General features: G+C 61.1%; 56 protein-coding genes (2 of these 56 cut by a window edge). 15 read left to right on the top strand and 41 right to left on the bottom strand.

The window, feature by feature from the left end; genetic code table 11:
- Both AC4CWF_RS05285 and AC4CWF_RS05280 read left to right on the top strand, forming a co-directional pair.
- Positions 1–2,298: the 3' portion of an efflux RND transporter permease subunit gene (locus AC4CWF_RS05285; RefSeq protein WP_491284086.1), read on the top strand. The gene continues 1,032 nt to the left of window position 1, outside the view; the window shows 2,298 of its 3,330 coding nt (coding positions 1,033–3,330); the start codon falls outside the window, past its left edge; its stop codon occupies positions 2,296–2,298.
- A 155-nt stretch (positions 2,299–2,453) separates the two neighbouring features.
- Positions 2,454–3,140, top strand: coding sequence for a Crp/Fnr family transcriptional regulator (locus AC4CWF_RS05280; RefSeq protein ID WP_491284085.1), 687 nt, complete (start codon positions 2,454–2,456; stop codon positions 3,138–3,140).
- Positions 3,141–3,178: 38 nt separating this feature from the next.
- Here the strand turns inward: AC4CWF_RS05280 and aidB are convergent, their stop codons facing one another.
- From aidB to AC4CWF_RS05175, 21 genes are all read right to left on the bottom strand, one after another.
- Complete coding sequence (aidB, locus tag AC4CWF_RS05275) at positions 3,179–3,997, bottom strand: AidB family quorum-quenching N-acyl homoserine lactonase (RefSeq protein ID WP_491284084.1); 819 nt, start codon at positions 3,995–3,997, stop codon at positions 3,179–3,181.
- On the bottom strand, positions 3,990–4,610 hold the full coding sequence (gene ureG, locus AC4CWF_RS05270; protein ID WP_491284083.1) for an urease accessory protein UreG: 621 nt from the start codon (positions 4,608–4,610) through the stop codon (positions 3,990–3,992). Before ureG ends, aidB begins: the two co-directional genes overlap by 8 nt.
- 70 nt (positions 4,611–4,680) lie before the next feature.
- On the bottom strand, positions 4,681–5,364 hold the full coding sequence (locus AC4CWF_RS05265; protein WP_491284082.1) for an urease accessory protein UreF: 684 nt from the start codon (positions 5,362–5,364) through the stop codon (positions 4,681–4,683).
- Positions 5,365–5,370: 6 nt separating this feature from the next.
- Positions 5,371–5,871, bottom strand: a complete 501-nt coding sequence (ureE, locus tag AC4CWF_RS05260; RefSeq protein ID WP_491284081.1) for an urease accessory protein UreE — start codon at positions 5,869–5,871, stop codon at positions 5,371–5,373.
- A gap of 286 nt (positions 5,872–6,157) precedes the next feature.
- Positions 6,158–6,697, bottom strand: coding sequence for a peroxiredoxin (locus AC4CWF_RS05255; RefSeq protein ID WP_491284080.1), 540 nt, complete (start codon positions 6,695–6,697; stop codon positions 6,158–6,160).
- 147 nt (positions 6,698–6,844) lie between these two features.
- Positions 6,845–7,534 (bottom strand): TIGR02117 family protein, encoded by a 690-nt coding sequence (locus tag AC4CWF_RS05250; protein WP_491284079.1) that lies wholly within the window; start codon positions 7,532–7,534, stop codon positions 6,845–6,847.
- 57 nt (positions 7,535–7,591) lie between these two features.
- On the bottom strand, positions 7,592–7,834 hold the full coding sequence (locus tag AC4CWF_RS05245) for a hypothetical protein (RefSeq protein WP_491284078.1): 243 nt from the start codon (positions 7,832–7,834) through the stop codon (positions 7,592–7,594).
- Between the two features lie 56 nt (positions 7,835–7,890).
- Positions 7,891–8,334 carry a GNAT family N-acetyltransferase gene (locus AC4CWF_RS05240; protein WP_491284077.1) on the bottom strand — a complete coding sequence of 148 codons (444 nt, stop codon included), beginning with the start codon at positions 8,332–8,334 and terminating at the stop codon, positions 7,891–7,893.
- A gap of 12 nt (positions 8,335–8,346) precedes the next feature.
- Positions 8,347–10,059, bottom strand: coding sequence for an urease subunit alpha (gene ureC / locus AC4CWF_RS05235; protein ID WP_491284076.1), 1,713 nt, complete (start codon positions 10,057–10,059; stop codon positions 8,347–8,349).
- A 62-nt stretch (positions 10,060–10,121) separates the two neighbouring features.
- Positions 10,122–10,547 (bottom strand): lysozyme inhibitor LprI family protein, encoded by a 426-nt coding sequence (locus AC4CWF_RS05230; protein WP_491284075.1) that lies wholly within the window; start codon positions 10,545–10,547, stop codon positions 10,122–10,124.
- Positions 10,548–10,555: 8 nt separating this feature from the next.
- A complete protein-coding gene (locus AC4CWF_RS05225) occupies positions 10,556–10,861 on the bottom strand; it encodes an urease subunit beta (RefSeq protein WP_491284074.1) in 306 nt (101 codons plus the stop codon).
- A gap of 28 nt (positions 10,862–10,889) precedes the next feature.
- The gene (locus AC4CWF_RS05220) at positions 10,890–11,144 is read right to left on the bottom strand and encodes a DUF1272 domain-containing protein (RefSeq protein ID WP_491284073.1); all 255 of its coding nucleotides are present in this window, start codon (positions 11,142–11,144) and stop codon (positions 10,890–10,892) included.
- 4 nt (positions 11,145–11,148) lie between these two features.
- Entirely contained in the window at positions 11,149–11,451 is a 303-nt protein-coding gene (locus AC4CWF_RS05215; protein WP_210104295.1) for an urease subunit gamma, read from the bottom strand.
- Between the two features lie 20 nt (positions 11,452–11,471).
- Positions 11,472–12,296, bottom strand: a complete 825-nt coding sequence (locus AC4CWF_RS05210) for an urease accessory protein UreD (RefSeq protein ID WP_491284072.1) — start codon at positions 12,294–12,296, stop codon at positions 11,472–11,474.
- Positions 12,233–13,444 (bottom strand): CE1 family esterase, encoded by a 1,212-nt coding sequence (locus tag AC4CWF_RS05205; RefSeq protein WP_491284071.1) that lies wholly within the window; start codon positions 13,442–13,444, stop codon positions 12,233–12,235. The genes AC4CWF_RS05210 and AC4CWF_RS05205 overlap by 64 nt, the downstream gene beginning before the upstream one ends.
- A 130-nt stretch (positions 13,445–13,574) precedes the next feature.
- Positions 13,575–14,270, bottom strand: coding sequence for an urea ABC transporter ATP-binding subunit UrtE (urtE, locus tag AC4CWF_RS05200; protein ID WP_491284070.1), 696 nt, complete (start codon positions 14,268–14,270; stop codon positions 13,575–13,577).
- A gap of 196 nt (positions 14,271–14,466) precedes the next feature.
- Entirely contained in the window at positions 14,467–15,231 is a 765-nt protein-coding gene (gene urtD / locus AC4CWF_RS05195) for an urea ABC transporter ATP-binding protein UrtD (protein ID WP_491284069.1), read from the bottom strand.
- 4 nt (positions 15,232–15,235) lie between these two features.
- A complete protein-coding gene (gene urtC, locus AC4CWF_RS05190) occupies positions 15,236–16,405 on the bottom strand; it encodes an urea ABC transporter permease subunit UrtC (RefSeq protein WP_491284068.1) in 1,170 nt (389 codons plus the stop codon).
- On the bottom strand, positions 16,402–18,015 hold the full coding sequence (urtB, locus tag AC4CWF_RS05185; RefSeq protein ID WP_491284067.1) for an urea ABC transporter permease subunit UrtB: 1,614 nt from the start codon (positions 18,013–18,015) through the stop codon (positions 16,402–16,404). The genes urtC and urtB overlap by 4 nt, the downstream gene beginning before the upstream one ends.
- A 141-nt stretch (positions 18,016–18,156) precedes the next feature.
- A complete protein-coding gene (gene urtA, locus AC4CWF_RS05180; RefSeq protein ID WP_491284066.1) occupies positions 18,157–19,446 on the bottom strand; it encodes an urea ABC transporter substrate-binding protein in 1,290 nt (429 codons plus the stop codon).
- 243 nt (positions 19,447–19,689) lie between these two features.
- Positions 19,690–20,652, bottom strand: coding sequence for a GlxA family transcriptional regulator (locus tag AC4CWF_RS05175; RefSeq protein WP_491284065.1), 963 nt, complete (start codon positions 20,650–20,652; stop codon positions 19,690–19,692).
- A gap of 340 nt (positions 20,653–20,992) precedes the next feature.
- Here AC4CWF_RS05175 and AC4CWF_RS05170 point away from each other — a divergent pair, with 340 nt between their 5' ends.
- Positions 20,993–21,589 carry a LysE family translocator gene (locus tag AC4CWF_RS05170; RefSeq protein WP_491284064.1) on the top strand — a complete coding sequence of 199 codons (597 nt, stop codon included), beginning with the start codon at positions 20,993–20,995 and terminating at the stop codon, positions 21,587–21,589.
- 160 nt (positions 21,590–21,749) lie between these two features.
- Here AC4CWF_RS05170 and olsC read toward each other — a convergent pair whose 3' ends face one another.
- Complete coding sequence (olsC, locus tag AC4CWF_RS05165) at positions 21,750–22,571, bottom strand: ornithine lipid ester-linked acyl 2-hydroxylase OlsC (RefSeq protein ID WP_491284063.1); 822 nt, start codon at positions 22,569–22,571, stop codon at positions 21,750–21,752.
- A 216-nt stretch (positions 22,572–22,787) separates the two neighbouring features.
- On the opposite strand from olsC, the gene AC4CWF_RS05160 reads away from it, so the two are divergent.
- Together AC4CWF_RS05160 and AC4CWF_RS05155 are read left to right on the top strand one after the other, a co-directional pair.
- Positions 22,788–26,174: a hybrid sensor histidine kinase/response regulator gene (locus AC4CWF_RS05160; protein WP_491284062.1), complete on the top strand. Its 3,387-nt coding sequence runs from the start codon at positions 22,788–22,790 to the stop codon at positions 26,172–26,174.
- Complete coding sequence (locus AC4CWF_RS05155) at positions 26,167–27,096, top strand: response regulator (RefSeq protein WP_491284061.1); 930 nt, start codon at positions 26,167–26,169, stop codon at positions 27,094–27,096. The genes AC4CWF_RS05160 and AC4CWF_RS05155 overlap by 8 nt, the downstream gene beginning before the upstream one ends.
- Positions 27,097–27,127: 31 nt before the next feature.
- On the opposite strand, the gene AC4CWF_RS05150 is transcribed toward AC4CWF_RS05155, so the two are convergent.
- Positions 27,128–28,501 (bottom strand): DUF7986 domain-containing protein, encoded by a 1,374-nt coding sequence (locus tag AC4CWF_RS05150; RefSeq protein ID WP_491284060.1) that lies wholly within the window; start codon positions 28,499–28,501, stop codon positions 27,128–27,130.
- Positions 28,502–28,753: 252 nt separating this feature from the next.
- Here AC4CWF_RS05150 and AC4CWF_RS05145 point away from each other — a divergent pair, with 252 nt between their 5' ends.
- Positions 28,754–29,287 (top strand): AAA family ATPase, encoded by a 534-nt coding sequence (locus AC4CWF_RS05145; RefSeq protein WP_491284059.1) that lies wholly within the window; start codon positions 28,754–28,756, stop codon positions 29,285–29,287.
- 96 nt (positions 29,288–29,383) lie between these two features.
- Here AC4CWF_RS05145 and AC4CWF_RS05140 read toward each other — a convergent pair whose 3' ends face one another.
- The 8 genes from AC4CWF_RS05140 to AC4CWF_RS05105 form a co-directional block, all read right to left on the bottom strand.
- Complete coding sequence (locus AC4CWF_RS05140) at positions 29,384–30,499, bottom strand: branched-chain amino acid ABC transporter substrate-binding protein (protein ID WP_491284058.1); 1,116 nt, start codon at positions 30,497–30,499, stop codon at positions 29,384–29,386.
- 118 nt (positions 30,500–30,617) lie between these two features.
- Positions 30,618–30,971 carry a DUF6867 family protein gene (locus tag AC4CWF_RS05135; protein ID WP_491284057.1) on the bottom strand — a complete coding sequence of 118 codons (354 nt, stop codon included), beginning with the start codon at positions 30,969–30,971 and terminating at the stop codon, positions 30,618–30,620.
- A gap of 78 nt (positions 30,972–31,049) precedes the next feature.
- Complete coding sequence (locus AC4CWF_RS05130) at positions 31,050–31,793, bottom strand: ABC transporter ATP-binding protein (protein ID WP_491284056.1); 744 nt, start codon at positions 31,791–31,793, stop codon at positions 31,050–31,052.
- Positions 31,793–32,662 (bottom strand): ABC transporter ATP-binding protein, encoded by an 870-nt coding sequence (locus tag AC4CWF_RS05125; protein WP_491284055.1) that lies wholly within the window; start codon positions 32,660–32,662, stop codon positions 31,793–31,795. The genes AC4CWF_RS05130 and AC4CWF_RS05125 overlap by 1 nt, the downstream gene beginning before the upstream one ends.
- Positions 32,662–34,059 carry a high-affinity branched-chain amino acid ABC transporter permease LivM gene (gene livM, locus AC4CWF_RS05120; protein ID WP_491284054.1) on the bottom strand — a complete coding sequence of 466 codons (1,398 nt, stop codon included), beginning with the start codon at positions 34,057–34,059 and terminating at the stop codon, positions 32,662–32,664. Before livM ends, AC4CWF_RS05125 begins: the two co-directional genes overlap by 1 nt.
- Before the next feature lie 4 nt (positions 34,060–34,063).
- Positions 34,064–34,966 (bottom strand): branched-chain amino acid ABC transporter permease, encoded by a 903-nt coding sequence (locus AC4CWF_RS05115; RefSeq protein ID WP_491284053.1) that lies wholly within the window; start codon positions 34,964–34,966, stop codon positions 34,064–34,066.
- 218 nt (positions 34,967–35,184) lie between these two features.
- On the bottom strand, positions 35,185–37,611 hold the full coding sequence (locus tag AC4CWF_RS05110; RefSeq protein WP_491284052.1) for a GcvT family protein: 2,427 nt from the start codon (positions 37,609–37,611) through the stop codon (positions 35,185–35,187).
- Positions 37,612–37,783: 172 nt separating this feature from the next.
- Entirely contained in the window at positions 37,784–38,419 is a 636-nt protein-coding gene (locus AC4CWF_RS05105; protein WP_491284051.1) for a TetR/AcrR family transcriptional regulator, read from the bottom strand.
- Between the two features lie 91 nt (positions 38,420–38,510).
- Here AC4CWF_RS05105 and AC4CWF_RS05100 point away from each other — a divergent pair, with 91 nt between their 5' ends.
- Entirely contained in the window at positions 38,511–39,713 is a 1,203-nt protein-coding gene (locus tag AC4CWF_RS05100) for a multidrug effflux MFS transporter (protein ID WP_491284050.1), read from the top strand.
- A 7-nt stretch (positions 39,714–39,720) separates the two neighbouring features.
- On the opposite strand, the gene AC4CWF_RS05095 is transcribed toward AC4CWF_RS05100, so the two are convergent.
- The 4 genes from AC4CWF_RS05095 to AC4CWF_RS05080 are packed head-to-tail and all read right to left on the bottom strand — an operon-like array spanning position 39,721 to position 44,855.
- The gene (locus AC4CWF_RS05095) at positions 39,721–40,266 is read right to left on the bottom strand and encodes a sarcosine oxidase subunit gamma (protein WP_491284049.1); all 546 of its coding nucleotides are present in this window, start codon (positions 40,264–40,266) and stop codon (positions 39,721–39,723) included.
- A 14-nt stretch (positions 40,267–40,280) separates the two neighbouring features.
- Positions 40,281–43,250, bottom strand: coding sequence for a sarcosine oxidase subunit alpha family protein (locus AC4CWF_RS05090; protein ID WP_491284048.1), 2,970 nt, complete (start codon positions 43,248–43,250; stop codon positions 40,281–40,283).
- Positions 43,247–43,564: a sarcosine oxidase subunit delta gene (locus AC4CWF_RS05085; protein ID WP_491284047.1), complete on the bottom strand. Its 318-nt coding sequence runs from the start codon at positions 43,562–43,564 to the stop codon at positions 43,247–43,249. The genes AC4CWF_RS05090 and AC4CWF_RS05085 overlap by 4 nt, the downstream gene beginning before the upstream one ends.
- 37 nt (positions 43,565–43,601) lie before the next feature.
- Positions 43,602–44,855, bottom strand: a complete 1,254-nt coding sequence (locus tag AC4CWF_RS05080; RefSeq protein WP_491284046.1) for a sarcosine oxidase subunit beta family protein — start codon at positions 44,853–44,855, stop codon at positions 43,602–43,604.
- Between the two features lie 271 nt (positions 44,856–45,126).
- Here AC4CWF_RS05080 and AC4CWF_RS05075 point away from each other — a divergent pair, with 271 nt between their 5' ends.
- The gene (locus AC4CWF_RS05075) at positions 45,127–46,158 is read left to right on the top strand and encodes a DUF2793 domain-containing protein (protein WP_491284045.1); all 1,032 of its coding nucleotides are present in this window, start codon (positions 45,127–45,129) and stop codon (positions 46,156–46,158) included.
- A gap of 312 nt (positions 46,159–46,470) precedes the next feature.
- Positions 46,471–46,746: a CtrA inhibitor SciP gene (sciP, locus tag AC4CWF_RS05070; protein WP_018327815.1), complete on the top strand. Its 276-nt coding sequence runs from the start codon at positions 46,471–46,473 to the stop codon at positions 46,744–46,746.
- Between the two features lie 66 nt (positions 46,747–46,812).
- On the opposite strand, the gene AC4CWF_RS05065 is transcribed toward sciP, so the two are convergent.
- Complete coding sequence (locus AC4CWF_RS05065; protein WP_491284044.1) at positions 46,813–47,295, bottom strand: paraquat-inducible protein A; 483 nt, start codon at positions 47,293–47,295, stop codon at positions 46,813–46,815.
- A gap of 140 nt (positions 47,296–47,435) precedes the next feature.
- On the opposite strand from AC4CWF_RS05065, the gene AC4CWF_RS05060 reads away from it, so the two are divergent.
- Complete coding sequence (locus tag AC4CWF_RS05060) at positions 47,436–47,717, top strand: GNAT family N-acetyltransferase (RefSeq protein ID WP_491284043.1); 282 nt, start codon at positions 47,436–47,438, stop codon at positions 47,715–47,717.
- 88 nt (positions 47,718–47,805) lie between these two features.
- Here AC4CWF_RS05060 and AC4CWF_RS05055 read toward each other — a convergent pair whose 3' ends face one another.
- Entirely contained in the window at positions 47,806–48,156 is a 351-nt protein-coding gene (locus tag AC4CWF_RS05055; RefSeq protein ID WP_491284042.1) for a flagellar export protein FliJ, read from the bottom strand.
- Positions 48,157–48,595: 439 nt separating this feature from the next.
- On the opposite strand from AC4CWF_RS05055, the gene ctrA reads away from it, so the two are divergent.
- Complete coding sequence (gene ctrA / locus AC4CWF_RS05050; protein WP_210104264.1) at positions 48,596–49,297, top strand: response regulator transcription factor CtrA; 702 nt, start codon at positions 48,596–48,598, stop codon at positions 49,295–49,297.
- Between the two features lie 169 nt (positions 49,298–49,466).
- Here ctrA and AC4CWF_RS05045 read toward each other — a convergent pair whose 3' ends face one another.
- Positions 49,467–49,829: a response regulator gene (locus AC4CWF_RS05045; protein WP_491284041.1), complete on the bottom strand. Its 363-nt coding sequence runs from the start codon at positions 49,827–49,829 to the stop codon at positions 49,467–49,469.
- A gap of 115 nt (positions 49,830–49,944) precedes the next feature.
- Positions 49,945–50,592: a histidine phosphotransferase ChpT gene (gene chpT / locus AC4CWF_RS05040; RefSeq protein WP_491284040.1), complete on the bottom strand. Its 648-nt coding sequence runs from the start codon at positions 50,590–50,592 to the stop codon at positions 49,945–49,947.
- A gap of 200 nt (positions 50,593–50,792) precedes the next feature.
- On the opposite strand from chpT, the gene AC4CWF_RS05035 reads away from it, so the two are divergent.
- Both AC4CWF_RS05035 and AC4CWF_RS05030 read left to right on the top strand, forming a co-directional pair.
- Entirely contained in the window at positions 50,793–51,374 is a 582-nt protein-coding gene (locus tag AC4CWF_RS05035; protein ID WP_491284039.1) for a DUF1134 domain-containing protein, read from the top strand.
- Between the two features lie 142 nt (positions 51,375–51,516).
- A complete protein-coding gene (locus AC4CWF_RS05030) occupies positions 51,517–52,740 on the top strand; it encodes a hypothetical protein (RefSeq protein ID WP_491284038.1) in 1,224 nt (407 codons plus the stop codon).
- Between the two features lie 27 nt (positions 52,741–52,767).
- On the opposite strand, the gene AC4CWF_RS05025 is transcribed toward AC4CWF_RS05030, so the two are convergent.
- Positions 52,768–53,613, bottom strand: coding sequence for a TrmH family RNA methyltransferase (locus AC4CWF_RS05025; RefSeq protein WP_491284037.1), 846 nt, complete (start codon positions 53,611–53,613; stop codon positions 52,768–52,770).
- Positions 53,614–53,615: 2 nt separating this feature from the next.
- Complete coding sequence (locus AC4CWF_RS05020) at positions 53,616–54,002, bottom strand: hypothetical protein (protein ID WP_491284036.1); 387 nt, start codon at positions 54,000–54,002, stop codon at positions 53,616–53,618.
- A 42-nt stretch (positions 54,003–54,044) separates the two neighbouring features.
- On the opposite strand from AC4CWF_RS05020, the gene AC4CWF_RS05015 reads away from it, so the two are divergent.
- Together AC4CWF_RS05015 and AC4CWF_RS05010 are read left to right on the top strand one after the other, a co-directional pair.
- A complete protein-coding gene (locus tag AC4CWF_RS05015; RefSeq protein ID WP_491284035.1) occupies positions 54,045–55,070 on the top strand; it encodes an RluA family pseudouridine synthase in 1,026 nt (341 codons plus the stop codon).
- Positions 55,071–55,355: 285 nt separating this feature from the next.
- Positions 55,356–56,071, top strand: partial view of a class I SAM-dependent methyltransferase gene (locus AC4CWF_RS05010; protein WP_491285221.1) — the 5' portion only. It continues 70 nt past the right edge of the window; 716 of the gene's 786 nt are visible here — the first part of the coding sequence; the start codon lies at positions 55,356–55,358; the stop codon falls past the right edge of the window.

The following is a 56,071-nucleotide window of genomic DNA, read 5'->3' as shown; positions in this document are numbered from 1 at the left end:
ATTGTGGTCATGCTGTTCCTGCGCAATTGGCGCGCCACGCTGATTTCCGCCGTCGCCCTGCCGCTTTCGGCCATCCCAACCTTCTGGGTGATGGACCTCATGGGTTTTTCGCTGAACCTCGTGAGCTTTCTCGCGCTGACGCTTGCAACCGGCATTCTCGTCGATGATGCCATCGTCGAGGTGGAAAATATCGCCCGACATATCAAAATGGGCAAGACGCCCTATCGGGCAGCGCTGGAAGCGGCCGACGAAATCGGCCTTGCGGTGATTGCCACCAGCTTCACCATCATTGCCGTTTTCGTGCCCGTCTCCTTCATGCCGGGCATTCCCGGCCAGTATTTCATCCAGTTCGGCCTGACGGTTGCCTTCTCCGTTCTTTTCTCGCTGCTTGTGGCGCGTCTCATCACACCGCTGATGGCCGCCTACCTGATGCGGGCGGAAGACGCGATGGACGACCATCACGACAATGACGGCCGCCTGATGAAGGCCTATACGCGGCTCGTATCCGGCACCACCAGGCGCTGGTACATGCGGTATGCGACGCTCGTCGGCGCGATTGCCTTCCTGATCGGCTCCATCATGCTGCTGATGCAGGTGCCCGGCAGTTTTCTGCCGCCGGAAGATGCTTCCCGCATCGTGCTCTCGGTAGAACTGCCGCCGAACGCGACGCTGGAGGAAACCTCTGCCACATCGACGGTGATCTACGACACGATCAAGGGTCTCGACGGCGTTGAAAGCGTCTTCGTGCTCGGCGGCGCCTCGCCGAAGGGCGATCTGGAACGGCGCCGCGCCACCGTGCGCGTCATTCTCGGCACTATCGAGCATTCGCTGGTGAAGACGCTGGTCAACAAGGGGCTGGGCTCGCTGCCGTTCATCGGCACACATTTGCCGAAACTGCCCGAAAATGGCCGCACCCGGCCACAGTGGGAGATTGAGAAGGAGCTGTTTGCCAAGGTGCGCGGCATTCCGGACGTGCGCATCACCAAGCTCAACGACCGCGGCGAACGGGAACTGTCCTTCAACTTCCTCGCCAGCAACAACGAGGATCTGAACGCGGCCGTCGACAAGCTGGAAAGCCGTCTGCGTGCCTCGCCGATCCTCGCCAATGTTTCATCCGAAGGCGCACTGCCGCGCCCCGAACTGCAAATCCGCCCGCGCAAGGATGAGGCCGCACGCCTTGGCATCACCCCGCAGCAGATTTCCGAGACGGTGCGCGTCGCAACCATCGGCGATATCGATTCGGCGCTGCCAAAGATCTCGCTGGATGATCGGCTGATCCCCATCCGGGTGCAGGCCTCGCTTGATCTGAGGCGCGACCTTCAGGCCATCCGCGCGCTGCGCATTGCAACGGCAAACGGCACAAGCGTTCCGCTGTCGAGCGTTGCGGATGTCGATTATTCGGAAGGCCCAAGCTCCATCAAGCGCCATTCGCGCCAGCGTGTCGTTGCCATCGGCTCTGACGTGCCGCAGGGCACGGCGCTCGATACGGCAACGGCCGAGTTCAAGCGCATCGTTGAGGAAACCAACCTGCCGGCAACAGTGCGGCTGGCTGAAAGCGGCGATGCCAAGGTGCAGGGCGAAATGGTGCAGGGCTTTGCCAATGCCATGCTGCTCGGCCTGCTTCTGGTTCTCGTGGTGCTGATCCTGTTGTTCAAGGACGTGATCCAGCCCTTCACCATTCTCTTCTCGCTGCCGCTTGCCATCGGCGGCGTGGCGGTGGGCCTCATCGTCACCAACAATGCACTCTCCATGCCGGTGCTGATCGGCATCCTGATGCTGATGGGTATCGTCACGAAAAACGCCATCCTGCTCGTCGATTTTGCCATCGAAATGAAACGGCACGGCATGCAGCGCGTCGACGCCATGGTGGAAGCTGGCCGCAAGCGGGCACGCCCCATCATCATGACCTCGATTGCCATGTCGGCGGGCATGCTGCCTTCAGCACTTGGTGTGGGCGAAGGCGGCTCCTTCCGCTCGCCGATGGCGATTGCCGTGATCGGCGGCATCATCGTCTCCACGGTCTTGAGCCTTCTTGTGGTGCCGGCCTTCTTCCTGATCATGGACGACCTGTCGCGCCTGCTCGGCCGCATCTTCGGCCGTTTCGTCGGCAAGAAGGAAAAAGAGGAGACGGTTCTCTCCGCCGAGGAATTGAGCGAGGCCAGCCGACGCAACGAGGCGCGCCTTGCGGCCCTCGAAAACCGCCTTGCCGGTGAACAGCGCAAGGACGCAGGTTCCGGCCGGACGGACACGCCGGCTGCCAACAACGTGCTGCGCCTGCCGCCGCTTGCGGCCGAATAAAGCATGGGCTTTGGCGGCAAAGCCGCCCTGCCCGTTGAAACAGTGCCTGAAACAAAGCCCGGTTTGATCGATGTCAAATCGGGCTTTTCCACGCAATGCTAGAAAATCCCCCGGATGCACGCAAAACCGTACCGGACATGCGAAGGGGGCATGACATGTTGGACAAGAGCCACAAAGCCAATATCCGTGAACGCGGTCTTCTGACGAAGACACCTTTCCTCAGCGCGCTCTCAGGCGCGGCGCTGGCAAGGCTTCTGGATTCGGCGCATGTTTACAGCATGGCCGCCCGGTCCAACGTGTTTCGCGAGGGCGAACCGGCGCTGGCCTTCTACTGCGTGCTCTCAGGTTATGTCAGGCTTTACCGTGTCAGCCGCGATGGACGCCAGGCCGATATCCGCATCTGCGCCCCCGGCGATGTGTTTGCCGAATGCCTGATCTTCGGCGGCGAAAAGTACCGTTTCAGCGCCCAGGCGGCCGAAAACATCAGTATTGCCCGGTTTGACATCCAGGACGTGCGCGAACTGGCCGTGCAGGATACGCAGGTCGCAAAGGCCATCATGACCGCACTTTCCACCCACCTGCTCTCCACCATGGACTGCGTGGTAAACGACCGCCTGCACACGGCGCCGCAGCGGGTGGCCGATTACCTGATCAACCGCTGCGGGGCGGCAACAGGTGCTGCCTCCATCCGCCTGCCCTTCCAGAAAAATCTGCTGGCCGGCATGCTGGGTCTTGCACCGGAAGCGCTGTCGCGCGCCTTTTCGTCGCTGCGCCGCATCGGGGTGACCGTGCGCGGACGGGTGATCCAGATTGGCGATGTCTCGGCTTTGAAGGATGTGTGAGGTTTCCCGGCCGACGGACATAGGCCGGCCGGGTTCGGTCAGGCCGGCGTAAACCGCCAGACGTCACCGGACTTTGCAACACGCACGAAGCCGGAAACGTGCCCGCCGGATGCCACCCAATGCTCCCGGCTGGCGCGCGAGAAAATCGACCGGCGGCTCGCGGCACCCATGGCTGCATCAGCATCATAGATGAAGCAGAAGTCGGGATCGTTGAGCTGCAAGGTGGGCGCGTGCACCAGATCACCCCAGAGCAGAAGCTGCTCGCCCTCCGTGCCGATGAGATAACCGAATTGGCCGGGCGTATGGCCCGGCATGGCGATGGCCTCGATCTCCGGCAGAACGGGGCCTTCTTCCAACGGCCTCACCCGCCCGCCATAACTTTCCAGCAGGCGCGGAGCGATATCGAAGCCGCCACGCCGATAGGCGGGCACCGTCTCCTTCAGGGCAGCATTGCCGAAGAAGTCGAGATCGGGTTTCGGCGCATAGATGTCCGCGTTCGGAAAATAGGGCCCGACATCGTCAAACAGCCCCAGCACATGGTCGCCGTGTAGATGCGTGACAAGCACGCGGACCACATCCTGCGGCTCAACGCCCGCCGCCGCCAGCGCTGCCCGGCCAAGGCCGAGTTGCGGTCCCCAGAACGGACCCGTGCCAGCATCGACCAGGGTGACGCCGTCAGGTCCCCTGAGTAGAAACAGGTTGACGTCCATATCCACCGTCGGTGCGCCCCAGGAGGCAACTGCCGCATCGCGCGCCGCGTCGCTGCTGGCATGGGCAAGGTGCTCGATCGGCGCCTTGTAGACGCCGTCGATCAGCGCCGTCACCTCGTAGGAACCGAAACGCCTCGTCTCAGGCATGCTGCAATCCGCCATGGGTTTCGAGAAACCGCACGAGGTGATCAACGCCTTCGCCGCGCTTCAGATCGGTGAAGACAAAGGGCATGCCGGCGCGCTGTTTGCTGGCGTCGCGGTCCATCACGTCGAGATCGGCGCCGACATAAGGGGCCAGATCCTTCTTGTTGATGACCAGCATATCCGAGCGGGTAATGCCCGGCCCGCCCTTGCGGGGGATTTCCTCGCCCTGGCAGGTGGAGATGACGTAGATGGTGATATCGGCCAGATCCGGCGAGAAGGTCGCGGCCAGATTGTCACCGCCTGATTCGATGAAGATCAGGTCGAGATCCGGAAATCTTTCGTTCAGCCCGGCAATGGCCTGCAGGTTGATCGTGGCATCCTCGCGGATCGCCGTGTGCGGGCAGCCGCCGGTTTCGACGCCGACAATGCGATCCGAGGAAAGCGCCTGCATACGCACCAGCGCTTCCGCATCTTCCTTGGTGTAGATATCGTTGGTGACGACGGCGACCGAATATTTGTCGCGCATCGCCTTGCAGAGCTTTTCCGTGAGCGCCGTTTTGCCCGAGCCGACCGGCCCGCCGATGCCAACCCGCAAGGGTCCATTCGCCGATTTCATCTGATGTCGTTCCCTTCAATTTCAAAAGCCAGAATAACGGCAGGCGCGCTGTGTGCAAGCAAGCTCAGCGTCACGAGCGGAAAAGTCGCGAGGCCTGCGTCTCATGCCGGAGCGAGGCGATATCGGCCTGCACGGTTGCCGTGCCGAGATCATCGAGCGTGGCCTTTTCCGCCTTTTCGGCAATGCCTGCCATCTCCCCTTCAAGGGCCGCAAGGATGGCCACTCCCTGGTGTTGGCCGGTGACGCCAAGGCGAATGCCTGCCGAAACGCCTTGCGAAAGGCCTGCATGGAGAAAGGCGGCCAGTGCGGGCACGCAAGCGATACCGTGGGCTGCCGAGACAGCACCGACCGCCACCGGATAAGGACAATCCCGCGGTAGCGTTTCAAACACCGGATGCGGCCAGGCAGTGGCGGCGGCGAGGAAGGCACGGCCGAGCGACAGTGTTTCCAGATGCCGTTCCGCAGAACCGGCAAGCGCCAGTCCCAGTTCGGACAGCTCTGAAAGAGTCTGCTCCGCGTGATCGGCCTCCACACAGGCGCGGTGGCTTGCTGAAAACAGCACCGCATCGTTCCACCAGGTGCCGTGGCACAGAAGCGTTTCGAGCCACAGATGCAGGCCCGTCGCGTCCACCACCAGCCCATCGTGAACCGCCCGTTCCAGCCCGCCGGAATAGGCAAAACCGCCGACGGGAAAAGCCGGCGACAGCCATGCCATCAGCCGCAGCAGCGCCTGCGTTTCCAGTGGCGCCTGCATCAGCGGTTAGTCATGTTTGTGATCGTGGCCATGGTCATGGTCGTGATGATCATGCCCATGGTGGTCATGGCTTCCATGCGCATGATAAGCGCCGCGGGCCGGTTGAAAAGCTTCCTCCACATCCAGCACCGTGGCGCCAAGCCCTTGCAGCATGGAGCGGATGACGTGATCGCGCAGGATCAGAATGCGATCCTCTTCAATCTGCGCCGCCAGATGCCGGTTGCCGAGATGCCAGGCGAGTTCGATGAGGTGTAGCCGGTTTTTGGCGCGTATCTCGAACAGCTTTTCGGCCGCCGACTTCACTTCCACCGTGTCACCATTATCCAGCACCAGCCGGTCGCCATCGTGAAACAGCACGGCATCCTTGAGGTCGAGCATCACCATGTCGCCGTTCGACAGATGCAGAAGCTTGCGGCGCAGGTGGCGCAGATCGTGCGGGAGCGTGACGGTGTCGACGGGCGGATCGGTAATTTCGCCGGCCGGGCGATAAGAATGGACATGCTGCATGAAAATCTTCCTGTGATGGTGGCCGGCATCATTGCCAAGGCTTGTGCCCATGACAAGCGGGATTTTGCATGGAATGGATTTTGACGCTGAGGTCGCGCAAGTGGCCCCCTCATCCGCCTGCCGGCACCTTCTCCCCGGTGGGGAGAAGGGATATCTGGCCGACGCTTCGTTCTTGCTCACAGGCGTGGGAGCCTCAACGGCTGCGGTTCACCCCTTCTCCCCCACGGGGAGAAGGTGGCGGCAGCCGGATGAGGGGGCGGCTGGCACAAGCCCCCCCCAAAAAACCTCAGGCCGCGATCTTGCGGCGAAGGTTTTCCAAAATGTTCTGCGGCGAGGAAACGCCGTAGGGGTCGCTGTCGCAATTGTCGGAAAAGCCGGCTTCCTCGAACCACTGCTCGACCACGCCATCATTGATGATAGCTGCGTAACGCCAGGAGCGCATGCCGAAACCGAGATTGTCCTTGGCAACCAGCATGCCCATCTTACGGGTGAACTCACCGGAACCGTCGGGGATAAGCTGCACGTTTTCAAGGGCCTGCGTCTTGCCCCAGGCATTCATCACGAAGGCGTCGTTGACCGAAATGCAGTAGATGGAATCGATGCCTTCCGCCTGGAATTCGCCATGCAGCTTTTCAAAATCCGGCAGCTGGAAGGTCGAGCAGGTCGGCGTGAAGGCGCCCGGCAGCGAAAACAGCACGACGCGTTTTCCGGCAAAATAATCGCCCGACGTCTTGTCCTGCCAACGGAAGGGATTGGGGCCACCGATCTCTTCGTCGCGCACGCGCGTGCGGAAGGTAACATCGGGTACCTTGCGGCCAATCAACATAATTCGTCTCCTGTCTAAGTCATGGTGCCCCGGCTTTTGCGATCAATCGCAGGGCAAAACTGAAGGCGACAGGGTAACGGATTTTTGCGTGCAGCGCAGCATGGAAGGCCGATTTCAACAGCCGGGCATGGCGGCTATGCGCCAAGCTCATGGCTGGTTGGGTACCGGACCATGAAGATCAAGCGACGAATCCAGCAATTGCGGCAGGGGCGTCCAGATACCAGTGCGCAACCCGCTGGCGCGCAGCATCGCCGCAGTCCAGGTGTTGCAGCCGACAAGTGCATTGAAGCGGCCGTTGGCTTCGAAGAACATGTCGTTGTCGCCATAGCCCGCCTCCTGGATGGCGCGCGGCCGGCCGCCTTCCATAGCAAAGCTCGCCTTGATCGCCTGCACCATCTGCCGATAGCCGGCCTCGGACAGCGAGAGGGTGCGCACCTGCGGCAGGCCGCGGGGGATGTCTGCGGTCAGATCCACATGCATGACGGAGCGATCTACCGTCAGTGCCCGAAACACCGGCATCGGCTTCAGGTCACCCCAGGTGGGCGTCTCGATATAAAACGACCGCCCGCCCCAGCCGAGCACCAGATAAACCGCATCCGGGCGGCCGATGGCAAAGCCCTCGGTAGCCAAGTCCGCGAATTGCGCGCGCAGACCGTCATCGAGACGCAGGGCGATATCGGTATGGATGGGATTGTGCAGGAGGAGGATTTCGCGGGTTGGCGATTGGCTGTCGCCCACGGATGGAGAGGAGAACGGACGTGGCACGAGCATGCCGAGGATCAGCACAATGATGGGCATCAGCGCAAGGATCAACAGCCGCCGGACGAACCTGGTCATGTCGCTCTTCATGTCCGGCTGTTTCGGCGCACCAAAGTTCCCGGCATGAACACAAGATCAATCGGCAAGATCAAGCCGGTGTTCGATCCGTTGCACCTTGTCGGCCAGCCGGACCAGCCTCAGGCCCATCTCTGCCACGCCTTCGGCATCCGCTCCCCGGTCCCGTCGAAGGACGGCAAGCCCTACCTCGATGCGCGTCAGACGACTGCCTTGCTCATGCAGGATTTCACGCATGTCGCACATGCCAGCGCGGACAGCACGCAGATGATCATGGACAAGAGTGTTGATATCGTCAGCCATGGCATCACCCTGACACGTCGGAGCATTCAGTCTACACCAAATGCCGGCACCCGCAATCAGAGCGGCTTTCGAAAGTAGACCACCCGTTTTGTTTCCGCAAAACCCCAGGCGGCATGGGCCTGGTGGGAGGAGATATTGTCGATTTCAGCGTCCGAGCAAAGCTCCGCATAACCCTCTTCCCGAAGCACCGCAGAGATATGCGACAGAAGCGCGCCGCCCGTTCCGGACCGGCGCGCCTCCGGCTCAACCCATATGCCCTCGAGAAAAGGCACAGGTGTGGCGGTGCAGCCATTGGCGTATTCGCGGATGGACAGTTCGGCAAACCCCTGCGCGCGCCCATCCTCTGCAAGCGCGAGATAGGCGCGGTGATGGTCCTTGCCAAGCTGGTCCGTCACATCGGCCTTGTGGCCGTCGAAATCCAGGCTGCTCCACAGGCACGCACGCATGCGGGCCCATTCATCGATATCGCCCATCTGCATCCTGCGGATTTCTATGGGCATCACGCGCCTTGCTCAGAACAGGAAATACCGCTGCGCCATCGGCAGAACCGTCGCCGGCTCACAGGTCAAAAGCTCGCCATCGGCGCGCACTTCGTAGGTTTCCGGGTCCACCTCGATATGCGGCGTCAGGTCGTTGTGGATCATCGACTTCTTGGAAATGCCGCCGCGGGTGTTTTTGACCGCCACCAGTTGTTTTGCAACGCCGAGGCGGTTTGCAAGACCGGCATCGAGCGAGGCCTGGGACACGAAGGTGACGGAGGAATTGGTGCGGGCCTTGCCGAAGGCGCCGAACATCGGGCGGTAATGCACCGGCTGCGGCGTCGGGATGGAGGCATTGGGATCGCCCATCGGGGCTGCTGCAATCATGCCGCCGAGCAGAACCATGTCGGGTTTCACGCCAAAAAAGGCCGGGCTCCACATCACGAGGTCGGCACGTTTGCCCACTTCCACCGAGCCGATCTCGTGGGAAAGACCGTGGGCGATGGCGGGGTTGATGGTATATTTGGCGATGTAGCGCTTGACCCGGAAATTGTCGTTTTCGCCGGTTTCCTGCGCCAGACGGCCGCGCTGGCGCTTCATCTTGTCGGCCGTCTGCCAGGTGCGGATCGCCACTTCGCCAACGCGGCCCATGGCCTGGCTGTCCGACGAAATGATCGAAAACGCGCCGATATCGTGCAAAATGTCTTCGGCCGCGATGGTTTCCTTGCGGATACGGCTTTCGGCGAATGCAATGTCCTCAGGGATCGACGGCGACAGGTGATGGCAGACCATCAGCATGTCGAGATGCTCAGCAAGCGTATTGATCGTGTAGGGCCGCGTCGGGTTTGTCGACGACGGGATGACGTTCATCTGGCCGCAGATCTTGATGATGTCAGGCGCGTGCCCGCCGCCGGCGCCTTCGGTGTGGAAGGCGTGGATGGTGCGGCCTTTGATGGCGCCGATCGTGTCTTCCACAAAACCGCTTTCGTTCAGCGTATCGGTGTGGATCATCACCTGCACGTCGTATGCATCGGCAACCGAGAGGCAGCAATCGATGGCGCCGGGGGTCGTGCCCCAGTCCTCGTGCAGCTTAAGCGAGGTCGCGCCACCCAGCACCATTTCTTCGAGCGCACCGGGAAGCGAGGCATTGCCCTTGCCGGCAAAGGCAAGGTTCATCGGGAAGGCATCGGCCGCCTCGATCATGCGGGCGAGATGCCAGGGGCCGGGCGTGCAGGTGGTGGCAAGCGTGCCGTGGGCGGGACCGGTGCCGCCGCCGAGCATGCAGGTGAGGCCCGACATCAGCGCCTCCTCGATCTGCTGCGGGCAGATGAAGTGGATATGCGCATCCATGCCGCCGGCAGTGATGATCTTGCCTTCGGCGGCAATCGCTTCCGTGCCGGGACCGACGATGATGTTGACGCCCGGCTGCGTATCCGGGTTGCCGGCCTTGCCGATGGCGACGATCCGCCCGTCCTTCAGGCCGATATCGGCCTTGATGATGCCGGAATGGTCGATGATCACGGCATTGGTGATGACGGTATCAACGGCACCATCGGCCCGCGTCACCTGGCTCTGGCCCATGCCGTCACGGATCACCTTGCCGCCACCGAATTTTACCTCTTCGCCATAGGTGGTGAAATCCTTCTCCACCTCGATGAACAGTTCGGTATCGGCAAGGCGCACCTTGTCGCCGATGGTCGGGCCAAACATGGAGGCATAGGCGGCGCGGGACATCTTGTAAGGCATGGTTTTTCTGGCTCCAGAACGTGTCTGCTGGCAGGCGGCGCCCCTCGCGCCGGTCCGCCCCGTTATTGTTGGCCGATTGTTTCGGCGAGTGTTTTCAGTTCTTCGGTGCGGACCTTGGTCAGTTCCGCTTTGCACGACAGGGCGAGCATCGGTTCCAGCGTGCCGCCACGGGCGGAAAAACCTTCCGATTCGCACTGCCCGTCGCGGTAATCGATCCAGGCGCGCTGGCCCTTGAGAAGTGCCTTTTCGGCGCCGCGCTGATCGGCAGACAATTCCTTGTCCCAATCGACCATGACCTGGCGGGTAATCTTCCACTGGGCGTTGAGATCGGCATCGGCGGCGGTAAAATCGCGCCCGGCGCAGATGTTCATATCCGCCTGCGTCTCGGCCTTGTCGCAATCCACCTTCGGCGCGTCCTCGGCGAGGACCGCACCCGCAAAAAGGGCGCCGCCAAGGCCAAGCCAGCACGACAGGAGAAGGCGGGGCATGGCCTGCATCACAGCTTGCCCATGACCTGCTGGCGGAAACCATAGACCTCGCGCTTGCCCGACAGCGGGATCAGCGTCACCTCGCGCGTCTGGCCGGGTTCGAAACGGACGGCCGTGCCGGCCGGGATATCCAGCCGCATGCCGCGCGCCTGGTCACGCGCAAACGAGAGTCCGGCATTGGTCTCAAAAAAGTGGTAATGGCTTCCCACCTGCACCGGACGGTCGCCGGTGTTCGACACTTCGATGGTGACCGTCGGCTGGCCGGCATTGAGGATGATATCGCCCTCTGCGGCAAAAATTTCTCCGGGTATCATGATGCTGTCCCTCTCATAAGGCAGACGTTTACGCCGCTTTGACCGGCTGGCAGCCTTCAGGCTTCAGCACGCGTTTCGTGGAGGCCGGATTGTTGATGAGCTTTCCCGCCGGCCGCACCGGCCGGCGCACCAGTTCCCCACCGCAATTGGGGCATATCCCCGACAGCGTGTTCGTGGCGCAATCGGCGCAATAGGTGCATTCGAAGCTGCACATCATGGCCTCGCGGCTGTCAGGTGCCAGATCCCGGTCGCAGCATTCGCAGTTGGGGCGAAGTTCCAGCATGGGTCTACCGGATCGGTTCGTGGACGGTCACCAGCTTGGTGCCATCAGGAAAAGTTGCTTCCACCTGGATATCGTGGATCATCTCGGCAATCCCCTCCATCACCTGGTCACGGGTGATGACGTGGGCGCCAGCCTCCATCAGGTCTGCCACGGCGCGGCCGTCGCGCGCGCCTTCCACGACGAAATCGGTGATGAGCGCGATCGCTTCGGGATGGTTCAGCTTCACGCCGCGCTCCAGCCGGCGTCGGGCAACCATTGCCGCCATCGAAATCAGGAGCTTGTCTTTTTCTCTTGGGCTGAGGTTCATGGGTTCCCCGATTTTTATGCTCAGATGTTCCAGACTTTCGGCACTGGCGCGCCGTTTCGCAAGAGCGAAATGACAGGAACGAGAATTTTTCTCAAGGCAAAGCCATCAGCGGCGGCAATGCGCACCACAAGCTTGTCCTGCCAATGGCTTGCGCCGGAATATCCGGCTTCCAGACTATCGCGCAGGCGTGGCAAAAATGCCTCGGCCTGTGGGCCGGAATAAAACACGGTGGCAAAGGCGACACGGCCGGAGAGCACTGCCGGTCTTTGCCCGAGCGCCTTGATTTCGCCGGAGAGACGCACGTCCTCGGCATGGATCAGCCGGCCTTCGCGGCGAATGCGCCAGCGATCGCGAAACAGGCCGTTATCGGCGCTTTCGCCCATGGCGGTGCGCCCAAGAATGATGGCTTCGACGGCAAGAAATTCCGCATCATGAGCAAGATCCACTTCCAGCTCACGCGTCAGCGAGGCGCGGTCGAAGAGGATGCTTTCCTGCGGCAGCCAGGCAACGCGTGCGCCCTCGCCCGCCTCGATGCGGCTTGACAGAAGGGCGGTATCGGCGGCCGCCTTGTAGATCTTTTCATTGGCCTGGGTGGTCACTGTCACATCCGTGCCGGGACCGGCGCGCAAGGACCACGACAGGCGGTCGCCGCCGGTCAGGCCGCCGGAGCTGTTGATGAGGACAGCCTCCAGCGCGGGGGTAAAACTTTCCGGCAGGCGGATTTTAGCGCAGCCGTCCTGATAAAGCTCGGCGAGCCGCGAGCGACCCGCCAGCTGTTTTGTTACAAGGCGCCCTTCGCCCCGAGCCCGCTGCGGCGCTGGTCTGTTGGCTGGCTGTTGCTGCACGTCATTCCCTCGGCCGACATTCCCTCGGCATTGCCCGAAACGGAAGCCGCATCGCCGGCGCAGACCGCAACAGCCTTTGCCTTGCCAATCGGCTGGGCGGCGGTTGCGACAACATCGGTCATATTGGCCTTGGCAAAGAAGTCCCACATCCGCGACGCCGGATCAACATTTGGATCAAAGCTTTGCTTCTTGCCCGCAGAAACCTTGACGACACCAGCCTGGCTTTCAGCCGCCGCGGCAATCACATTGGCCTTGGCGCTGGGTCGCGGCCAGTCGTGGCTGCCCTCGGCAAATTCATAGGTTGCGATGCGGGCGCCGCTCATGCAGGTGTCAAACAGGCTGAACGTGACACCATCGATGCTGGCGGAAGTGCCGTTGCCCTTGCAGCCATCCAGTTCCGCCCAGCGCTGCAGCGCGGTCTTGAACCCATATTGCCAATAGGGCTTTCCGCCGCCGGCATAGGGGTTTGCCTCATCCTTCACGCCGGCAAAGGCCATGATGGAGACGGGCCGCGCCGGCTTGCAGCTGGCCGGATCAGGAGCCCACTTGCCATCGCGACGCTCGACCGGCAAGCCCACACGCAGGGAATTCACAAAACCGGCCGCTGGAAAATCATCGGCGCCGGAGCAGATATAGGCCGACAGCATACGCCCGCCGCCGGAATAACCCGAGGCATAGATGCGGGTGGGGTCAACGCAGTAATCCTGCTTCACCGTCTCGATGGCGGATTTGATATAGGCGATCTCATCCAGCCCGCCGGCTTGCGTCGTCACACCCGGAACATTCCAGGCATGGGTGCCGGGCGGCTTGCCATCCAGGCTGCCCTGCGGGGCAAGCACGATAAAACCTTCGCGTTCGGCCACCTTGTCCCAGGAACTGCGGCGCATCTGGGCGCGCGGATAGCTGTTGCTGCCATGGAAATCGAACACCACGGCGAGCTTGTCGGTGCCGTTATAGGCCGAGGGCACGTAGGACACGGCCTGGCGCTCAACACCACCGACGGTAAGGCTGATGTCATGATATCCCGCATCCACCGCCACGCCGCAACCGGCACTGGCAGCCGTTGCGGCCATGAAAAATGCCCCTGCAGCCGCAAGGCCACCAAGAGCACGGGAAAGGAAGATGCCGGAGCGAAGTCCAGATGCCATCAAGCGCCTCGTCAAACGGGAGTGCGTGAAAACGGAGTGTGTATTGGATTAAACCGCGCTCTGGTTAACATATTAGAAATCACTCGGAAACTCCCTAGGAGTGGAAGAGCAGCTATGCGATAAAATAGCATCACACGGTCAGGTGGCGCCTTGCTTCTGCCGTATCCAGCGTTTCTGCCGCCCCTTCATGGACGATTTCGCCACGATCCATGATGTAGACATGGTCTGCAAGCTCGCGGCAGAAGTCGAGATACTGTTCCACAAGAAGGATAGCCATGCCCGTGCTGTCGCGCAGGTAACGGATGGCGCGGCCGATATCCTTGATGATCGATGGCTGGATGCCCTCCGTCGGCTCGTCCAGCACCAGGATTTTTGGCCTCGTGACCATGGCGCGACCAATCGCCAGCTGCTGCTGCTGGCCCCCTGACAAATCGCCGCCACGGCGCGACAGCATGGAATTCAGCACCGGAAACAGCGCGAAAATATCGTCAGGGATAAACTTTTCCTTGCGGCCAAGCGGCGCAAATCCGGTTTCGAGGTTCTCCTTCACCGTCAGCAGCGGAAAGATTTCCCGCCCCTGCGGCACATAACCGATGCCATGCTTGGCGCGGGCATAAGGGGCAAGCCCGTTGAGGGTCGCACCATTGAAGGCAATCGAACCGGCGCTGACGGCCTGCTGACCGGTGATGGCGCGCAGCAGCGAACTTTTTCCAACGCCGTTTCGCCCGAGCACACAGGTGATCTTGCCCATCGGCGCGGTGATGGAAACGCCCCGCAGTGCCTGGGCGGCGCCGTAATGCAGGTTGATGTTGTCGACTGTCAGCATGGGGGCCTCCGTGAATTCAGTACAGGATAAAACCCCCTCTGGCCTGCCGGCCATCTCCCCCACACGGGGGGAGAAAACTCGCGGCACCGCCTTGCCATACGGGAGAAAGGTCGAGCTGGGTTAAGCCCTCCCCCTTGTGGGGAGGGTGGGGAGGGTGGGGAGGGGATTTTCGGGGATGCGCAGGTTTGCATAAACCTCACCGCCCCAGATAATTCTCGATGACCTTCGGATCGCTCGACACAAAATCAATTGACCCTTCCGCCAGCACCGACCCTTCGGCGAGACACGTCACCTTCACGCCGAGATCACGGATAAAACCCATATCGTGCTCCACCACCACGACCGAGCGGGTCTTGGCGATTTCGCGCAGGAGAATGGCGGTTTCAGCGGTTTCGGCGTCGGTCATGCCGGCGACGGGTTCATCGACCAGCAGCAGCTTCGGCTCCTGCGCCAGAAGCATGCCGATTTCCAGCCACTGCTTCTGGCCGTGGCTGAGATTGGCGGCCAGTTCGTCGCGGCGGTGCGTCAGGCGGATCGTCGTCATGATCTCCTCGATGCGCGCCTTGTCTTCTGGCGTCAGGCGGTAGAACAGCGTGGCGAAAACGCCGCGCTTGCGGTTCAGCGCCAGTTCCAGATTGTCCCAGACGGTATGGCTTTCAAACACCGTCGGTTTCTGGAACTTGCGGCCGATGCCGAGCTGGGCAATGTCGGCCTCGTCCTTGCGGGTGAGGTCGATCGTGTCTTCGAACAGAACCCGGCCGCTGTCGGGCCGCGTCTTGCCAGTGATGATGTCCATCATCGTTGTCTTGCCCGCGCCGTTCGGGCCGATGATGGCGCGCAATTCGCCCGGCTCCACCACGAAGGATAGAGAATTCAGCGCCTTGAAACCGTCAAAGGAGACGGAAACGCCATCGAGATAGAGGAGCGATTGCGGGCGGGTTTCGCTGACGATCTGGTTCATGGGATCACTCCGCCGCCTGGATGGGATTTGCTGCCGGTGTTTCGGTGCGGCCCTTTTCGGCCTCCACTGCCGCCTTCATCGCTTTGCGACCGGACGTCCGCGCCTGGATGGTGCCGACGATGCCCTTTGGCAAAAACAGCGTGACGCCGATGAAAAGGGCACCGAGCGCATAAAGCCAGGCTTCCGGGAAGGCACCGGTGAAGAAGCTCTTGCCGCCGTTGACAAGGATCGCGCCGATGATCGGGCCAATCAGCGTGCCGCGCCCGCCAACAGCCGTCCATACCACCACTTCGATGGAATTGGCCGGCGCAAATTCGCCCGGATTGATGATGCCGACCTGCGGCACGAAGAGCGCCCCGGCAATGCCCGCCATCATCGCCGAGACGACGAAGGTGAACAGCTTGATATTTTCGACGCGAAACCCGAGGAAACGCACCCGGCTTTCTGCATCGCGCACGCCCACCAGCACCTTGCCGAACTTCGAGCGCACGATGCCGGAGGAAATGATGAGGCAGAGCGACAGCATGATCGCCGAGAGCGCAAACAGAACAGCGCGCGTGCCATCCGCCTGCACGGAAAAGCCGAGGATTTCCTTATAGTCTGTGAGACCGTTATTGCCGCCAAAGCCCATGTCGTTGCGGAAGAAGGCGAGAAGCAGCGCATAGGTCATCGCCTGGGTGATGATCGACAGATAGACGCCGTTGACGCGGGAGCGGAAGGCAAACCAGCCGAAGATGAAGGCGAGCAGGCCCGGCACGACAAGCACCATCAGCATGGCAAACCAGAACATGTCCATGCCATGCCAGAACCACGGCAGTTCCTTCCAGTTGAGGAAGACCATGAAATCCGGCAGTTCCGGATTGCCATAGACGCCACGCGAACCGATCTGGCGCATCAGGTACATGCCCATGGCATAACCGCCGAGCGCAAAAAAGGCGCCGTGGCCGAGCGAGAGAATGCCGCAATAACCCCAGACGAGATCGAGCGCGAGCGCCAGAAGCGCGTAGCAGAGATATTTGCCCATCAGCGAGACGGCGTAAGTGGGAATATGCAGCGCACTGTCGGGTGGGGTCAGCAGATTGGCGGCTGGCACCAGCACGGCGACCGCCAGAAGCACGGCGACGGCAACAACGATACGGCCTTCGAGGGCACGCAGGATAAAGCTCGTGATCATGCTTCGATCGCCCTTCCCTTGAGTGCGAAGAGACCGCGCGGCCGCTTCTGGATGAAAAGGATGATGAGGACGAGCACCAGGATCTTGCCAAGCACGGCACCGACCGAGGGCTCCAGGAACTTGTTGAGGACACCGAGTGACAGCGCGCCGACGAGCGTTCCCCAGAGATTGCCGACGCCGCCAAAGACCACGACCATAAAACTGTCGATGATGTAGGACTGGCCAAGGTTCGGCGAGACGTTATCGATCTGGGAGAGCGCCACGCCGGCTATGCCGGCAATGCCGGAGCCGAGCGCGAAGGTGAAGGCATCGACCCAGGCAGTGCGGATGCCCATGGAGGAGGCCATGCGGCGGTTCTGGGTGACGGCGCGCATCTGCAGGCCGAAGGCGGAACGCTTCATCAAAAGCAGCAGGCCGAAGAAGATCGACAGCGAGAAGGCAACGATCCACAGCCGGTTCCAGGTGATCGACAGGCCACCCAGCGGAAACGAGCCGGACATCCAGGAGGGATTGCCCACCTCGCGGTTGGTCGGGCCAAAGATGGTGCGGATCAACTGCTGCAGGATGAGGGAAATGCCCCAGGTGGCCAGCAGCGTTTCCAGCGGCCGGCCATAAAGGAAGCGGATGACACCGCGTTCGATGACAAGGCCGATGGCACCGGTAATGAGGAAAGCGACAGGCACGGCAATCGCCAGCGACCAGTCGAACAGATGCGGCGCAGATGTGCGGATCACCTCCTGCACCATGAAAGTGGCGTAAGCGCCGATCATCACCATCTCGCCATGGGCCATGTTGATGATGCCCATCACGCCGAAGGTGATGGCAAGGCCGATGGCCGCCAGCAGCAGCACGGAACCGAGCGAAATACCGTACCAGATGTTCTGGCCCATATCCCAGAAGGCGAGCGTGCTTTCGATCTTGCCGATCGCACGATCGACATCCGGCTTCAGGGCCGGATCGAGCGCGCCAGAGGCGGTCATCAGGATGCTGACGGCGCCGCGACCGCCAAGGCTTGCGACGGTTTCGATGGCGGCGCGTTTCTCTTCAAGCGAACGGTCAGACGACAGAACGGAGGCGGCGCGCGCCTCTTCCATGCGCGCCTTCACTTCGCGGTCGGTTTCCTTGGCAAGGGCTGCCTCGACCAGATCGAGGTTTTCGGCGCTGGGCGAACGCAGCACCGCATCGGCAGCTTCCAGGCGCACATTGCGGTCGGGGCTGAGAAGCGTGAGGCCACCGAGAGCCGAGCGGATGACGCGGCGAAGACTGTTATTGATCTTCAACTTGTTCATGGCGCCCTTCGGCGCCTCGCCGGCGGTCTCTCCCGACAGCGGATCGATCAGCGCCAGATTGGCGCCGGAGGCCTTGGTGATGAACACGGCGCCATCAGATTTGCGGGCATAAAGATCGCCTTCGCTGAACGCTTCAAGCGCCGGCACGACACGCGGATCGCCGCTGGCCGCCAGCTGGCCGATCAACACTTCCGCCTGCTTGAAATCCGCCTTGCCCAGCTCGTTGAACAGTGTTTTCGGGTCGCTCTGGGCGGCGGCAGTAAAAGACACCGCGCACACGGCAAGCACCGTCAAAATTAACCGAAAAAATTGATGTAACATCAGATCGCCCCCTCTCGTCGCGCAGCACCCCGGGCCGAAAAGGCATCTGCCGGGGGCCGGCAACGTTCTAACTCCCTCCCCCCGGCGGACGGGGAGAGGGACGCGCTCAAGGTGTCAGGCACTGGACCGGAAGCAGGCCGATCAGCTGCCCTTGCCACCGCACTTGCCCGTTGCAACGTTGAAGTTGCCGCAGGACATGGGCTTGCGCCAATCGGAGATCAGGTTCTTCGAATCCGGCAGGTAATCCGACCATTCGTCGCCAACCACAGACGGCGTCTGTTGGACGATTTCGAACTGACCGTTGGACTGGATTTCGCCGATCAGGACCGGCTTGGTGATGTGGTGGTTCGGCATGACGGTGGAGGTGCCGCCCGAGAGGTTCGGCACGGAAACGCCGATGATGCTGTCGAGAACTTTGTCCGTATCGGTGGTGCCAGCGGCTTCCACAGCCTTTACCCAGGCGTTGAAGCCGATATAGGCGGCTTCCATCGGGTCGTTGGTGACGCGCTTGTCGTTCTTGGTGAACGCATGCCATTCCTTGATGAACTCGGCATTGACGGGTGCATCGACGGACTGGAAGTAGTTCCAGGCGGCGAGATGGCCGACCAGCGGCGTGGTGTCGAGACCGGCCAGTTCCTCTTCGCCGACCGAGAAGGCAACAACCGGAATGTCTTCCGCCTTGATGCCCTGGTTTGCCAGTTCCTTGTAGAAGGGAACGTTGGCGTCACCGTTGATGGTGGAGACAACGGCGGTTTTCTTGCCGGCCGAGCCGAACTTCTTGATGTCGGTCACGATCGTCTGCCAGTCGGAATGACCGAACGGCGTGTAGTTGATCATGATGTCCTCTTCCTTGACGCCCTTCGACATCAGGTAGGCCTTCAGGATCTTGTTGGTCGTCTGCGGATAGACGTAGTCGGTGCCGGCGAGAACCCAGCGCTGCACGCCTTCGTTTTCAGCCAGATAATCGACGGCCGGGATGGCCTGCTGGTTCGGCGCGGCACCGGTGTAGAAGATGTTGCGTGAGGATTCTTCACCCTCGTACTGCACCGGATAGAAGAGGATGGAGTTCAGCTCTTCGAAAACCGGCAGGACGGATTTGCGCGAGGACGAGGTCCAGCAACCGAAGACGGCGGCAACCTTGTCCTGGGAGATCAGCTGGCGGGCCTTTTCGGCAAACAGCGGCCAGTCGGAGGCCGGGTCGACAACGACGGCTTCGAGCTTCTTGCCGAGAACGCCGCCCTTCTTGTTCTGCTCGGCAACGAGCATCAGCATGACGTCTTTCAGCGTCGTTTCCGAGATCGCCATCGTGCCCGACAGCGAATGGAGAACGCCGATCTTGATGGTGTCGTCTGCGGCAAAGGCGCCGTGGAAGGACGTGGTGGACATGATGGCAGCGAGCATCGCGCCGGAAAGCCTGGCTTTGAAATTCATGGTTCGAACCCCTCTTCTTGTTCGGTGGCAACGGGCCTTGGAACCGGCCGTTGATCGTTGCTTCAGGAACTATGGTTCGCTGCAGTGCAAAACCACATACGTCATATGACGTAAGGCAGGGGGCGAAACGGGAAGATCACTGCAGGCTGCCGCACAGCAGCGCTTGATCCGCCAAGTCTGGCTCGCGGCATCGTATCCGCTCTTTAGCCGTTCCCGGCGTTTCGATGCTCCCGCGGGACTTAATCAGCCGTGGGCCCGCACGTCCCGCACGCCGCGGCCGAGCCTGCGGCGCAACAGGGTCCGCAACGTCGCGCCATCGGCATACCCGACCAAGCCGGCGATCTCATCAGGGCTTTTGTCGCTGGTTTTCAGCAGATGCACGGCACGCTCGACGCGCAGATCCTGAAAATAGGAAAGCGGTGTCTTGCCAAGCACCTGCTGCAAACGGCGCGCCAGCGTGCGCTTGCCGGCGCCGACGGCATCGGCCGCATCGTCGAGCGAAAAACCTTCAGACAGCCGGCCCCGCGCCCAGCGCTCGAACTTCTCGACCACAGGATCGGCATGCGCGAGATGATCCGCAATGACATAGGCCGATTGCGCCGGCCGGCTGTCGACAATGAGGTAACGTGCCACGAGGTTTGCCAGTTCCGGGCTCGCCTGGCGCACCAGCCAGAGCGCCATGTCCACATGGCCAAGGGCCGCGCCGGCCGTGACCAGCGCACCGGACTTCACCACCATCCGCCCATCCTCCAGCCGAACCGACGGATAACGCTGGCGAAAGAGCGGCGCAAGCCACCAGGTGGTCGTTGCCCTTTCCCGATCAAGCAGTCCGGATTCGGCAAGCACGAAGGTTCCGATGCAGGCAGCGGCAAGATTGATGCCGCCGGCCCTTGCTTCTCTGAGTGCGGCAGCCGCATCCTGGACATCCGGCCGCGCCAGCGCCGGCACAAGCAGGTCTGGCATCTTGTAGCCAATCGCCGGAACCACAAGCCAGTCGCATCCCGCCGGAGCCGGCATGGCCGAGACCGGAACGCCAAACCCTTGCGCCGTTTTCACCTCGCGTCGCATACCGACGACCGAGACCTCGAAAGGCGGCACGTCGAGCGCGTGCATCATGGCAAGTTCATTGGCGGTGGTGAGGACATCGAGGATGGACGAGAGACCGGTGTCGAAGACGCCATCAAGGGCCAGCACCTGCACTTTCATGGCAATATTCCTATCAAGACTGTCAATATTGACAATAGCAGCCGGCGGCAGCCTCCGCCATGATCACGACATCGCAACAGGAATGCGTATGGCCATGATGTGACGACGATCGGCGATCAACCGTGGCGAAGGTCGCGGGCAAGCCACCGTGAAGACGATACCGATACAGCCTGCCTCATCCATCCGCACAACACGTCGCATCGGCTGCCATAGGCCGCCCGTCCCGCGCCACGCGCAATCCTTGGATGTCGATTGGTTCTGCTCTGCGCTTCTGTTTCCTGTTCCGACCCAATCTTGAACGCCGCCGGGAGGCCGCCTCCCCGCAGGGGAGTGCCACGTCATGCCATATGAGACTGTTCTTGCCGTCGCCCTTTTTGCCCTGGTCGGCTCGGTGTCGCCCGGGCCAAGCAATTTCATGCTGCTTGCCTCAGGAACCAATTTCGGCTTCTGGCGCACGGTGCCGCAGATCCTCGGCATTACCGTGGGTTTTTCCACCGTGCTTCTGGCCGTTGGTTTCGGGCTCGGCGCCCTGATCACGGCCTGGCCGCCGATCGGTCTGGCGCTGAAGATCGCCAGTGGCGCCTATCTCCTCTATCTCGCCTGGCGGATCGGCATGTCCCGGACAATCTCGAACGGCGATATGGACGCTGCCCGACCGCTGACCCTACTGGAATCGGCGGCATTCCAATGGGTAAACCCGAAGGCCTGGATTGCTGCGGTGACCGCCATGGCGGCCTATGCCAAGGCCGACAGTCCCTTTGCGTCGATCTTGTTGATCACGGTCGTAATCGCCATTGTCAACCTGCCGAGCGTCGCGGTCTGGGCAGGCTTCGGCGTGGCGCTTCGCCAGTTCCTCACACAGCCGTCACGATTGAAATGGTTCAATATCGCCATGGGCCTGCTGCTCGTTGCGACCCTCTGGCCGCTTCTGCGATAACATCCGAAACTGGATCGCGCGCTCGGGACCGATGACACCGGATCGGCGACAACGGTGGTCATGGTGCTGGCCACCGTGCAGATGCGAAGTGCCTTTGTGGCGGCGCTTTCACAAGCGCCTGTCCACAGTGCATCTTGCGCAAACGAGGTGATGCGGCTCGTCAGTTCGGCCGGTTCCTCAGCTTCTCCGCCTCGGCGTAAAACTTCTTCTCCCATTCCTTGTGGTTATCCAGCCCCTCGCGGATGAACGGGGTGAAGACGGCCATGTGCATCAGCAGCCAGTTGACCACCCGAGCGGGAAATTTCAGCGGTTTGACGAAATCGACGAACAGCACCACGCGGGTCTTGTCCGTGTGGTTCCAGGCCTCGTGTTCATAGGCATCGTCAAAGATCAGCACCTTGCCCTCTTCCCAGTGGCAGATCTCGTCGCGCACGCGGATGGCAAGCTTTTCGCGCGGTTCCGGTACGATCAAGCCGAGATGCAGGCGCAGCACGCCGTTATAGGGGCCGCGATGGGCCGGAAGATGTTTTCCCGGCTCGAAGATCGAAAACATCACCGTGGTGAGGCCGGGGATCTTCTGCATGGCCTCCCAGGTTTTCGGGCAGGCAGTGATGTTCTGTTCCGATTTCACGCCGAAGCCGAGGAGAAAAAACGTCTTCCAGCGGTTGTCGGTGGAAATCGTCTTCACGTCGGCGGAAATATCCTGAAAGGACGGCAGTTCATCCTGGCGCAGCAGAATGCGATCCAGCTCGGCGCGAATGGCCGGTGCCGCCTTCTCGATCTCCGCGGCCCAGGGAAAGGTCGCGGTGTCATAGACCGGCGGGTTGCCGAGTCTGGCATATCTAAAATTCAACCGCTCGGCCCAGGCGACGATGCCCATGAAAAAGCGGGTGATGCGGCTGGGGCGATCCATCGGCTGGAGGCCCTGGGTTCCAAACGTCTGTTCGGCATGCGATGCGGCGGAATCGAGCGCTGTTGTCATGGGATGGCCATCGAACACGGTTGACGGGACCTGCCGGGCAGTCTTGGAAATTCACCCTTCAGGGCATTCTGCACGCCGGGGCAAAAAGGCGCGTGTCCCATCCGTTACAAGGACCTGTGGCAGACTTGTGGCAGCGGCGTTTGCGCTTGCAAAAGCAGGCTGAACGCATAAAAGTGCCTAAACACTCGCCATGCCCAAAAGGACGCCAGAGCACGCATGACCGCGCGGCAACGCATCATTCCCGTCCGGCGCGAATATAACCGCTGGGTCGCCGACCAGACGCTGGAAGATTACGCGCTGCGCTTTACCGCCAAGAGCGCACGGCGCTTCTCCTCCACCCGCATTGCCCAGACCGCCATCGGTGCGATTTCCTTTCTGGCGCTGGAAGCCATCGGCGGTGCCATCACGCTGTCCTACGGCACAACGAATGCCTTTTTTGCCATTCTGGTCGCCGCCGCCGTCATGCTGGTGGTCGGCCTGCCGATCAGCCGTTATGCCATCCGCCACGGCGTCGATATCGATCTTCTGACGCGCGGCGCAAGTTTTGGTTATATCGGCTCCACCATCACCTCGCTGATCTATGCCAGCTTCACCTTCATGCTGTTTGCGATCGAAGCCTCGATCATGACCGGCGCGCTGGAGCTTGCGCTCGGCATACCGCCTGCCATCGGCTACATTATCAGCGCTGCCGTGGTGATCCCGCTCGTCATCTACGGCGTGCAGCTGATCTCGCGTTTCCAGCTGATCACCCAGCCGTTCTGGATCGTGCTCAACATCCTGCCCTTCATCTTCATCGCCACCATGGACTGGGAAAAGTTCGATCTGTGGCGGGCTTTTGCCGGCATCAACCATTCGAATGCGCAGGTGGACGGGGCCGCCCCGTTCAACCTTCTGGAATTCGGTGCCGCCTCCGCGGTGATCTTGGCACTGATGCCGCAGATCGGCGAGCAGGTGGATTTTTTGCGCTTCCTGCCGGCGGAGGGCCAGCAGAAATGGCGCCACCGGCTGGCGATCTTTCTCGCCGGCCCCGGCTGGGTGGTGGTCGGCGTGCCAAAACTTCTGGCCGGCTCGTTTCTGGCGGTGCTGACGCTTTCCACCGGCGTGCCGGTGCGCGAGGCCGGCGATCCCGCCCATATGTATCTGACCGCCTTCGGTTACATGATCCCCAACGAGACGGCCGCCCTTCTCCTGATGGCCGCCTTCGTGGTGGTGTCGCAGCTGAAGATCAACGTGATGAACGCCTATGCGGGTTCGCTTGCCTGGTCGAACTTCTTTTCGCGCCTCACCCACAGCCATCCGGGCCGCGTTGTCTGGCTGATCTTCAACGTCGCGATCGCGCTTTTGTTGATGGAGCTTGGCATCTACCGGCTGCTGGAGGCGACGCTTGGCATTTTCTCCATCATCGCCATGGCCTGGCTTTGCACGATTTCCGCCGATCTCTTCGTCAACAAGCCGCTCGGCCTTTCGCCGCCTGGCATCGAGTTCAAGCGGGCGCATCTGTATGACCTGAACCCGGTCGGGCTCGGCGCCATGCTGGGTTCAACCGCGATTGCGCTTTCGGCGCATTTCGGCCTGTTTGGACCGCTTGCCGCCTCGCTCTCCACCTTCCTCACGCTGTCAGCCTTCCTGCTTTCGCCGCTGATTGCCTGGGGCACGCGCGGGCGCTTCTATCTCGCCCGCAAGCCGCGCCATGCGTGGAAAAACCTCACCGCCATCACCTGCTCGATCTGCGAACACCCTTTCGAGCCGGAGGACATGGCGTGGTGTCCCGCCTATGCGGCGCCGATCTGTTCGCTCTGCTGCTCGCTCGACAGCCGCTGCCATGACATGTGCAAGCCGAAAGCCCAGATGAAGGCGCAGATCGGCAGCGTGGCGCGCTCCTTCCTCTCCGATCACATCGTCGAGAGGCTGATGACGCGGCTTGGCCGCTACGCCATGACCGCCATCCTCTCGATCTCGCTGATCGGCGGCATCATGGCGATGATTTCCTATCAGGTGAGCGAGGCGACACCGGCCAATGCCGAGGTGGTCTACGGCACCATCCTCATCGTCTTTTTTGTCTTCGCCATCATCGCCGGCATCGTCTCCTGGTTTTATGTTCTGGCCCATGACAGCCGGGTGGTGGCAGAAGAAGAATCTTCCCGCCAGAACACGCTGCTGCTGAAGGAAATCGCCGCCCACAAGAAAACCGATGCGGCCCTGCAGAAGGCCAAGGAGACGGCGGAAGCCGCCAACCGCGCCAAAAGCCGTTATGTCGTCGGCCTCAGCCACGAGCTGCGCACGCCGCTCAACGCCGTGATGGGTTATGCGCAGATTCTTGAGCGCGACGAGAGCATCCCTGCCCCGCGCCAATCCGCCATCAAGGTGATCAAGCGCTCGGCCGATCACCTCTCCGGCCTCATCGACGGGCTGCTCGATATTTCCAAGATCGAGGCCGGCCGGTTGCAGGTCTATTCGAACGAGATCAACATCCAGGATTTTCTCGACCAGATCGTCGAGATGTTTCGCCCGCAGGCGCAGGCGAAGGGCCTGACCTTCACCCATATCCGTGCCCGCAGCCTGCCGCACTATGTGCGAAGCGACGAAAAACGGTTGCGCCAGATCCTCGTCAACCTGCTCTCCAACGCCATCAAGTTTACCGATCAGGGCACCGTCACCTTCGATGTCGCCTATCGCAGCCAGGTCGCTACCTTTACCGTGTCCGATACCGGGCGCGGCATTGCCGAAAAGGACCTGCCGCGCATCTACGAGCCGTTCCAGCGGGGCGAAGCGGAAAACATTCGGCCGATGCCGGGGCTTGGCCTTGGCCTCACCATCACGCAGCTTCTCACCAACACGCTGGGCGGCGAGATTTCCGTCAAAAGCCAAAAAGACGAAGGTTCAACCTTTCGCGTCCGCCTGATGCTCTCGGCCATCGACCGGCCAAGCACGATGCCCGCGCCGGAAAAGAAGATCGTCTCCTATACCGGCCCGCGCCGCACGCTGGTTGTGGTTGACGATAACGAGGACCACCGCGACCTGATGCGCGAAGTGCTCTCCCCGCTGGATTTCGTCGTGCTGACGGCCAATGGCGCCACCGAATGCCTCACACTGATCGAAGGCGTGAAGCCGGATCTCTTCCTTGTCGATATCCTGATGCCCGGCATGAACGGCTGGCAGCTGGTGGAGCGGTTGCGTGAAAGCGGCCAGACGGCGCCAATCCTGATGCTGTCGGCCAATATCGGCGATGGCGCGAGCACCATCCGCGACGGCGATGGCCATAGCGATACGATTGCAAAACCCGTCGATATCCGCCAGCTCTCCGACAAGCTGGCCCTGCATCTTGGCCTCACCTGGATTTACGAAGGCGACGTTGAACCAGAACCGCCGCCGCCGGTTCCGGTGCTCAAAAGCCCCGGCGAAACGCATCTGCAGGACCTCATCCAGCTCGGCGAAATCGGCTATGTCCGCGGCATCGAGGCAAAACTGGCCGATCTCGACAAACTGCCGGAAAACCAGCCCTTTACCACCGCGGCCGGGGCCTATATCCAGTCCTTCGATCTGGCGGGATATCTCAGCTTCCTCAACCGGTTCCGCGAGGAAAGGGTCGCCGACGATGCCTGACATTAAGAGCGAGCAGCCCCGCGACATCGTGCTTCTGGTGGATGACAGCCCCGAGGCGCTGGGTTTTCTCACCGAAGCGCTGGAGCAATCCGGCTTTTCCGTGCTGATTGCCACATCCGGCCAGTCGGCGCTCAACATTGTCGAGCGCATCACACCGGACCTTATCCTTCTCGATGCCGTGATGCCGGCCATGGACGGTTTTGCCACCTGCCGGCGGCTGAAAGCCAATCCGGCCGTCTCGCAGGTGCCGGTGATCTTCATGACGGGGCTGACCGAAACCGAACACGTGGTCAATGCGCTCGATTGCGGCGGCGTCGATTATCTGACCAAGCCGATCAATATCGACGAATTGCGCGCCCGTATCCGCGTGCATCTGTCGAACGCCCGCTCCGCCCAGAGCGCGCGTGTGGCGCTGGATGCTGCCGGCCGCCACCTGCTGGCGGTGAAGGGCAATGGCCAGCTGCACTGGTCAACGCCGCAGGCAACGCGCCTCATCAACGCAGCAACCGGCAGCGATGACGGGCTTGATATCGTCGTGCAGCATATTGCAGCCTGGATGGGCGGCCGTGAAAAACCGGGCTTTTCCCGCGATGCCTCGTTTGCCTTCACGAAGGCCGGCGAAGCCAGCCTGCAATTTGCCTTCCTCGGCGCGATCGGGGCCGACGAATATCTGTTTCGTGTGACCGGCCAGAACAACCGCGCCGACGATGCGGTGCTGCGCGAGCATTTTCCGCTGACGACACGCGAATCCGAAGTGCTGCTATGGATCGCCAAGGGCAAGTCCAACAAGGATATCGGCGATATCCTCGGGCTCTCGGCGCGCACCGTGAACAAACATCTGGAGCAGATTTATGTAAAGCTCGGCGTTGAAAATCGGGCGTCTGCGGCAGTAAAGGCCGCCCATGTGCTGCACGAGGTATAGGCGGTAAAATGAAGCACCTGGCCGGCAGGCGCTATTTGCGAAGATCGAAAACGCCAAGCTCGCGCCACATCCACCCGAAATCATAGCTCGACATCGGATCGGCGGCGTCAGGGCGCTGGCCTGACTGGTTTTCGAGATATTTCAGCCAGTCCGCCACCTTCTGCCGACCGGCCGAGGAGCGCACCGCCTGCCGGGGCGTCTTGTCGCCGAGCATGCCGACGGGCTGGTCGAGCGTTTCGCGGTACTGCCGGTCCATGAATCCGTGGACGATCTGCTCTGCTATTTCGGGCGGGATCCCCTCCATCGGGTCATCCCCCTCCCGCACCGGCGGGTCAGCCATCATCTGCTCGACAGTGCGGATTTCGGTGAGTGGCGCGCGCACCAGATCCCCGAGCGATTGCTCAACAAGCGTAACCGCCTTTTCCGCACGTGTGGCGGAATTGGTGGAGACATGCAGGAAGCGCCCCTTCAGTTCGAAATTTCCAAGTACACGCAAGCCGTTATCCATGATCGTATCGAGGGTCATGTCCGCCGCGCTCTTGCCTTTGCCTTTGCCTTTGCCCTTTCCTTTGCCTTTGGGCTTCTCTTCCAGCCAGTTCCAGAACTTGGCATTCTCCTGGGAAAGGCCGGGAACGGCACCCAGCCGCGCCGCAATATCCTTCTGCGTTGTCCCTGTTGCCAGCGGGAACCGCGCCTCGTGGAACAGAAGCGGTTCACCGTCACCATTCTGAAGGTCCGGCACGTCCATCACCTGCTCAAGGCCGTCCGACAGCCATGTCATCGAGAACATCGGCGCAAGGACTTGCAGGTCTTCATCCCTCACCGGCGCCCGCTTTTTCGATGTCTTGCCGCCGAGCACATCATGGATGTCGCCGATCAGCGTCTCAGCATTTTGCTGCTTGAACGGCAGCAAACCTCCGGCAAACACCATTCGGCCCATGACCGGCACGATGCGTGCGGCAATCCTGTCCCATTGCTGCAGCGTCTTTGTGGCGGTGCCTTCGTGAACGAGCACCGGTTCGCCGCCGCGAATGAGGTCGCGGGCAAGAAGCGAGGTTCCGGGCACGACATCGCTCACCTCGTACATGCTCATCACCGAAGTGCGCAGGGCCTTCATATAGGCCTTTGCCTGGGCGCCCTCTTTCCAGCCGCGGCGTTTCAGATATTCATCGACGATGTTGACGCCTTCGACGTCGAAGTCCTGGGTCAGAAAGTCCTCGAAAACCGCTCCCCAAAGCGTCATCGCCCAGTCTTCACCGATGATATCGACGACATCATCGAATTCCAGGTCGCTGGCATCGAGAATGATGCCCACATGCTCATCGAAAACCTCATCGAAACATTCCTGCCACGGGTCACGCATCAGGAATTTCATCAAGCCGTTGAGTTCATGGCTGGATGGCATGGCGTGTCTCCCGGTTGTGACGATCTCTGGCCTCGGCAGGGCATCGAAACGTGCTACGGTTCTTTGGGAAAAGATTTCGGGCCATCGACGCGATCCGGCAAGATGCATTGTGAAATTTCAAACGCATTTTTCAGCGATGGGTCCCCTCTGCCGTCCAGCAACGGCTTCCCCTTTCTCCGACAACGACTGTTTGGCCTTTCGCGCGCCGTTCAGCGCAGCCCCCTTCTCTTCCTCACCGGAAAGGCAAAAACCATGAACCGTTTCGTCATTCTTTCCGGTTGTTCCGGTGGCGGGAAATCCAGCCTGCTTGAGGAATTGCGCCGCCGCGGTCATGCGGTCGTTGAAGAACCTGGGCGGCGCATCGTGGCGGAGGAGCTTGCAGGGGATGGCGCTGCACTGCCGTGGAACGACCTTCAGGCCTTTGCGGAGCGCGCCATCACGCTCTCGCTCGCGGATCGGGCAGCGATGGCCGGCCAAACCGGCTGGGTGTTCTTTGATCGCGGGCTGGTGGATGCGGCGTCAGCCCTTGCCCACGCGACGGGCGATGGTCGGACAATGCACGACCTCTGCCGAAAGCATCGTTACCACGGCCGGGTTTTCCTCACGCCGCCCTGGCCCGAAATCTACGTGACCGATGGGGAACGTCAGCACGGGTTTGAAGAGGCGGTGGCGGAATATGAGCGGCTGTGCGCCGTCTATCCCACGCTCGGCTATGAGCCCGTGATCCTGCCCAAAACCACGGTTTCGCAGCGCGCTGATTTCGTGCTCGCCCATCTGGCGAACTGATCCGGCGCATCGCCAGCCGCGGCCGGACACGAAAAAGCCCGGCGCGAGCCGGGCTTTCCGTTGATAGTGGCAGCGGTTTCCCGCCCGCCAAAAATCTTACATCTGGAAGTAGCTGTACTTGCCGTCAGCGCCCTTCTTCCACTCGTACATGACATAGTCAGGACGGGTGATGTCGCCCTTGGCGTCGAAGCCGATGTCGCCGATGGCGGTCTTGAACGGACCCTTGGCCTTCATCGCTTCAGCAACCTTCATCGGATCATTGCTGCCGGCAGCCTTGGCGGCGTCAGCAAAAATCTGCAGGGCAGCGTAGGAATAGAGCGTGTAGGCTTCCGGCTCGAAGTTTGCAGCGCGGAACTTGGCCACGATGTCCTTGGCGTTCGGGTTCGTGCGCGGATCCGGCGGGAAGGTCATCAGCGTGCCGTTGACGGCGTCGCCGGCGATCGAAGCCAGTTCGTTGGAGGTGATGCCATCGCCCGACATGAGCGGAGCCTTGAGGCCCTGGTCCGCCATCTGGCGCATCAGGAGACCGGCTTCCGTGTGCAGGCCGCCGAAATAAACGATGCCGACGCCGGCTTCCTTCATCTTGGACACGAGGGCGGAGAAGTCCTTGTCGCCGACGGTGATGCCTTCGTAGATGACTTCCTTGATGCCAAGCTTGTTCATGGCCTTCTTGGTTTCATCGGCAAGACCCTGACCATAAGTGGTCTTGTCATGCACGACGGCAACCTTGGCGGTCTTGAACTTTGAAGCGATATATTCGCCGGCAACAGCACCCTGCTGGTCGTCACGACCGCAGGTGCGGAAGGTGTTCCACAGGCCACGCTCGGTGAACTTCGGGTTGGTCGAGGCCGGTGTGATCTGCACGATGCCGTTTTCGGCATAGACTTCAGAGGCCGGGATCGAAACCGACGAGTTGAAGTGACCGACGACGAACTTCACGCCATCGGCTACAAACTTGTTGGCAACCGAAACGCCCTGCTTCGGGTCCGACACGTCGTCGCCGAGCACGATCTTGATCTTTTCGCCGTTGATGCCACCGGCAGCATTGATGTCGGCTGCGGCCTGTTCGGCACCCTTCTGGAGCTGTGCGCCGAAGGCTGCGTTCGGACCCGTCAGCGGGCCACCGATGCCGACGAGGACATCGGCCCAGGCCGAACCACTGAATGCCATGACGGCTGTCAGTGCCACGGCCGAAAGAAGAGACTTCTTCATTGTGTTACTCCCAGTTTTTGAGCGGGTTTGAATTAAAACCTGCGCGAGACCCACCACACTCTCGCGCCGGAAACGTGTTCCCTGTTTATCGCAGTCTGAAGCCGAAAGCCTCAGCCTGTCAATTCTTCTTATGCCACGAAAAAGCAGAGCTTTTTTCGTAAAGCCAGTAGTAGTTTTCCACCATCTGGCGGGTGCGGCGATGACGGAAACCTGCTGTTGCCACGATCAGCAGCAGCACGACATCGAGCGCGTAGAAGCCGATGCTGAGGAAAGGTCCCTGGAACAGCGAGAAATGCAGGAACCGCAACAGCACGCCGAGCAGAAGCACGTAACCGATCACCATCGGATAATCCTTCCAGCTTTCGGCAACCGCCTTGCCGGTGCGCCAGGCCGTCCAAAGGCCGATCATCAGCACGATGAACCGCAGGACGTAACGGGCGCCGGTATCGCTTTCGAAAAAAAGTCCCTGCATCTCAAGCTCTCCCTGACGCTTGGCGGAAAGACGACATGGCGGGGCTTGTTGCCCTGGCCCGGATGGAGATGTGCGCGATCAATGCCGTCCACCTTCCAGATAGGCGGCCCGCACTTCCGGGTTGGCCAGCAGTTCCCGGCCCGATCCGCTCATGGTCACCTTGCCGTTCACCATCACATAGGCGCGGTGCGACAGTTTCAGCGCCGCAAAGGCGTTCTGCTCGACGAGGAAGACGGTCAGCCCCTCCTTCTCGTTCAGCACCTTGATCGCCTCGAAGATTTGCTTGACGATCAAGGGTGCAAGACCGAGCGACGGCTCGTCCAGCAACAGAAGTTTCGGGCGGGCCATCAGCGCGCGGCCGATGGAAAGCATCTGCTGCTCGCCACCCGACAACGTTCCGCCGCGCTGGGACTGTCTTTCCTTGAGGCGCGGGAAGAGCGTAAAAATCTTCTCCACGTCCTCGTTGAAATATTTCAGCTGGTCGAGACCAGCGCCCATCTGCAGGTTCTCATAGACCGTCATGCGCGGAAAAATGCGCCGTCCCTCAGGAGACTGGGCAATGCGCTGGCGGGCGATCAGATGCGTCGGCGTCTTGGTGATGTCCTGCCCGTCGAAGACGACGGTGCCGGTGCGCGCCTGCGGACTGCCGCAGATCGTCATCATCAGCGTCGACTTGCCGGCGCCGTTGGCGCCGATCAGGCTGACAATTTCACCCTTGTTGACTTCGATATCGACACCGGAGAGCGCACGGATATTGCCGTAATAGGTTTCGACGCCGCTGACCTTCAGGAGAGGTTCGGCTTTGATCGTGTTGACGGCCATCACAGCGTGCCCCCGTCGAGTTCTTCGGCAATGACTTCTTCCACCTCGTCGTCCTCGACGCCGAGATAGGCGGCAATCACCTTCGGATCATTCTTCACGTGATCCGGGTTGCCGTCAGAAATCTTCTGCCCGTATTCCAGCACCACCACATGGTCGGAAATTTCCATCACCACCGACATGTCGTGTTCGATGAGCAGGATGGAGGTTCCGGTCTCGTCGCGGATACCGTTCAAAAGCGTGTTGAGCGCCAGCGATTCGCGCGGGTTAAGGCCGGCAGCCGGCTCATCCAGGCATAAAAGCTCCGGGCCGGTACACATGGCGCGGGCAATTTCCAGACGGCGCTGGGCACCGTAAGGAAGGTCGCCCGCCGGATCGTCGGCGCGGTCGGTGAGGTCTGCCCGTTCCAGCCAGTGGCGGGCAAGCTCGATCGAGGCTTCCGCCTCGCGCTTGTAGGAACCGAGGCCGAGCAGGCCCATTACCGTGTAGCCAGACGCCTTCATCAGCTTGTTGTGCTGGGCGACCAGCAGGTTTTCAAGAACCGTGAGGCCTGAAAACAGCCGGATGTTCTGGAAGGTGCGCGCCACCTTGGCATGTTTGGTGATCTCGAAATCGGTGAGGCGTTCCAGCAGGAACTCCTTGCCGGCTTTCTGGCGCAGGGTGATCATGCCCATCGTCGGCTTGTAGAAGCCGGTGATGCAGTTGAAGACGGTCGTCTTGCCGGCGCCGTTCGGGCCGATCAGCGCGGTAATTTCGCCGCGCTTGACCTCCAGCGAGAGGTCGTTGATCGCCATCAGGCCGCCGAAGCGCATCGACAGATGCTCTACCTTGAGAATGGTATCTGAAGTCATGGTCTCATTTGCGGATGTCATCAGCCGTGACCTTCCTTGGTGAAGCTGCCGGATACGGACTTGCGCTCCTTGAGGAAGGCCGTGGGTTCACGCGAGCCGACGAAACCGCGTGGCTTGAACAGCATGACCACCACCATGGCCAGACCGAAGAGCAGCATGCGGTAAAGTTCCGGCGTGAAATCCGGCCCAAAAATGTGTTTCAGGAATTCCATTTCGCGCAACGCCTCGGTGCCGCCGATCATGACGACGGCTGCAATGGCGATGCCGGTGAGCGAACCCATGCCGCCGAGAACCACGATGGCCAGAATGACCGCCGATTCCAGGAAAACGAAGCTTTCCGGCGACACGAAACCCTGGCGGGCGGCAAAGAACGACCCGGCAAAACCGCCGAACATCGCGCCGATGGCAAAGGCCGTCAGCTTTGTCTTGACCGTATCGATGCCGAGCGAACGGCAGGCAATCTCGTCCTCGCGCAGCGCTTCCCAGGCCCGGCCGATCGGCATGCGGCGCAGCCGGATCGTCACATAGGCGGTGATCAGGCAGAGCGCCAGGATCACGTAGAACAGGAAGATCTTGTAATAGGCCGAGGACATCGGCAGGGCAAACACCTTGGCGAAGTTGTTGGGGGCACCGACATCGAAGGAATAGATGCCGAAGATCGAAGCCTTGGCGACGCCGGAAATGCCCGCAGTACCGCCGGTGACTTCCGACCAGTTCATCAACACGAGGCGGATGATTTCACCGAAGGCGAGCGTGACAATCGCCAGATAGTCGCCGCGCAGGCGCAGCACCGGAAAACCGAGAATGATGCCCCAGAAGGCCGCCAGAATGCCCGCCATTGGCAGAAGCACCCAGAAGGACAGGCCAAAATGGTCCGACAGAAGCGCGTAGGAATAGGCGCCCACCGCATAGAAGGCGACATAACCGAGATCGAGCAGGCCGGCGAGGCCGACGACCACGTTCAGACCCCAGGCCAGCATCACGTAGATGAGGATCTGGATGCCGAAATTGTCGACGAATTTCAGCGAACCCTGCACGCCATAGAGGGTGACGATAACAGGCGGATAGAGCACGAGCGCGATCATCGCGATCTTGAGGAAATGCCGGTGGAAAAAGCCCTTGTCCTCGGACACTTCGAGAAGGCCGGCCTTGGCCTTGCTCAGCTTGCGCCGATCAATGTTGGGGCGGATGAAACCGACGACGAGGAAGCGGCCGACGGCGGCAATCGCCACGAACACGGCCAGCAGGCCCCAGCGCATGCGCCAGACCAGCGCATTGTCGATGTTCTGATAGGTTTCGACGCCGACATAAAGAAGGAACATGCCGAACGCCAGCAGGCCGGCAAAGAGGCCCTCGCGGAGCGCCTTCGCCATGAGGCCCGGCGCCGCGTCGGTCGCCGGAGAATTTGCATTGCTCATGATGTTACACCTTCTCCACTTCAGGCCGGCCCAGAATGCCGGTCGGCTTGAAGATCAGAACGAAAGCGAGAATGGCAAAGGTCGCCACGTCCTTGTAGGCAATGGAGAAATAGGCCGACCACAGGGATTCGATGAGGCCGATCAGAAGGCCGCCGAGAACAGCACCCGGCAGCGAGCCGATGCCACCGAGAACGGCTGCGGTAAAGGCCTTGACGCCCGGAATGAAGCCATCGTTGAACGAGGCGACGCCATAATACATGAGGTACATGGTGCCGGCGACGGCCGCGAGCGCTGCGCCCATGACGAAGGTGATCGAGATGGTGCGATCCACGTCAACGCCGAGCAGGGCTGCCATCTTGCGGTCCTGTTCGGTCGCACGCTGGGCGCGGCCGAGCGGCGTCTTGTTGACGATATACCAGAAGGCGGCGAGCAGCACGCTTGTCACGATGACGATGAGGATCTGCTTCAGTGAAACGGTGATCGTGCCGAAGTGGTAGACATCATTGACCAGCGGCGGAACCGGCTTGTTGCGCGGGCCCTGCGTGACCTGGATGAAGTTCGACAGCACGATCGACATGCCGATCGCGGTGATCAGCGGCGCAAGGCGGAAGGAACCGCGCAGCGGCCGGTAGGCGACACGCTCGATCGTCCAGTTCCACAGGCTCGTCACCAGCATGGCAACGACCAGCATGACCAGCAGCGCCAGCGCCACGGGAATACCGGCAAAAAACGAGGTGAGGATCAGGAAAACGATAAGGGCAGCAAAGCCGCCGAGCATGAAGATATCACCATGGGCAAAGTTGATCATGCCGATGATGCCGTAAACCATCGTGTAGCCAATTGCCACGAGGCCATAGATCGATCCAAGAGTCAGCCCGTTTAAGAGCTGCTGGATAAAATACTCCATATTTTTCCCCCGGGCGCGATTCGTTAAATTCGATCGTGCCTCTAGTCTGTGTGGCCCTTACGGGTTCTTAGGTTTTGTCGAATTGATACCGCTTTCACTTGAAATGTGAAGTCAAAAAGCCACAACCGCCACAGTTTCCCCGCACTTTCCCGTGCAATGCCGCAAATAAAATCATCAGCGCCATAAAAACGGCATCTGCTGATCATTTTGGCAGCGCTTCAGCCCCGCATCCGCTGACCATCCGGATCAAAGAGGGCCTGCGTGATCAGGCGGGCCGGCAGCATTTCGCCGAGCACCTCGATCTGCCAGCCGTCACGCGTCGTCGCAAACTCCTTCGGCACATATCCCATGGCAACGGACACGCCGGAGGCATGGGCAAAACCGCCGGATGTGACCCAGCCGACAACCGAACCATGGATGGAGATCGGCTCATCACCGAGCACGTCGGCATCCCTTGCATCCACAACAAGCGTCACCAGCCGCAGCGTGCCGCCTGCCAGCTTTTCCTCGATCGCCCCCATCTTGCCAATAAAATTCACGTCTTTTTTCAAGGCAATGAACCGGCCAAGGCCTGCTTCCATCGGGCCATAAAGCGGGCGATATTCACGCGACCAGCTGCCAAAACCCTTTTCCAGCCTGAGCGCATTCAGCGCCCGAAGGCCAAACAGCCGGATGCCGAACTCTTCCCCGGCCTGCATGAGGACCTCAAACAGGCTGCGCTGGTATTCCGGCCGCAGCCAGATCTCGTAACCGAGATCGCCGGTATAGCTCACGCGTCCGACGATCGCCGGCACCATGCCCAGCTCCATCTCGCGGATCGACATGAAGGGAAAGGCCTCGTTGGAGAGGTCGAGATGGGTAAGCTTCTGCAGCACGGCGCGCGCCTTGGTGCCGGCAACCGACAGGCCAACGAGACCAAGGCCAAGCGCGCCGAGCACCACCAAACCGTCCTCCGGCAGATGCTCCTCGAACCAGCGCATGTGGTAATCCTCGGCAATGCCGGAGCCGATCAGCAGAAACTCGTCGCCATCCATGTTGGCGATGGTAAAATCGCCGATCAGCTTGCCCGCCTCGTTCAGCATCGGGGCGAGCGCCATACTGCCGACGGAGGGAAGCCGACCGGCGAGCATGATATCCAGCCATTGGGCGGCCCCCTCGCCGCTCACCGAATATTTGGCAAAGCCGGAGGTTTCCATCAGGCCGACGCTGTCTCGCACCGCCTTGGCTTCCGCCCCCACCGTTTCGAAATCGCTGGAGCGGCGCCACGAGAACTTGTCCTCGACACCCTCTGGCGCAAACCACAGCGGCGTTTCAAGCCCGGCATAAGCGCCGAAAACCGCCCCTTCCGCCTTCAGCCGGTCATAGATCGGCGTTGTCAGCAGCGGACGGGCGGCGGGCAGTTCCTCGTTCGGATAGCGGATGGAAAAGCGGCGCGAATAGTTTTCGCGCACCCTGGCATTGGTATAGGCCGGCGTTGCGTAATCACCGAAACGGCAGACATCCATGGCAAACACGTCAAAACCCGGATCGCCCTCGATGATCCAGTTGGCAAGCGCCAGCCCAACACCGCCGCCCTGGCTGAAGCCGGCCATGACCGCGCAGGCCGACCAGTAATTGGTGAGCCCCCGCACCGGGCCTACCAGCGGATTGCCATCCGGCGAGAAGGTGAAGGGGCCGTTGACGATCTTCTTGATGCCGGCATTGTTGAAGGCGGGGAAATGGCGAAAGCCCACTTCCAGCTCGCCACTAATGCGCTCCAGATCTTCGGGCAAAAGTTCCGGGCCGAAATCCCAGGGGGTTTCCAGTGGCGACCAGGGGCGGCAATCCTTTTCATAGGTGCCCATCAGCATGCCGTTGCGCTCCTGGCGGATATAGATCTCGCCGTCGAAATCCACGCAGTGCATCAGTTCGCGGCCGGTCGAACGGTTGAACTCGATCACTTCGGGCATGTCCTCGGTGATGAGATACATGTGCTCCATGGCGAGAACCGGCAATTCGACGCCCACCATGCGGCCCACTTCGCGCGCCCAGAGGCCAGCGGCGTTCACCACATGCTCGGCATAGATATCACCCTTGTCGGTAATCACCCGCCAGCTGCCGTCTTCCAGCGGAATGAGGTTTTCGACCTTGGTGTGCAGGTAGATCTCGGCGCCGTTCTTTTTGGCCGATTTCGCATAGGCATGGGTGGTGCCATAAGGATCGAGATGGCCTTCATGTGGATCAAAGACGGCGCCGACGAACTGCTTGGGGTCCAGCAGCGGCATCATCTCATAGGCTTCTTCGGCAGAAATCAGCCGCGCCTCGCCGCCGGCATATTTGCCCTTGGCGAGCAGCGATTTCATCCAGTCGAAACGCTCCGGCGTTGCCGCCAGCATCAGGCCGGAGGTCATGTGCAGACCGATATCCTGACCGGAATATTCCTCGATCTCCTTGTAAAGCTCGACCGTGTATTTCTGCAGCTTGGCAACGTTCGGATCGCCGTTGATCGTGTGCATGCCGCCGGCCGCATGCCAGGTCGAGCCCGCCGTCAGCTCGGCCCGTTCCACCAGCACCACATCCGTCCAGCCGAATTTCGTCAGGTGATAAAGCACCGAACAGCCGACGACCCCACCCCCGATAACGACGACACTGGCATGGCTTTTCATGAATGGCGGCTCCCTCTGCGAACAGAAATAGTTGGATCAGGCTCGGGCGGATATGCGACGCCCAAGAACCTTGTTCAGGACACATCGCATCTATTCGACAAGGATCGTATCGGCATCAGCGTAGGTGTGTGCGGACCTGTCTGATCCGGACATCTGCACGGCAGAAGGATAATCATCTCGTTCCGGGAAAGATACGGGAAATCAGGTGCGTGGCAATGTCGATGCGCAGGCGCAACTCCGCCTCAAGCGCTGATTTCTCAAGGTTCAGCATCAGCGCACGCAGATGAACACCGCCGAGAACAGTCGAGATGACCATATCCGCGAGAATACGGGGATCGACATCCGCCGGCAGTTTGAGGGACGGATCACTGGCGAGCACCTGCGTGACCTGATTGACCGTTTTTTCGATGCAATCGCGATAGAATTGTCCGGCCAGTTCCGGATATTTCAGCGATTCTGCGATAACCAGCCGCGTCAGCGTGATCTGCCGGGGCGACAGAATGATCGTCGCAAGGTCCCCCAGCATCCGGGCGAGCGTATCGGTGGCGCGCCCCGGCTGCGAGATCCCCTCGCTCACGGGCACCACATCATGGCTTTGCACCAGGGCGCTGAAAAGCGCAGCCTTGTCCGGATAGAATTTGTAGACCGTCTTTTTAGCCATGCCACAGGCGCGGGCCACCTCTTCCATTGTTGCATCGCCATAACCGAACTGTTCGAACACGCGCTCAGCACCCTGCAAGATCAACGACTTGCGATCATCGTCCGCAAGACTTGGCGGCCGTCCTGCCTGTGAGGCTGAAGATACCATCGACTCATCCCTGGAAAAATCGGTTGACAAAAGGAAACGCCATCGTTTCCATGTCGGATTTCATCCTATACCTGGCTCGACGGACGAACTCATGCAACAGAAAAACACTTCCCTTGCGGTGTCCCTGGGCGCCGTCTGCGCCCTCGGTCCCTTCGCGACCGACATGTATGTGGCGGGCATGCCGCGCATGGCGCAAGATCTGGCGACCACTGGCGCCCATATCCAGCTCAGCATGATGACCTATTTCATCGGCTTCACGATCGGCCAGCTGTTTTACGGCCCGGTGTCGGACAGGACCGGCCGAAAACCGATGATCTATCTTGCGCTTTCCATCTTCATCCTGGCCTCGATAGGCTGCATGTTCAGCATGACAGCCAACCAGTTGCTGGGCTTGCGTTTCCTGCAGGGGATTGGCGGCTCGATCGGCATGGTGATTGCAACCGCATCGATCCGGGATGTCCATACCGGTCAGGCAGCCGCCAAGCTGATGTCTGTGGTCATGCTGGTCCTCAGCATTGCTCCCGTGCTTGCGCCACTGATGGGTGGCGTGCTTCTGCAATGGGGCAGTTGGCGCAACATTTTTGCGGTGCTGGCGGTGTTCGGCGCCCTGGTGGCGCTTGTCACCGCCACGATGCTTCCGGAAACCCGCATGCCGGAACTGCGCGTCATCAGCCGGCCCGGAGCAGCACTTCGCTGGTATGCAAGGCTGTTGTTTGCGCGCAACTTCATTCCCTATGCCGGGGCGCTTGCCTTGGCACAGGGCGGCTTCTTTGCCTATATCGCCGGGTCATCCTTTGTGCTGATCAATGTCTATGGCCTGACGCCCATGGCCTATGCGTTCATCTTCAGCCTCAACGCAATCGGCATCGGAATTGGCGCACAGGGCGCCTCCAAGGTCGCCTCGCGCATCGGCATCCGGGCGACGGTGAAACTGGGCTCTCTCCTTTATGCCGGAACCGGCATCATCCTCTTGACGATGCTGATTGTTGGTGCCGACAGTCTGCTCTCTGTCTGCATTCTTTTGTTTGTCATGGTCATGGCGATCGGGAGCATCATGCCGACCTGCAACATTCTGGCAATGGAGGCGCAGGGCGCGATATCGGGAACAGCCGCGGCATTGCTCGGGGCGCTCGGTTTTGGCGCAGGCGCACTCGGCAGTTTTGCCATCGGCATCCTCGACGACGGAACCGCGTTGCCGTTGATCTTTGTCATGACGACCTGCGCTGTCGCAACGGCCGCGGTTGCCGTTCTGACCTTCGGTTCCTCCGAGATGACGCACGAAGCGACGGCCTGATCCCTCTTCAGGCGAACCCAGCCGTGAGTGCAAACTCGCGGCCCATCTCCTTGATCTCTTCGAATACGGTGCCTGAATAAGAGCGCGGCACGATAATCTCGAAGGCATCGTCTGCGGTGCGGGCAAGATTGCCGGAAACGTGGGCGATCAGCATGGGCGCGGACATATTCAGCGCAAAAGCGTCCGGGTGGAGATCGACCGCCACGCATTTGGCAAGGATCTTTCGAGCGTGCGGGCCGTCGAGGCGCAGCAGCACGCGCCCGTCGCTGTCATCGAGGATGGCGGCGCCGGGGATGGCGTGAAGTGTGCGCATCAGGCTCTCCGGCGCCATCTCCTGCGAGACGGCCAGCCATTCGCCGGGGCCGCAGACCCGCTTGGACACACTATCCATCATGGCGAGCGCCAGATCCACATCGCTCTCGTCACCGGCACGGGCGAGCACACAGGCAATGGCCGGACGGCGGAAGACAGAGAGATGGTTGGCGTTGGGCCTGGTCTCAAAGCCGGTGATATGGTCTTCCAGCACATGCCGGTGGGTGTAGGTGATCGACATCTTCGAAAATCCCCTCAGGCCTGCAGTTTCAGATTATCGTGATCGACAAAGACCGGCGAACACACCTCTGCCAGCACCTCGCTTTCGCGCAACCGGTCCCAGACAAGGACCTTTTCGCCAAGACGCTCGCGCCCGGATTTGAGCAAGGCAAGCGCGATATAGCGGCCAAGCGTCGGGGAATAACAGGCGGAGGACACAAAACCCTGATCGTTGGTGGTCGACGGCTTGGCGTTTTCCTTCAGGATATGCGCGCCGGCCTTGATCTCGGCATCCGGTTCCACCGGTTTGAGGCCGACCATCTGCAGCCGGTCTGCGGCGGTGAGGCCAAAGCGGGTGGAGAGGCGTTTGCCGATGAAATCCGGCTTCTGCATCGCCATCATGCGGCCAAGGCCGACATCGTCGGCGGTGGTGCGGCCGTCGAGTTCGCTGTGGGTGACATGGCCTTTCTCGATGCGCAGCACGTTCAGCGCCTCCACACCATAAGCGCAGATGCCATCCTCGCGGCCGGCTTCCATGAGGTGATCGGCCACCGCCTCGCCGTAACCTGCGGGCACGGCAAGCTCATAGGCGAGTTCGCCGGAAAACGAGATGCGGAAAAGGCGTGCGGCAAGCCCGCCCTTCAGCGTCACCGCACGGGCGGTAAGGAACGGGAATGCGGCATCGGACAAATCATCTTCCACCAGACGCTGCAGGATGATGCGGGCTTTTGGTCCGGCGAGCGACATCTGCGCCCACTGGTCTGTGGTGGAGGCAAAACGCACATCGAGATCGGCGAACAGAACCTGCGCGCAATAGTCCAGATGCGCCATCACCTCGGCCGCATAGGCGGTCGTGGTGGTCATCACATAATGGTTTTCCGAAAGCCGGCTCACCGTGCCGTCATCGAAAACGATGCCGTCCTCGCGCAGCATCAGCCCATAACGCGCCTTGCCGACGGGAAGCTTCAAAAAGGCATTGCTATAAACGCGGTTCAGAAATTCCGCCGCCTGCGTGCCAAAAATCTCGATCTTGCCGAGCGTCGAGACATCACAGAGCCCGGCATTTTCACGCACGGTCAGCACTTCACGATCGACGGATTCGCGCCAGGTCTTTTCTCCGGGGCGCGCAAACCAGGCGGAGCGATGCCAGAGGCCGGCCTCGACAAAAACCGCACCGTGTCTCGCCGCCCAGCCATGCAGCGGCGAGCGGCGGGTGGGGCGCGATTGCTCGGCGCGCGCCGTGCCCGCCAGAGCCCCGAAGGAGACGGGCGTGTAGAAGGGACGGAAGGTGGTGGTGCCGACAACGGCCGGTGAGACACCGCGCATGCCGGCGACAAGCCCTACCGTGTTGATATTGCCAAGCTTGCCCTGATCGGTCGCCATTCCGGCGGTGGTATAACGCTTGGTGTGTTCGATATGGCCAAAAGCTTCGCGCTGCGACAGGCTCAAATCCGCCACCGTCACGTCATTCTGGAAATCCACGAAGGCCTTGCCCTTCGAGCCCTGCACATACCAGAGCGGTGCAAAGGCCGGGTCGTACTCGCCTTCGACTTCAGGAATGTCAGCGTCATAAGCGGCAAAACCCAGATCGCGGGCAAGCGCCACGGCTTTTTCTGCCCCATCCCTCAGGCAGGCCGACAGGCGATCAAGCCCGGCCGCAGCGCCCGCAGCGACAAAACCAGAGCCGACATCGGGCGCCAGAAATGCCTGATGGGCCTCGCTCCACACCGGCTTTGCGCCGCGCTGGCAGAGAAGATGGACAATGGGAGACCAGCCGCCGGACATCAGAAGCGCATCGCAATCGATCACCTCTTCGTGGCCGGAACGCTCCGCCACTAGGCCGGTGAGCCCGAGCCGCCCGCGCGTTGCCGTGACAGAAGCGCCCGAAAGGATGCGCAGGCCTTCTCTTGCCAGATCCGCCTGCGCGAGGCCTACATCCTTGCGTGGATCGATGATGGCTGTGACTTCGACGCCGGCTGCCGTCAAATCGGCTGCCGTGCGATAACCGGAGCCGCCATTGGTAAACACGGCCACCTTGCGCCCGACGCCCACGCCATAACGGTTGAGATAGGTGCGCGCGGCACCCGCCGTCAGGATGCCGGGGCGATCATTGCCGCCAAACACCAGCGGGCGTTCTTCGGCACCGGTCGCCAGAAGCGCCCGCTTTGCAACGATCCGCCAGACCCGCTCCACCGGCAGGTCCGGATCGGGCAGCGCCACATGTTTCTGCACCTTTTCGACCGCACCGAACACCATGTCGTCGTACCAGCCGAACACGGTGGTGCGGGGCATCAGCGTGACATTGGCAAGGCTTGCCAGTTCGGTGATGATGGCTGCGGCAAAATCCGCAGCCGACAGGCCACCCACCACGGCGGTTTCCGACAGAAGCTGCCCGCCCAGCTGAAAATCCTCGTCGGCCAGAATGACGCGAAGACCGGCACGCGCCGCGGCAAGGGCGGCCATCAGCCCGGTCGGGCCGGCCCCGATGACCAGCAGGTCGCAATGCGCCCAGGCCTTTTCATAACGGTCGGGATCGGGCTCCATCACCGCCCGGCCAAGGCCTGCGGCGCGGCGGATCAGCGGCTCATACACCTTTTCCCAGAAGGATGCCGGCCACATGAAGGTCTTGTAGTAGAAACCGGCCGACAGGAAGGGCGACAACAGGCTGTTGACCGAACCGATATCATAGGCAAGCGACGGCCAGCGGTTCTGGCTGGCAGCCGTCATCCCCTCGTAAAGCTCGGCAACGGTGGCACGCGCATTGGGCTCGCTGCGGGCACCGGAGCCCACCGTCACCAAGGCGTTCGGCTCGGCGGAACCGGCCGTCACGGGGCCGCGCGGGCGATGATATTTGAAACTGCGGCCCATCAGCATCTGGCCATTGGCCAGAAGCGCAGACGACAGCGTATCGCCGGCAAAACCCTTCAGCGGCTTGCCATCGAAGGTAAAGCGCAGCGGCACCGCACGGTTGACGAGCCCGCCGGAAGACAGTCGATGCGGGGTCATGCGAGGCCCTTTCCAGCGGAAGCCTGGGCGTCCTCTCCCAGGGCCGCGGGACGCCTGAACAGGGCGGCATCCGTGACCGACAGAACGGCATGGCTGACATTATCCCGCTCCACCACCAGAAAGCGCCGGCAACCGCCGACATGGTGCCAGTGCTCGAAGATGACGCCCTTCACATTGTCGCGCAGATAGACATAGGCATGCCAGGCTTCATCCGGCGCATGGGAGGCTGGACGCTGAGGCAAGGCATCGCCGCGAACGGTGAATTCTTCCTTGGGACGAACCCCGCAATGGGGACAGGTGATCAGGCTTGCCATGATAAAAACTCGTCAATGCGGGGTCGTGCGGGTTGGGTTAATGCAGATTCGGTTGCGGGCCCTTGCAGCCTTCATCGATGGCAAGGCCGCGCTCGAAGCGATCGAGCCGCAGGAACCGCGCCGTATAATGCGGCTCGTCCCTTGCAATCAGATGGGCAAAACAGAAGCCGGAGGCAGGCGTTGCCTTGAAGCCACCGTAACACCAGCCGCAGTTGAGGTAGAGATTATCGATCGGCGTCTTGTCGATGATCGGCGATCCATCCATCGACATGTCCATGACGCCACCCCAAGCGCGCAGCACTTTGACACGTGACAGGCCGGGGATCAGCGACACGCCCTCCTCGATCGTGCTTTCCACCATCGCCAGATTGCCGCGCTGCGCATAGGAGGAATAATAATCGATATCGGCGCCGAAGACCAAGCCGCCCTTATCGGACTGGGAAATATAGAAGTGGCCGGCGCCATAGGTGATGACATTGTGGATGACCGGCTTCAGGCCCTCCGAGACAAAAGCCTGAAGAACATGCGTTTCGATGGGCAGCCGAAGGCCGGCCATCTGGCCGGTCACCGACGTGTGGCCGGCGGTGGCGAGCGCCAGCTTGTTGCAGCCGATGAAGCCCTTTGACGTCTCGACGCCCAACACCCTGCCCGTTTCATCGCGGCGGATGCCGCTTACCTCGCAGTGCTGGATAAGGTCGACGCCGCGCTGATCTGCGCCGCGCGCATAACCCCAGGCGACCGCATCGTGGCGGGCGGTTCCGCCGCGCTTCTGCAACAGGCCACCCATGATGGGAAAACGCGCGTGGTCGAAATTGAGATAGGGCATCGACTTCTTCACCGCGTCACGATCCAGAAGCTCGGCCTCCACGCCATGCATCATCATGGCATTGCCGCGCCGGGCATAGGCATCGCGCTGGCCATCGGAGTGGAAGAGGTTGATCACGCCGCGCTGGGAGACCATGGCATTATATTTGAAATCCTGCTCCAGCCCTTCCCACAGCTTCATGGAAAACTCGTAGAAGGGCTCATTGCCTTCGAGCAGGTAGTTCGAGCGGATGATGGTGGTGTTTCGCCCGACATTGCCGGAGCCGATATATCCCTTTTCCAAGACCGCGATATTGGTGATGCCGAATTCCTTGGCGAGATAATAGGCGGTGGACAGGCCATGCCCGCCGCCACCGACGATGATCACATCATAATGCGCCTTCGGCTGCGGCTCGCGCCAGGCCGGTTTCCAGTGGCGGTTGCCGGAAAAGGCGTGCCGGACGATGTCTAGGGCGGAGTAACGCATGCGGGGTCCTGTCTCGAATATCGTCGCCACCTTCGCATATGCAATACAAAGGACAAGGGCATTCGCAAGGCCCTTGCGCGCCGTCCACGACCGATGTTCCAGGCCGGCCATGCGCACACGCGCGATTCCGCTTACCCTGAAGCCCCCTTATCATCCGTCGGCGGGCATGAACTCGAAGGCTGCGCCAACAGTTTCAATCGCTTGATTGCGTCTGCGTCCCCACAGGTGCCTGAGCCCTTAGAATGGCCGTGACACACGGGGAGATTACGCCATGGCCGACACGACACCGAACCTCAGACTGCCTTATATCCTGCCCTCGCAGGCGCAAAAACACGTCACGCACAACGAGGCGCTGCTTCGGCTCGACACACTGGTGCAGCTTGCAATCGAATATGATGGAACGAGCCCTCCGGCGACACCGGTCGAGGGACTGCATTACGCCGTGACAACAGGCGCAACCGGCGCCTGGAGCGGCCGCCAAGGCACCATCGCCACCTATCAGGATGGCGCCTGGAGCTTTCTGACGCCCGGCACCGGTTTTCTCGCCTGGTTCAAGTCGCTTTCAGCAATCCGGGCCTTTTCGGGGAGCGCCTGGGTCAGCCCCGGCCTGCCCGACATCCTCACGCCCGCACGGCTTGGCATCAGCGCGACGCCGGATGACAGCAACCGGCTGTCGGTTTCGTCTGCCGCCTCGCTTTTCAACAATGCCGGTGCCGGGCACCAGTTGAAGATCAACAAGGCAGCCGTCGGCGATACCGCCTCGCTGCTTTTCCAGAGCGGCTGGTCGGGCCGGGCGGAAATGGGCCTTGCCGGCAATGACCAGTTTGCCGTGAAGGTGAGCGCCGACGGCGGCAGCTGGAAAACCGGCATGAGCTTTGATGGCGCCGGTCGGCCGAGTTTCCCCAACCGGCCGCTTGCCCGCGCCCATCGCGCCACCGGCACATCAAGCCCCGCCTCCGGCGCCTCCACCGGCTTTACCACGCTTGCGCTCGAGCAGGGCGGCGTCACGCTTGGCGCTGCGGTGACCGGCGGCGGCAACACGCTGGTTGTGCCCGCAAGCGGGATCTACAAACTGACGATGATGGTGTCCGTCACCTCGTCTTCCGGCCACACCGCAAGCCTGAGGCGCAATGCCTCGACAACGCTCATCAGCCTCAGCCTTCCCTCGGCCGCCCCCCTCACCGTCTGCGCGTCAACGCTCGCCTCGTTGACGCAAGGCGATACCCTCACCTTCCTGCACGCAGGCACTGCGGTTCTGGATGAGGGTGCCGGGCGCACGGAACTGTCGCTCCAGATGATCTGACCGTGCCGCATCGTCTGCAAAATGCAGACCCGGCCGGGTTTTCCACCACCAAATCCGGCCGGTGCGACAGATCATCGTTCCTTGAAAACCACTGTTAAATTGCAGCATAAACCTTGCTGCGCCGCAGTCAAACCGTTCGAAAGAACATTCTAATCTTACGAAACACACACTGGCGGCGATGAATTGCGAAAAAAACGCGAAAGAATTGTGGTCGCAATGCGGTTTCCTGCAAAACGAGGTTTCCATTTAGTCAAATGTTAAAACTGCGGGGCTACGGTCGCCCATGTGGTCTTGTGTAGTGTAGAGAGTCCAATGACCGAAATGATCCGGCCTCGAGTTAAATATGTCATCGGCCCCGATGGCAGCCCCCTGACGATTGCGGACCTTCCGCCGGCCAATACGCGCCGCTGGGTGATCCGTCGCAAGGCGGAGGTGGTTGCAGCGGTGCGCGGTGGCCTGTTGAGCCTCGAGGAAGCTTGCGAGCGTTACACCCTGACGGTGGAAGAATTCCTGTCCTGGCAGTCGTCGATCAACGACCACGGCCTTGCGGGCCTCAGAACAACGCGGATCCAGCAGTACCGCCACTGATCTGGCCGTACGCAAACCGCCACCGACCGTCTTTGCTGTCCTCCGGAGCCCGTCTCCCGAGGAGGCTTAGTGCATGTCGGTCTCTGACCGGTTCTCAGCGGCCATTGATGCAAAGGGTGACAAGACCCCGGTCATGATGGCTGAACCCGCATAGAACCACAGACCCGGCTGGGCGACGGCTGTCGCCAGCCCACTCTTCTTGGCCGCGAAGATCGCGATCGCCACCAGCATCACGTCCATCATAGACCACTTAGACAGATGCGGCAGCGCGCGGCCGAAAATCCCCAACCGATCCTGACCTTGCCGCAGGAACCCCGCCTCCGTTGAAAGCACGAGCACAAGCTTGGCTGCGGGAAATGCGATGGAAAAAAGCGCAATCAGCAGCGCCAGTCCCCAGTCGCCCTCTTCAACAAGGCCTGAGACCAGATCGATCAGCGACGGCGTCTGGCTGAACAGGAAAAGCCGGTCGATCTGAAGGATCGGCAGAGAAATCCCAAGCAGAAGAAAAACGGCCGATACCAGCAGCAGCCCCAGGCGCAGCTTGACCATGCCCCCTCCTCTTTTCTGTCGTCTTGCCCGGGTTGACGTTCAGCCACCTGCCCTCCGGCACACACTGCCGGAATGCGGCTGGCATAATGGCGCTTTTGTCCTACATCAGCAGGATGACGGACAAAACAAGGGGCAGCGTTATGAAGATTACCGAAGACACGCATTCCACCGGCGGCGCCTACCGCGCCGATCTGGATGGGGCCAAGGCGGAAATGACGTTTTCGCGCGCCTCGCCGCATCTGATCATCATCGATCACACGCAGGTGGACGATGCCCTTCGCGGCAAGGGCGTCGGGCAGGCGCTGGCGGTGCATGCGGTGGAGGCTGCACGGGCGGGGGGCTGGAAGATCATTCCGCTGTGCCCTTTCTTCAAGGCACAGCTGGAGCGTCACCCTGACTGGCAGGATGTGATCAACCGCTGAGCGGCGGGCGCAGGTGCGCCTTCGTTGCGCGCACGCTCAAAAAGCGTCCACGCAACGGGTTTGGAAAACGGACGTGCGAGACCCCGCGTCAGGCGCGGGCGCGCATGCCGCCGTCACGTTCTTCCAGGGCCGTTGCCTTGGAAAGTTCGGCTTGCGCCTCTTCCAGTGCAAGTTCGGCACTTTCCTGCTGGACGCGCAATTCGCGGATCGAAACCTGCAGATTGTCTGCCCGCTGACGGGCCGCCTTGGCAAAAGTCGGATAAGCGAAATGATTCGGGTCTGTGATTCCCGATTTCTTTTCTTCAAGCGAGATCTGGTGTTCCAGCTCTTTCGACATACGTTCGAATTCCGCCATCATCAGCTGTAACTGCTGCAACTGGCGGCGCTTTTCATTCACCTGAAATTCTTTCAGGCGCACAAGGCTGTCACGCGTCTTCATACGCAATACTCCCGTGGATAGCGAGACCCCGGCTATGTTCCCATTTCCCCCTGAGTCCGACCTGCAACAGTTCGGACTGAAAAATTGCCGCGCCGTTAATAAATTGGGCGCCGCGGTAACCTTTCATTTACGGGCATCGTTAATGATAGGGACGATCGTTTAAGGGTCCGTAAATGCCATGGTCGATTTCGACCGACGACAATGATGAGTCGTATGAATCACTTGGGAGGAATTCCTCACAAAATGAATCAGGTATGGCGCTGGCAGATTCACATGATAAATCAGGCGAATACCAAGTTTGTTTAACGAATTCCTGTGCCTTGCCAAAGGGAGTCAGAGTTTGTTAACCAATTGGTGTCAGCTTCCAAATCAGGCAACGTCTGGATCCGTCTCGCGTTAGGGGGCCATTCACACCTTCGCGGCGGTAAAGGGGAAAATTATGCGGGTTCTACTCATCGAAGATGACAGCGCGACTGCCCAGAGCATCGAGCTGATGCTGAAGTCGGAAAGCTTCAATGTGTATACGACGGATCTCGGGGAAGAGGGCGTCGACCTCGGCAAGCTGTACGATTACGATATCATTCTGCTTGACCTCAACCTGCCGGACATGTCCGGTTACGAGGTTCTGCGCACACTGCGTCTGTCCAAGGTCAAAACACCGATCCTGATCCTGTCCGGCATGGCCGGCATCGAGGATAAGGTTCGGGGTCTCGGCTTCGGCGCAGACGACTACATGACCAAGCCGTTCCACAAGGACGAGCTTGTTGCACGCATCCATGCCATCGTCCGTCGTTCGAAGGGCCATGCCCAGTCGATCATCATCACGGGCGAGCTGATCGTGAACCTCGACGCGAAAACCGTCGAAGTCGGCGGCCAGCGGGTTCACCTGACCGGCAAGGAATATCAGATGCTGGAACTGCTCTCGCTGCGCAAGGGCACCACTCTGACCAAGGAAATGTTCCTCAACCACCTCTATGGTGGGATGGACGAACCGGAACTGAAAATCATCGACGTGTTCATCTGCAAGCTTCGCAAGAAGCTGGCAAACGCTGCAGGCGGCGCGAACTACATCGAAACCGTCTGGGGCCGCGGCTACGTGCTGCGCGAACCGGATGGCGGCGAATACGCCGAAACGGCCTGATCTTTCTACCCCACTGGATCCGCGATCAGTCAAACGTCCGAGATTATCATCTCGGACGTTTTTCGTTGTGACTGGCGTCTTGTCAGGAGGATGACGGCCTGCGGCCAAGGCCGCACGCAAGAGCGCGAGCGCCGGATGGCGTCAAAGGCCGGGGAATCAAAGAATTGCCTCAGGCGGCGGCGGAAAAGCCGGAAAACACCGCCGAAAGAATCTTGCGGTCAAACGGCTTCAGCAGGAAATCATCCGCGCCGGCCCGCTTGCCCATCATCATCTTTTTGAGGTCTGCCTCGATGACGCAATAATAGATGCGCACGCGGTTGGCGCCCGGCAGGGACTTGACCTGCGTGATGAGTTCGAGCGCGCCCTCAAGACCCGCATCGACAATCAGGATCGCCGGCAGTTCGGCCTGGCAGCGCATCAGCGCCTCCCGGTCACCGGAGGCTTCCGTCACGAGGAAACCCAGCTCGGACAGAATGCGCTTGGCAACCGTGCGAACGATATCGGAACTGTCGGCAATCATCAGGCGCTGCATCGCGTTCCCTCCCAGAACGATAACGGAAAGCCCCCGCCATGGAGGACTTCCCGTAACGATAGGAGCAGCTCGCTAAGGAACTGTTACCGGACGCCGGGGCGCGGCGTGCAATCTGTCAGGCCGTCGGAATTTCGGCGATGAAGACGATGTTGTCGTCATTCACCACATGGCGCAGCTCCATGCCGCATTCTTCCGAAAGAAGCACGGTGTAATAAGGCTGGATGGTGTGGGCGTCGGCCAGTTCTTCGGCGGTGCCATTGCACAGCTCGACGAATTTGGGCGGCAGGCGCAGCATGCGGCCCTTGACCGTCAGCGAGAATTTCGCGTCGGTCTCCGGCTTTTCCAGAACCACATCGATGCTGCCGCCACGCGGAATGGCGCTATAGGCCACCATGAACAGATTGAGCAGCAGCTTGACGCGGTTTTTTGGGATGATCGCACGCGGGCCGCTCCAGGAGACTTCCGTCTTCTTTTCGGCAGCGGCAAAATCCTTGGCGGCCTTTTCGGCCTCGCCCGTATCGATGGAAGCCCCGACGGAGCCGGAGGCACCGAAGGCGAGACGGGCAAATTTGAGGCGCACGGAGGCGTTCTGCGCAGACGTGCGGATGAGGTCCAGCGCGTCCTCGTCGGCACCGCCCTCGTCCAGCAGTTCAAGGCCATTGCAGATCGCACCGACCGGCGAGATCACATCATGGCAGACGCGACTGCACAGGAGCGCTGCCAGATCGGGACCGGTGAGGATAAGGTTCGGATTCTTCGGCATCTGATTTTCCCGGGTGTAGCCACGATGTTGATCGGCTATGTCTCACGACAATGTTGCGTGAAGGTGGCTCATTCTTGAATTCACCTTCTGTCGCCGCCATAAAGACACCATTTTTGGTAAACCGGTTGTTAACGGGATGGTCTCAAGATGGCTCAGCCGCAATCTGAGGCACCAATTGATTAAAAAAACGGACAGGCCCCATGCGCTTCGACACAATCTTTGCCCTCGCTCGACTGCTCATCCTGCCAATTCTGGCTGTCACGGCCGCTGCGCCAGCACAGGCACAGCAGCGATCCGGTGAACAATATACGCTGCAGGAGATCGTCGATGCCGGTCATGGCTTCTTCGGCAACACCACCGGCGGGCTGGCCAAGGTTGTCGAAAAGGCCTTCCAGCAATACGGCCTGCCGAACGGCTATGTTCTCGGCCAGGAAGGCTCCGGTGCCTTCATTGCCGGCCTCACCTATGGCGAAGGCGAACTTTACACCAAAAATGCCGGCAATCATCCGGTCTTCTGGCAGGGTCCTTCGCTCGGCATCGACTACGGCGGCCAGGGTGCGCGCGCCATGATGCTGGTGTATAACCTGCCGGCCGTCCAGAATCTCTATGCGCGCTATGGCGGTGTCAGCGGCTCGGCCTTCGTCGTGGCCGGCGTCGGCATGACGGCGCTGCGCAACAACGACGTGCTGATCGTGCCGATCCGCACCGGCGTCGGCGCCCGCCTCGGCGTGAATGTCGGTTATCTGAAATTTACCCAGGCGCCGACCTGGAACCCCTTCTGATCCGGTTTCGCCTGCCAGGCCCCATCGGCATGACGTCAAATCGTGCCCGGCCTGACGTTCCTGTTGCCTATCTCCTATCGATATTCTAGCTGTAGCTGAATTTAGATTATTCTGAAATAACCGACCGCAGGGTGGACCGCACGTGATCCAGTTCGCGCTTCTCTATGGACTGGGCTTTCTCAGCGCCACGCTCCTGGTCCTGGTGCTGGCGCCAGCCGTCCATCGCCGCGTCGTGCGCTACACGGAAAACCGCCTGAAGGCGACGATGCCGATCAGCCCGGCGGAAGTGCGCGCCCAGCGCGACATGGCGCGCGCCGTTTATGCTGCCGAAAACGCCCGCACACGGCAGGAGTTGACCGAGGAGCGCGATCGCAATGTTTCGCTGCAGCTGCGCTTCGACCGGCTGAGCGGCGAAGCAGCACAGCTGCATGCCAACCATCACGACATGCAGATCCAGGTGAGCGACATGAGCGTGGAAGCCGCCGACCTGCGCTCCAGGCTGCGGCGCGAGGAAGGCCTGATCCAGCAGTTGAAGCAGTCGCTGGCGACCGTGGAAATGACGGTGGCGACCAAAAACGCTGAAATCGACACGCTGCGCAAGCGCATCCAGAAACTGACCGGCGATCTCGACCACCTGAACATCGATCTCTCCACCCGCGACAGTACCGCCGACAGCCTGAAGCAGCGCGCGGCGGCGCTGCGTGAAGAGCGCGAAGTGCTGCGCAACGACCTGAAGCTGATGACCACCCGCGCCAAGGATGCCGAGCAACGCCTAGCGCAGGAGGAAGCCCGCGCCGTGCGGCTTGAGGAAAAGCTGATGCGCGAGATCGCCCAGAAGGCCGACACGCAGGAGGCGCTCGATCGCCGGCTGCAGGAAATCGAGCAGCTGCGTGGCCGCAGTGGCGCGGACGACGGCGAATGGCGCGAGCCGGTGACCGGCAGTTATCCCCTGCCGCGCAAGAAGATCGCCGCCGTCGAGAAACACGCGCTGACGGCGCGAAAACGCCGCACCGGCAAACAGAGCCCTGAAGACAGCACGCCTGCATTCCCCGCCGATCGGAGCGACCCATCCATGCCCGACCTCAGCCCGTTTGAAGACGATATCCGCGCCCGCAGTGCAGCCCTGGGCGCCGAGCTTTCCCGCCCTGCCCCGCCCGAGGCGGATGAAGCGCTGCGGCGTGAACTGGCAACGATTGCCGCCGACATGGTGGCGCTGACGGCGGTTGCCGAAGGCCCGACCTCGCCGATCATCGCCATTCTGGATAAGGATGCAGCGGCCGGCGATGACGAGCCGGAGGCGGATCACCCAAGCCTTGCCACCCGCGCCCGCCAGTCGATCGAGAGGATGCAGGCATCCGACGCATGATTTGCCGAACGCACCAGTGTCGCCGCTTCAGATGATGCCCTGAAGCCTTGAAATCTCGTAGAGCGCAATGCCGGTTGCCGTTGCGGCATTCAGGCTATCGAGGCCGGGCATCTGGGGAATGCGGGCATTGCGGAAGCGGGAGAGAATCTCGGCCGGCAGCCCCTCGCCTTCGGTGCCCGTCACCAGCGCAATGCGCCGGTCGGCCGGGATATTGCGGATATCGCTCTCCCCCTGCGGGGACAGGCCCCAGACGGCAAAGCCTTTTGCATCCACGGCTTCGAGAAGCGACAACGCGCTGCCGCCGCGCGCATAGGGCACCGACAGAACCGAACCGACGGAGACGCGCAGCGCCTTGCGGTAAAGCGGATCGCAGCAGGTTTCATCGAGCAGCACCGCCTGAGCCCCGAAGGCTGCGGCATTTCGAAAGATCGAGCCGATATTATCGTGGTTGGAAATGCCGCAGGCGACGATCACCAGCGCCGGCTCTTCTGCCCTGTCCAGCAATTGGCTGGCCGATGGCGGATCGCTGCGCCGGCCAAGCGCCAGAACGCCCCGGTGCAGGTGAAAGCCGGCAATCGCATCCAGTACACCGGCATCGGCCACATGAATCGGCACCTCGGCTGCAAATTCCGCCAGGAGATCGGCAAGGCCGGCCACGCGGTTTTCCAGAAGCAGGATCTTTTCTGCACGGATCCCGCTCTGCCGGTCGTGAGCCAGCCTATGCGCCCTTGCCAGCATGCGCAGCACCACCGTGCCTTCGGCAATAAAGCCGCCGCCCCGCCCGACGAGATCGCGTTCCCGGATATCGCGAAATTCCGCAATCCGCGGATCGGCGGCATCGGTGATGCGGATGAGCGGGCGGGTCTCTGTCACGGTCAGCGTTCGCCAACCGTCACGTCGGCGACGATGCGGCCGACCGAGAGATCGAAGATCAGCGCCTTGCGAACACCATCCACCACGCCATAAAACAGGATCTGGCTGCCGGAATTGGAGACCGACTGCACCTGAAACCCTGGCGGCAGATGCGCGGTGACCGAAAGCGGCTGGTCTGCGGGCACGGCAAAACCGGCGGCGGTGGCAAGCGGCGCCTGCGTTTCCGAGGAATGTCGCACCTTGTAGACAACCGCCATCAACACCGCCATAAGGCTGACGAACATGATGCCACCGGACACGATCTGCAGGCGCACCATCTTGCGGCGGACGTTATCCATCACCGGATCGAGCGGCGGCTCTTCCTGTTGCTCGGGTTCGAGATTGGCCATCGGGCAGAAGTCCTTCGCTCTAACTGTCATCGGGATGAACATATGAACGACCCCTTTAACCAAGGCGCGACGCCAAGGAAAGTGCTGACTGCCGGCGAGGACGCGACAGGACGGCTGGATGCATGGCTGACATCGATGCTGGAGGGCGAGTTTTCCCGCAGTCGCCTGAAGGCGCTGATCGAACAAGGGGCGATCACGGTGAACGGCCAGACCTGCACCGAGCCGAAGAAAAAGATCGCCGTTGGCGACACGATCACCATCGACATGCCGGAACCGGAAGACCCGGAACCGAAGGGTGAAGACATTCCGATCGAGGTTCTCTACGAGGACGAAGACCTGATCGTGCTGGTAAAACCCGCGGGCCTTGTCGTGCATCCCGGCGCCGGCAACTGGACGGGAACGCTGGTCAACGCCCTCATCCACCACTGCGCCGACAGCCTGTCGGGCATCGGCGGCGTCAAACGTCCGGGCATCGTCCACCGGCTCGACAAGGAAACCAGCGGTGTGATGGTGGTGGCCAAGAACGACATCACCCATCGGCATCTGGCGGCGCAATTTGCCGACCACGGCCGCACCGGCGATCTGGAGCGGGCCTATGTCGCGCTCGTCTGGGGCCGCCCCCGCCAGCTGCGCGGCACGATTGATGCGCCGCTTGGCCGCTCTGGTGCCGACCGCACCAAGCGCTCGGTCAAACGCGAGGATACCGACGATGCGCGCGAGGCGGTGACGCATTACGAAGTGACCGAGCGCTTTCACGAAAAGCCCGATTCGACCTGCCTTGCCTCGCTGGTGGAATGCCGGCTGGAGACCGGGCGCACCCACCAGATCCGCGTCCACATGGCCCATATCGGCCACCCGCTGATCGGCGATCCCGAATATGGCGCGGCCTTCAAGACCAAGGCCAACCTTCTGCCTGAAGACGCAAAAGATGTGGTCAACCGCTTCCACCGACAGGCGCTGCACGCCTTCCTTCTCGCCTTCGAACATCCACGCACCGGCGAGGTGATGGAGTTCAGGGCACCAGTGCCCGAGGATATGGAAGAACTGCTCATGGCGCTTCGCGCCTAAGCGACGCGCCTTTGTGACGGATCGCTCACTCAACGTGGGCGTGGCCATGCACGGCAAAACCCTTGAAAAGCCGCCCAAAAAACAACTATTGCGGGCATTTTCCGCTAAACAGTCTGTCTACATTTCGGCGTTCAGAGACGCCGCAATTCCGCTTTATTGTTCTACCCTCTTCATCAGGCGCAACAACAGGCAAGATCCGGTGCGTTCTGCACTCCATAAATTGCAGAACGCGACCGGATACACCGCCTGTCTTGCGACATGAAAATGCAACCGAGGGTACGCATGATGGACGGTCAGGATCGAAAATTCATTTTCGACGCGCTGCAAAGCATCGAAGGATATATCGACCCACCGGATGCGCTGGTGTTTTCCACTCTCCTGCACGCCCAGACGCGCCAGAACATGGCCGGCGCGCTGGCTGAAATCGGTGTCTATTACGGCCGCTCCTATTACCTCATGCGCAAGATTGCCGGCAACGATTGTCCGATCCTTGCCATAGACCTCTTCGATCAGGAAGCGGGTGCCGACGGACAGCCGCAGCAGTATCAGCGTTTTCTGGAACACGGCCGGCGGCTGGGGCTCTCGGTCGATGAAAACCTCGTCATCAAGGGCGACAGCACGCAGCTGCGCGCCAGCGACATCACCGACCGTGTTGGCGAAGTGCGCTTTTTCAGCATCGACGGCGGCCACCGCCTGCACCACGTGGCAGCCGACAGTGCGCTTGCCATGGCAACCCTTGCCGATCACGGCGTCATCGTTTTCGACGATACGTTCAACCCGGCTTGGCCGGAGGTCACGGTGGGCGTTGCGGATTTCCTGCGCACACATCAGGATCGCTTTTCCTGCTTCTGCATGACGAAATACAAGACCTATGTCTGCCGCACAGCCCATCGCGCCTTCTACAACGACATCATCGCGTCAGCCGCTGGCCTTGCCGCATTCGAGCAGACCGATACCGATTTCCTCGGATCGCGCGTCATTCGCCTGCACAACCCGATCGG

It is taken from the genome of Neorhizobium sp. PAMB6630, from assembly GCF_058242775.1.
Note: the sequence above shows the minus strand (reverse complement) of the source record. Positions and strands in the feature narration are given on the sequence as shown.

Bases quoted from the DNA above. Each gene is read 5' to 3' on its own strand.
- AC4CWF_RS05140 (WP_491284058.1), bottom strand. From the start codon at position 30,499: ATGAAGAAGTCTCTTCTTTCGGCCGTGGCACTGACAGCCGTCATGGCA.
- urtB (WP_491284067.1), bottom strand. From the start codon at position 18,015: ATGTTACATCAATTTTTTCGGTTAATTTTGACGGTGCTTGCCGTGTGC.
- AC4CWF_RS05045 (WP_491284041.1), bottom strand. From the start codon at position 49,829: ATGCAGCGCCTGATGATTGCCGACAGTTCCGATATCGTTCGCACGGTT.
- AC4CWF_RS05125 (WP_491284055.1), bottom strand. From the start codon at position 32,662: ATGACATCCGCAAATGAGACCATGACTTCAGATACCATTCTCAAGGTA.
- urtD (WP_491284069.1), bottom strand. From the start codon at position 15,231: ATGAACCAGATCGTCAGCGAAACCCGCCCGCAATCGCTCCTCTATCTC.
- AC4CWF_RS05205 (WP_491284071.1), bottom strand. From the start codon at position 13,444: ATGGCATCTGGACTTCGCTCCGGCATCTTCCTTTCCCGTGCTCTTGGT.
- sciP (WP_018327815.1), top strand. From the start codon at position 46,471: ATGACCGAAATGATCCGGCCTCGAGTTAAATATGTCATCGGCCCCGAT.
- AC4CWF_RS05055 (WP_491284042.1), bottom strand. From the start codon at position 48,156: ATGAAGACGCGTGACAGCCTTGTGCGCCTGAAAGAATTTCAGGTGAAT.
- AC4CWF_RS05280 (WP_491284085.1), top strand. From the start codon at position 2,454: ATGTTGGACAAGAGCCACAAAGCCAATATCCGTGAACGCGGTCTTCTG.
- AC4CWF_RS05015 (WP_491284035.1), top strand. From the start codon at position 54,045: ATGAACGACCCCTTTAACCAAGGCGCGACGCCAAGGAAAGTGCTGACT.
- aidB (WP_491284084.1), bottom strand. From the start codon at position 3,997: ATGCCTGAGACGAGGCGTTTCGGTTCCTACGAGGTGACGGCGCTGATC.
- AC4CWF_RS05160 (WP_491284062.1), top strand. From the start codon at position 22,788: ATGACCGCGCGGCAACGCATCATTCCCGTCCGGCGCGAATATAACCGC.
- AC4CWF_RS05170 (WP_491284064.1), top strand. From the start codon at position 20,993: ATGCCATATGAGACTGTTCTTGCCGTCGCCCTTTTTGCCCTGGTCGGC.
- AC4CWF_RS05150 (WP_491284060.1), bottom strand. From the start codon at position 28,501: ATGCCATCCAGCCATGAACTCAACGGCTTGATGAAATTCCTGATGCGT.
- AC4CWF_RS05225 (WP_491284074.1), bottom strand. From the start codon at position 10,861: ATGATACCCGGAGAAATTTTTGCCGCAGAGGGCGATATCATCCTCAAT.
- ureC (WP_491284076.1), bottom strand. From the start codon at position 10,059: ATGCCTTACAAGATGTCCCGCGCCGCCTATGCCTCCATGTTTGGCCCG.
- AC4CWF_RS05135 (WP_491284057.1), bottom strand. From the start codon at position 30,971: ATGCAGGGACTTTTTTTCGAAAGCGATACCGGCGCCCGTTACGTCCTG.
- AC4CWF_RS05130 (WP_491284056.1), bottom strand. From the start codon at position 31,793: ATGGCCGTCAACACGATCAAAGCCGAACCTCTCCTGAAGGTCAGCGGC.
- AC4CWF_RS05110 (WP_491284052.1), bottom strand. From the start codon at position 37,611: ATGAAAAGCCATGCCAGTGTCGTCGTTATCGGGGGTGGGGTCGTCGGC.
- urtA (WP_491284066.1), bottom strand. From the start codon at position 19,446: ATGAATTTCAAAGCCAGGCTTTCCGGCGCGATGCTCGCTGCCATCATG.
- AC4CWF_RS05250 (WP_491284079.1), bottom strand. From the start codon at position 7,534: ATGACCAGGTTCGTCCGGCGGCTGTTGATCCTTGCGCTGATGCCCATC.
- AC4CWF_RS05100 (WP_491284050.1), top strand. From the start codon at position 38,511: ATGCAACAGAAAAACACTTCCCTTGCGGTGTCCCTGGGCGCCGTCTGC.
- AC4CWF_RS05145 (WP_491284059.1), top strand. From the start codon at position 28,754: ATGAACCGTTTCGTCATTCTTTCCGGTTGTTCCGGTGGCGGGAAATCC.
- urtE (WP_491284070.1), bottom strand. From the start codon at position 14,270: ATGCTGACAGTCGACAACATCAACCTGCATTACGGCGCCGCCCAGGCA.
- AC4CWF_RS05090 (WP_491284048.1), bottom strand. From the start codon at position 43,250: ATGACCCCGCATCGACTGTCTTCCGGCGGGCTCGTCAACCGTGCGGTG.
- AC4CWF_RS05245 (WP_491284078.1), bottom strand. From the start codon at position 7,834: ATGGCTGACGATATCAACACTCTTGTCCATGATCATCTGCGTGCTGTC.
- ureE (WP_491284081.1), bottom strand. From the start codon at position 5,871: ATGCAGCATGTCCATTCTTATCGCCCGGCCGGCGAAATTACCGATCCG.
- AC4CWF_RS05220 (WP_491284073.1), bottom strand. From the start codon at position 11,144: ATGCTGGAACTTCGCCCCAACTGCGAATGCTGCGACCGGGATCTGGCA.
- AC4CWF_RS05175 (WP_491284065.1), bottom strand. From the start codon at position 20,652: ATGAAAGTGCAGGTGCTGGCCCTTGATGGCGTCTTCGACACCGGTCTC.
- AC4CWF_RS05065 (WP_491284044.1), bottom strand. From the start codon at position 47,295: ATGGTCAAGCTGCGCCTGGGGCTGCTGCTGGTATCGGCCGTTTTTCTT.
- livM (WP_491284054.1), bottom strand. From the start codon at position 34,059: ATGAGCAATGCAAATTCTCCGGCGACCGACGCGGCGCCGGGCCTCATG.
- AC4CWF_RS05265 (WP_491284082.1), bottom strand. From the start codon at position 5,364: ATGCAGGCGCCACTGGAAACGCAGGCGCTGCTGCGGCTGATGGCATGG.
- AC4CWF_RS05105 (WP_491284051.1), bottom strand. From the start codon at position 38,419: ATGGTATCTTCAGCCTCACAGGCAGGACGGCCGCCAAGTCTTGCGGAC.
- olsC (WP_491284063.1), bottom strand. From the start codon at position 22,571: ATGACAACAGCGCTCGATTCCGCCGCATCGCATGCCGAACAGACGTTT.
- ureG (WP_491284083.1), bottom strand. From the start codon at position 4,610: ATGAAATCGGCGAATGGACCCTTGCGGGTTGGCATCGGCGGGCCGGTC.
- AC4CWF_RS05115 (WP_491284053.1), bottom strand. From the start codon at position 34,966: ATGGAGTATTTTATCCAGCAGCTCTTAAACGGGCTGACTCTTGGATCG.
- AC4CWF_RS05020 (WP_491284036.1), bottom strand. From the start codon at position 54,002: ATGGCCAATCTCGAACCCGAGCAACAGGAAGAGCCGCCGCTCGATCCG.
- AC4CWF_RS05035 (WP_491284039.1), top strand. From the start codon at position 50,793: ATGCGCTTCGACACAATCTTTGCCCTCGCTCGACTGCTCATCCTGCCA.
- AC4CWF_RS05060 (WP_491284043.1), top strand. From the start codon at position 47,436: ATGAAGATTACCGAAGACACGCATTCCACCGGCGGCGCCTACCGCGCC.
- AC4CWF_RS05230 (WP_491284075.1), bottom strand. From the start codon at position 10,547: ATGCCCCGCCTTCTCCTGTCGTGCTGGCTTGGCCTTGGCGGCGCCCTT.
- chpT (WP_491284040.1), bottom strand. From the start codon at position 50,592: ATGCCGAAGAATCCGAACCTTATCCTCACCGGTCCCGATCTGGCAGCG.
- AC4CWF_RS05240 (WP_491284077.1), bottom strand. From the start codon at position 8,334: ATGCCCATAGAAATCCGCAGGATGCAGATGGGCGATATCGATGAATGG.
- AC4CWF_RS05215 (WP_210104295.1), bottom strand. From the start codon at position 11,451: ATGAACCTCAGCCCAAGAGAAAAAGACAAGCTCCTGATTTCGATGGCG.
- AC4CWF_RS05075 (WP_491284045.1), top strand. From the start codon at position 45,127: ATGGCCGACACGACACCGAACCTCAGACTGCCTTATATCCTGCCCTCG.
- AC4CWF_RS05080 (WP_491284046.1), bottom strand. From the start codon at position 44,855: ATGCGTTACTCCGCCCTAGACATCGTCCGGCACGCCTTTTCCGGCAAC.
- AC4CWF_RS05155 (WP_491284061.1), top strand. From the start codon at position 26,167: ATGCCTGACATTAAGAGCGAGCAGCCCCGCGACATCGTGCTTCTGGTG.
- urtC (WP_491284068.1), bottom strand. From the start codon at position 16,405: ATGATCACGAGCTTTATCCTGCGTGCCCTCGAAGGCCGTATCGTTGTT.
- ctrA (WP_210104264.1), top strand. From the start codon at position 48,596: ATGCGGGTTCTACTCATCGAAGATGACAGCGCGACTGCCCAGAGCATC.
- AC4CWF_RS05085 (WP_491284047.1), bottom strand. From the start codon at position 43,564: ATGGCAAGCCTGATCACCTGTCCCCATTGCGGGGTTCGTCCCAAGGAA.
- AC4CWF_RS05255 (WP_491284080.1), bottom strand. From the start codon at position 6,697: ATGTTGATTGGCCGCAAGGTACCCGATGTTACCTTCCGCACGCGCGTG.
- AC4CWF_RS05095 (WP_491284049.1), bottom strand. From the start codon at position 40,266: ATGTCGATCACCTACACCCACCGGCATGTGCTGGAAGACCATATCACC.